Consider the following 57671-nt stretch of genomic DNA (forward strand, 5'->3'; position numbering starts at 1 on the left):
ATTTGTAAAATTTGAGGAAAAATATAATTCTTTCTACTATAATTTGTTAGATGACATGTGTACTTTTTTATCAGTTTTAAATCTGTATTTTCTACGATTTATTTATGTAATAAAACTTCAAACAAATGGTTATAAAGGGATTTTATTATTTAAATATAAGGAGATAATCATGGATCATAAAGCTATTAATGAATTAATCGAACGCGCAAAAAAGGACCCCAAATTTTTCCATTCTCTTGTCTTTGAACCCGAAAAGGTATTAGGTTCACTGGATAATTTGGATAGGCACAGTCGAGGAAGCATCGTATCAGCAAATGTAGAATCGCTTTTCGCAAATATACTTGGACTTGATGGTTGTGGTAACACTTGTTCTAGTAGTTGCGATAATACGTGTGGCCAAAGTTGCGGATATACAACAAACATTGCCTCAGTTGAAAAACTAAAAGGTGGCATTTATTTTTCTCATCTGAAAGATGCACTGGAAGGGTGTGGAAATACGTGTTCCAGCAGTTGTGATAATACCTGTGGCGAAAGCTGCGGATACACAACCAACCTCACGCTTGAAAGAGAGAAAATGACACGGGCAGCTGGTTCCTGGGAAGGCGGCTCCGCGTTAGAAGGTTGCGGTAATACGTGCAGCAGTAGCTGTGATAATACCTGTGGTCAAAGTTGCGGCTACACAACAAACTTCCAAGGAAAATTTGGCGGAGGTGGAGGCGTTCGTTAAAATCGAACGATATTAAACCTCTCTGGCAAGTCAAGGAATTGGCTTGCCAAAATCCCTTCCTAAGTAATCGTAATCAAGGAAGATATCATGGATAAAAAACAAATGACTCAATTGCTTGATCAGGCTAAAAAAGATCCTGAGTTTTTTCATAAACTGGTGTTTGAACCAGAACAGGTAATTAAAGAATTAAGGAAAAAAGATCGATCAAGTAATAAGATAATGCTGAATACGAACCTTCACACTATTGTGCAAAGGTTAATAGGTACTATTCCGTTAACAAGAGAAGATAGTAACAAAACCCCTTATTTTGATTGTCCACAAACTTGCGGAGAAACTTGCGCAGAAAATACTTGTGGCCCCACCTGTGCGTTCACGACAAATACTAAAGAAAGAATGCAAACTGCCGTGATGGAATCAGCGAGATTTAGTGGCGGCTATTTAATATGTGACGAAAATGTGACATGTTGTTGTACTAGTGGAACTTGTGGCAGCACTTGTGGCGGCAGTACTTGTGATGTGACTTGTTCAGGTGATAGCTGTGGTTCTACCTGTGGAGACAGTTGTGGTTACACCTCGCATCTCCAAATGCGGTAAACAAAATTTACGAATCCGTTAGGGAACAATTATGGCATATATTGAACACGTTAACGATCCTAATAATTTTTTAAATAACAGTGTAAAAGATGTTGATTATGCAGATTATCTACGCTCTTTGGCACTGGAGCCCGAATTACGTGGCCCTTGGGCATCTGTTGGCAAAACTGATCGAATACAAGGATGGAAATTACACATCTCCACAATACCCGGAGAGACAATTCAATTATTGAACTGCGTTATTCCTTGTCTTTTAAGGCATCAAGTGCCTTCTTTTAAAATTGCAAGAGATACGATGACTTTAGGCTACCTCAATGAAGGGGAGTTGGGCAGGACGCAAATAGGTAAATTTATGACGATTTACCCTCAGGATGACAAGCAGGCCGTACAATTAGCCCAAGAACTTGTTCCATTAACTCAAGGGATGCATGGCCCGCGCATTATCTCAGACATGCGATTGGGTGATATTGTTTATACGCGGTATGGCGGTTTTAATCCGATTATTAAACGAGATCGACTCGGATTAATACGACTTATGATCTATGCACCCGATCAATCACTACGAATCGATGAATACCAAGTTCCCTTCAAATGTCCTGAAGGTGTAGAAAACCCATTTAAAAATTGGCGACTTGAATTAACACAGAATGATGATTTATCTGAATCTTTGCACATTGTCGATGGAAAACCCACCAAATTATTTGGTCCTGGTTATTTAATTTTGGACATTCTGCGCGATCAACCCAAGGGGGGGGTTTATCAAGTATTGGATTTACGTTGCCAAAATTCTGTCGGATTAAAAATTCTTAAGCAAGGCAAACAATTCTGTATGACCGACCATTACAACAGAGATATGCGCACCCGGTTACAACGGCAGGCTGAACTGCACGCTAATCTTAGCCAATATCTTCCTATTCCTTCTGCAGATGCTTACTTTGAAGTCGAAGGAGATGGTTATTTACCACTAGAGTGGATTGAAGGAAAAAGCATTGAAACTTTCGCCGTGCAAACCTTAGATGGATCCAGCTTTGGCACTCTCCCACTTGATAAGAAAATGTTATTACTCAATTGGTGTCAAAAACTAATACGAGTTGTAAGTCAACTGCATAAGAAAGGCTATGTGCATCGGGACTTAACCGCATCCAATATTTGGCTTGCTGAGAATGGTGCACTTTATTTGCTTGATTTAGAGTTATGCCATGCTATAGATGACCCATCCCCTGCTTTTGGGCTCGGTACGGCTGGTTTTATGTCACCCCAACAAGCAAATCGAGAGGCTCCTGCCATAGCTGATGATTTATATGCTATTGGATGCCTGTTGTTGTTAGTATTAACAGGTATCGATCCCCGTCGTATTGTTCATCATAATGATGATCAATTGTTTGCTAGTTTACAAGAAATAACTCAAGGCGCCCCATTGCCGTTGCTGAAAATTATAATAGCTTGTATTAGTAATGATCCAACGATACGTCCTTCACTTGAAGTTATTTCGTCTGTGCTTACTCAGTCCATTTCGGATTTAAAGCCAAAACGTGCACCAACAAAAAGTCAGAAAGAAGCATTACTCACTCAAGAAGAACTCCAAGACCTATTAGTACAGGGTACTCGAGGTTTGTTGCAATCCGGCTCCATTCAATCTGAAACAGGGCTTTGGTTATCCATATCCCTAGAAAATGGAGCTCAACATCAGACAAAACACCGCTATACTCAGCAATATGAACACCGACGAAGTGCAAACCGCGGTGTGGCGGGTGTTGTTTATGCGTTGAGTCGTTTGGCTCAATTTGGATTTTTGCCTCAAGAAGGCCAGATACGAACTCAGCACGCTATAAAATGGTTAATTTCAAATCAATATACCGTCGATAGTGAATTACCTGGATTACACTTTGGTACAGCTGGAGTTGGTGTTGCTTTGACTGAGGCGATATCTACTGGTATTCAAACTTCCGATGAGTTGCTGATTAAAGTAATTCATACGTGTTTGGATAAAACTGTGGACTGGCCTGACATCACTCATGGTGCTGCAGGTCAAGGAATAGCAGCAATGTATTGTTTCGATCGCTTAGGCATACCGTCCTTTCAAAAAAATGTAGCGCAGTGTGTTGATTATTTAATTACAAGTCAGCGAGCTGATGGTTCTTGGATTATGCCAGAAGGTGTGCCTGGAATGTCAGGAGAAATTTTATCTGGTTTTGCTCATGGTGTTGCAGGCATCGCTTATTTTTTAGCTGAATTTTCTCGACGAGAAAATGACAATACCGGGTGGACAAGTACTTTACGCGCGATAAATTGGCTACAGCAACAGGCAATTCATCAGAAAATAGATAGGGACTCCGTACTAACATGGACCTACAGCACAAAAAATCCTGCTAGATGGCGCTGGTGGTGCCATGGTGGTCCAGGCATTGCATTAACTTTTTTACGGTTATATGAATTAACAGGTGAAATAGAGTATGCGAATTTAGTTCGCCAAATATTAAAAGTTCATCCTGTCAATTTGCGCTATCCTAATCTGAGTCAGTGTCATGGTTTAAGTGGATTAGGAGATATTTATTTGGAAGCGTTTCGTGTATTAGGTGATGAAGAATGGCTCGAAAGAGCAGCATTTTTAGCAAAATTTCTATTTGCAATGAAACAAACAACGGAAACCGGAGCATATTATTGGTTAACGGAAGACCCTCACGTGGCTACGGCGGATTTGATGGTAGGAAGTTCTGGCATTCTGCATTTTTTCTTACGATTACTCCATCAAGGCAAACAAATAGGAGTACCTTTATTGCTGAATCCAGCAAATAAATAAGGAGAACAATGATGAATAAATTACAGTTTGGTGAGTTTTGTTGGAGTGAATTAGCTACCTCTAATATCATAGCCGCAAAAGAGTTTTATCGGCATGTATTAGGTTGGCAATATACTGAAGAAGCCGTAGGCGATATGATCTACACGTTATTTAGAACGAGTACAGGTGATCAGTCGATAGGAGGGATTTGGGAAATACCCAAAGATCAACAAGATGAAATTCCACCTCATTGGATGGGGTATATTTTGGTAGAAAATATAGAAGACACATTGGCCAAAGCAATCAAACATGGCGCAACGGTAAAAGTACCGGTTACTAAAGTCAATGATTTTGGTCTATTTACAGTTGTCGCCGATCCAACTGGTGCTCATATCGCTTTTTGGCAAACAATAAAAAGTTAAAAAATCTACCCAATTATGAAAATACTCAAAAAATAATCTATTATATAATTAAATGTTGTAACTTTGATGTGTGTTGTATGTCTTTCAATATGTCTTTTAATAATAGATCTAATGAGTTCTATTCCCTTAATCAACTTGATGATAACACTAAAAAAATTATAATCGATATTATTAGTGGAGCTAAATCATCCCAATCTGATGCTTTAATTATTGCACAAAATGGTAAAATTTTAGGAGCGTATTTCTCAAGACCGCACGTAGGATCTATCGAGGCCATGTCTGTTACCAAGTCAATAGTTAGCCTGGGTATTGGGATATTATATGATGCAAAGTTGATTTCATTGGATGATCCGATTTTTCGGTTTTACCCGGAATGGAAGCAGGGAGAAAAGAAATTTATTACGGTTCAGCAATTACTGACGCATACTTCCGGTATTCAGGCTGATCCAACAACTAAAGAGATTTATGCTTCTCCAGATTTTGTGCAACTCGCATTAGCCGCAGAGCTCAGTAACCATCCTGGAGAAATGTTTTTCTATAATAACAAAGCAATCAACTTATTAGCTGGTATATTTAAAAAAATATCCGGCTTGTCTATGGATCACTTTATCGAAACAACATTATTTAAGCCCATAGGAATTACTGATTTTACCTGGATGAAAGATTCTGCTGGCAATCCTCATGGTATGTCAGGACTGCAAATTAAAGCAGAAGATTTGCTTAAAATTGGTGAATTGATACTTAATAACGGCATTTGGAACGGCAAGCGTATTATTAGCAAAGAATGGATTCAATTATCAATGAACCCAGAACCACTCTCTAATCGCATAGCAAATGGAATCTATTATATGTGCGGTTTGCTTTGGTGGGTAAAGACGCAACCAACGATGTATTTTGCTGAAGGATATCTAGGTCAATACCTTGTTATTATCCCTGAAAAAAATATGGTAGTAGTACGCCAGATACATGCAACGCAAAACATGCAAAAAAATACATTCCCTGATTTTTTTAACCTAGTGACACAATTAGCTGCTTAATTGCACTACCCAGCAATTGGGTCTATATTGGATAATAGACCCAAACATTAGGTTCAATATAAGTTCCCAGGTTATTCATATAATCCATTTTTACTGGAGTCAATGCTTCTTTTATCACATAGTCGCCATCATTAGGGAACTTGACTCCAGTCCATTGCTCCCACTGCTCTATGGTCGCTGTAATACAGGCTGAGCGATGACAGATATTTATAAGATGGGCCCCGAGAGAACAATGAGTTCTTAGCCAAGGATCAAAGATTAAGCCCTCTTTTTTCCATGTTATATATTGCTCTATTGGAATTAAGGGATACATGCTTTTTAAATTAGGTCTAGCAGGAACAATGAGCGACATTAAATCATGAGTAATCGCAACTCTTTTTAAATAGTGAAGAAGTATTTTGCTTATTCCTTGATTTCTATCAGCAGGGGCAACCGTAATTGAAAGAGCACCTAGGGTGTTTGCTGAGCGAATATTCTGTTCTCGCTTAAGTCCTGTATCCATTATCCAGTTTAATCCCTCATTGGGAAGTTCAGAAAATGAGTTAGTCCACGTTAAAGGTATGGAATTAGCTATACCAATAAGTTCTCTCTCTTCATTAAGCAAACTGATTTGAAAATCGGGATAGCGTTCATAAACTTTAAAAATAATCTCATCGGATAAGCGCAAAAAATCGGGCCAAACTTTTTTTCTCAACACACTTATTTTATCAAGTAAATTTAATTGCTCTTTGCCACTAATAATATATGTTTTTTCTTGCAGCGATCTATTGCTATTCATAACATACGCTCTGCCTGTGTCAATAATGCATTCCACCATTCAACCATTGCCTCAATGGCTTGATTTGCACCATGGGTTACTTTTATTTTTCGAATAACTTGCTTCTTACTTACTGTATTTGAGGAGTTATCTTCTGTTGCACAATTAACAAATTGGCCTAAGCCATCTTTATGTCCTTGCTCAACCCCATTTAAATGCATATCGTGAAACGCTTTTAATCGTGATTTCTCCCATTGCTTTGCTCTGCGATTTACTACTTCACGAGAAATATTAAGAAATACCTCATGTTCAAATATTGCTGCAGTTTCTGTTGCATACATTGCTCCTAAGGTACTGGAAGGACATGTAGAAATTAATTGCGCAATCGTATCAAAGAATTTTGTAGTAGGAAGAAATTCAACACGTTTATCGATATCAGTTCCTATTTCTGCGAGTGATCGTTTATAAAGAGCAGCATGGTTTTTTTCCTCATCCAAATTTCGTTGCAGCTCTTCGTAAACCCCTTGTTCTTGCAATAGCTTTGTCGTATCTGCAGCTGTAGATAAAAAACCTGTATTACGCGAAGAAAATTGATAATGCTCCATCATCAGCCACTCTAAAGCAGGCTCGGAAAATTTCTTCAAATTCAGTAGTTGGCTTTTTACTGTAGCAGTAAACTGCTCGTTGATATGGTCGATGATTCGGGTTAGTTGAGTCATAACAATGCATCCATAAAAGTTAACAACACGTTAAACCTTATTTGTTACTTCTGTTTGAAGCTTGATAACTAGAGCTATAAGCGCGAGGACTGATATAATCCATCTTCATTTTTCCTTGCTCATTTTTGGATTGAGCTCAATTATTGTTAAAATAAATATACATAGCTAGCTATTTAATAGTCAAGCATTATTTTGGGATACATCTTATATGCCTTTTAAAATTGATGAACATACAGGGATCTTAATCAAAAAAGCCGCTAGGCTTTTTGAGCAAGTAGCCAATAAAAATCTTGATAAACTTGGCGTCACTTACGCCCAAACCGTTTTTCTTGTACGTCTTTGGGAAAAAGACGGGCAAAACCAAATAGAACTCGCAAAAAGCGCAGGCTTAAAACAACCCAGTGTGGTTAGAATACTCGATCGTATGGAACGAGATAATTTGATTACTCGTGTTCGGAATAAAGAAGACAGGCGTGTATTCAATTTTTACCTTACCGAAAAAGCAAAAGACGCATGTAAGAAACTTGAAGATCACGCAAACGAGATGCATGGTATTGCCACTTTTGATGTTGCTCAAAAAGAAATAGAAGAATTAAATCAATTGATTACAAAAATTATTAGTAACTTACAAAATTTCTTGGAGAAATAATAAAAACTGATTCGTGAGTATTAGCTAAAATTCCAGGCAATTCAACAACGATTTATTAAAGAGGTTGCTTTTATTTGCAATTTATTTGCATGACCTATAATTATACTTAATTAATAAACAATAAATGGCCTGGAATTTAAAAATGGAAAACTTATGGGAAGAACAGTTATACAAACAGATGATAAATAAACTAGGTCCTAAGAAGGGAAAAAAATTTGCTGAAAAATACCTTCCTATTTTACCCATGAGTTATTGTGAGCAACACTCTGCTGATGAGGCATTAAGAGACCTCTTACAAATTGATACATTATCGTTACAAAATCCATTAATGATTGATTTTTTAGAATCACCACGTACTGAATTCCCTTTACACATTATGGTCTATCGCTATGGCAGCCCTATACCGCTATCTGATATTTTACCAATCATTGAAAACATGGGTCTGCGCACTTATACAGAACGACCTTATCGAATAGAAGTTGATCAAAATCAAGTGATTTGGATTAGTGATTTTAATGTCACTTATACTCGATCTAATGTACTTACCCTCGATAAAGTGAAAATTATATTTAATGAAGCTTTGATAAAAATTAGTACCGGTATTTGTGAAAACGATGGTTTCAATAAACTGATTTTAGCAGCAGAATTATCTTGGCGTGAGATTATTATCATTCGAGCATATGCAAAATACATGCAACAAACCGGGTTTCGCTTTAGCAAACAATATATCGAGAAAACCGTTGACACCTATGCGGTAATCGCCAAAAAGCTCATTCAACTTTTTTATTTAAAATTTAGTTTGAACCAAAATACTGCACTTCAAGAAGAAAAGATTGCCCTGGAGCATGAAATTCAAACCGATATTGATGCAATCAACAGCTTAGACGAAGATCATATTATTCGCTATTTTTGGTCTTTAATAAAAGCGACTTTACGTACAAATTATTTTCAGCTTAATTCTAAAGGGCAATTCAAGGAATACTTATCATTTAAACTTGATTCAACAAAAGTCCCTGATTTACCACCAGGGCAGCCTGTATATGAAATTTTTGTCTATTCTGCACGTTTTGAAGGGATTCATTTACGCAGCTCCAAAGTAGCACGTGGCGGTATTCGTTGGTCGGATCGTCCTGAAGACTTTCGTACGGAAGTTCTCGGACTTATGAAAGCTCAGAAAGTAAAAAATGCGGTAATTGTACCTTCTGGAGCTAAAGGAGGATTTGTCTTAAAAAAATCATTGCTTTTGCTTGATCGTGACCAGATAAAGCAAGAAGTAATTTATTGTTACCAATCTTTTATTAGAGGCTTACTTGACCTTACCGATAATCTTATTGATGATCGTATTGTTTCACCCCCAAATATCCTCTGCTATGATGATCCAGATCCTTATCTTGTAGTTGCTGCGGATAAAGGGACAGCAACATTTTCTGATATTGCTAATGGAATTGCCAAAGAATACAACTTTTGGCTTGGAGACGCTTTTGCTTCCGGTGGCTCTGCGGGATATGATCATAAAAAAATAGGAATTACCGCTCGTGGTGCCTGGGAATCAATCAAACGGCATTTTCGCGAACTGGATATTAACATCGAACAACAGGACTTTACTGTTGTTGGCATTGGCGATATGAGTGGTGATGTATTCGGAAATGGGCTAACGTATACCAATCATTGTCTCTTAATCGCGGCATTTGATCATCGCCATATTTTTCTTGATCCCACTCCAAATCCACTGCAATCTTTTACAGAGCGTATGCGCCTGTTTCAATTACCCACCTCCTCATGGGAAGACTACAATCCAAAACTTATTTCAAAAGGTGGTGGTATTTACAAACGAACAGTCAAATCGATCACCATTACTCCTGAAATAAAAAAAGCACTTGCGATTACCGATAATTCACTTACGCCCAATGAATTGATTCGAGCCCTATTAAAAGCACCTGTTGATTTATTATTTAATGGGGGTATTGGGACCTACGTTAAGGCCTCAACCGAATCACATGCTGATGTAGGAGACAAAACCAATGAATTTTGTCGTGTTAATGGAAATGAATTACGTTGTAAAATTGTAGGAGAAGGAGGAAACCTTGGTTTTACTCAACTAGGAAGAGTGGAATATGCGCTTAATGGCGGTCTGATCTATACAGATTCAATTGATAATTCAGCGGGCGTCAATTGTTCTGATCATGAGGTCAATATTAAAATTCTACTCAATCAGGAAATGAACCAAGGGAAACTTACTGAAAAAAAACGCAACCAACTACTCACTAAAATGACAGAAGAAGTCGCGAAACTCGTTTTGCACGATAATTATAATCAAGCACTGGTCTTAAGCTTTTCTGCGACGAATACCGCATCTTATAGTGGTTTATATCAAACATACATTAAAGAACTAGAAGCAGTAGTCCATTTAGACAGAAATGTTGAGTTTCTTCCTGATGATAAACGACTTTTGGAACGTAAAGCGTCTGGACAAGGGTTAACACGCCCTGAACTTTCCATTATTATGGCCTATACAAAAATTTATATTACCGGTGAATTATTAAAATCTAATTTACCTGATGATCCCTATTTTAACACCATACTTGAAACCGGTTTTCCTTCATTAATTAAAAAAAATTATGTAAAAGCAATGGAGAAACATCGATTACGCCGTGAGATTATCGCAACACAACTAAGCAATCAGATTGTGAATGCTGTGGGAATCACATTTATATATCGTTTACACATTGAAACCGGACAATCAATCGCAGATATTGCTCGTGCTTATACTATTGCTGCCAAAGCCTATCAAATAGAATCCCTACACCAATTGGTTGATTCACTTAATTATAAGTTACCTGTACAAACTCAATATGAATTGCTTCACCATATCCGACAATTAATGAATTTAGCAACTCGATGGTTTTTACATCATAGGCGTCTTGAAGGTAAAATAGGTCAAAATATAGCTCATTACAGCAAATCAATTAGCAAACTTGAACTATTAATCCCTGATTTAATGGCCGGGATTACCCGAGAGTATCTTGATAAAATAGTGGTCCAATTTTTAGATATAGGGTTACCTGAGAATGCTGCTCGAAAAATTGCTACGACTCGTGCAATGTATACATTGCTCAATATCATCGAAGTCGCTACCCAAAATAAATTCGATTTAAGAAGAACTGCAGAAGTTTATTTTAAAGTGGGCAGTAAATTTAGTTTAGTATGGTTTCGCGATCAAATAGGGAATGATTCTCAAGAAGGTCATTGGAATAATCTTGCTCGTTTATCCTTGCGCGATGAATTAGATAACCTGCAACGTCGATTAACCATTGTCATTTTAATTCATGATCAGAAAAATCTTGATGCTGAAGAACTGATTTCCTACTGGTTTACCAAAAACAAGTTTATTCAGCAACGCTGGGAACAATTGTTGGAAATGCTATTAGACAGCCCTAGCATTGACTATACTATATTCTTCATCGCCCTCCGCGAATTATCTACATTGATTAGCTCAGAAAAATAAGTGCCTATCTTTTGATATCAAATTATAAAAACAAAGCAATAGGACATTGTTTTTTTAGGCGTATTAATGTTACTTTGTCGTCTGAAATAAATAACATGAGTTAAATAATAGATTGCCAAGGAGTTTATGATGGACGAAGAAAAGAGAAAAAATGCCAAGAAGAAAATTGCCAATGCTAAGAATCTTCAACATTTTGCCTCAAAAGAAGCTATTGAAGAGTATCAAAAAGGCATTAATTTATTGTTACAAATTTCCATTAAACATTTAGAAGATATTAAAGCGATTGTTAGTGCTTATTATGATCTAGCCACCCTTTACTTTAATACAAAAAATTATGCAAATGCAGCTCGATGTTATGTAGAAGCGATAAACCAACTCCTATCAACTTCATTAGACGATGATGCTTATCGAAACTTAACTGAATTATACATTGATTTAGCAGATGCTTGTTATGAAATGATGAATCAAGTGGCCGGCGATGAGGCAATGACTAATGCAATAAAAGCATTTGGATTAATTCGACAGAAAACATTTGCAGAGCAACAAATTGGTGATCCAATCGCTCATTTCAATGAATTTCATGCTTATTATGAAAAAAAATTATCCACAAAATCATATCTAAAGTCGGCTAAATTTATAAATCATGAACGTTTGCTGGGTGAACAACAAGTTGCAAGGCACCAAGAACAAGCGCTTTTCGATCAGTTTGAAAGCATATCCCTTAGTGAAATAGAGCACATTGATCGCAGTCTTGAACAGATGTTATCTCAATTGTCTTTATCAGCAACGCCACCGACTTTTAGTCCGATTTCTCTAAATGAAACACCTACTGATAATGCTTATCGCGGAATGGCAATGCAATTTTTAAATTTGGCTAAATCTTATATTCAAAATAAACAAATTCCAGATGCAATTACCACCTATCAGCAAACAATTAAAGCGCTTAATGCCATCAAATTACCCCAAGAGAGCGACTATCAAATTATTCAAAGCCTAACACAACAAATAGAATACTTACAACGTAAGCCTAGTTCATCGCAATCTCATTCTTTTACACCCACACCTCAATCCCACCAAACACCTGCAACTACTACTGGAATAAACTTTTTTGATCGTAGAGCATATGAACCCTCATATGGAGCTGCGACACAGTTTCATTCTTTTAATGAAACAAATGAGGAAAAGGAAGAAGAATATGATGAACATAGAATGTGTCTATAAGACGTAATTCATCAATTCTATGCCCCGGTACATTATCTTGAGAAATACCGGGGAACTTTAATATATTAACTTCGAAGCCTCTACCTCAAATACTAAAGCGTTTATGAATTCACGCGCACTTGTCTTTCTGCATAATTGTGCGGATTGTCCCGACCACATAGACATAAAATCAATGTTTTGTTCTTCCTTTGCTTTTTTCCGCATTGCCGTTGTTAAGACATTTTGAATAGGATAGTTAAGAATATTCATGTTCTTCCTTAACCTGAAATCCATAAAAATATTTTACTCCATTAACATACAAGTGGTAACCTTTAACTTAGAAAAGCAGTTGGGTCTGTAGCGAGCATATTCCGTACCCATAGCTTGTACAGTAGGACTCAACTGCTTAACCTTACTGGAATTTATTTAATATACTGCAATGTCTACATGAGTTAGGAGAACACTATGAAAGCACAAACAATATCCTCTTTTGGCGATTGTTCCGTTTTTGAAACGATTGAACTTCCCAAACCTACAATTAAACCAGGTTATGTTTTGATTCGTGTTGAAGCAACTAGTGTTAATCCTGTTGATTGCAAGGTACGCGCTGGAAAATACAGTCAAATTTCTCCTCCATTTCCTGCAATTCTGCACAGTGATGTAGCCGGAATTATTGAAGAAGTTGGGGCCAATGTTACCGAATTTTCAGTAGGTGATGAAGTTTATGGATGCGCCGGTGGATTTAAAGAGGAAAGTGGTGCATTAGCCGAGTATATGCTTGCTGATGCACGATTAATTGCTAAAAAGCCTAAGACATTGAGCATGGTAGAAGCAGCTGCCTTACCCTTAGTTACTATCACCGCTTGGGAAGCATTGTTTGAAAAAATAAAAATTAAACCAGGGCAAAAAGTATTAATCCATGCTGGAGTTGGTGGAGTTGGACATATTGCCATTCAGTTAGCAAAATGGGCAGGTGCTGAAGTATATACCACTGTATCTTCTCTAGATAAAGCAGAAATTGCAAAATCGCTTGGAGCAAAAGAAGCCATTAATTATAGAGATGAATCGGTTCAAGATTATGTTGCTCGATTAACTCATGGTGTCGGATTTGATGTGGTTTTTGACACCGTTGGCGGAGACAACCTTAACCAATCATTAGCTGCAGTTTCTCTATATGGGAATGTAATCAGTATTCAGGCCTCAGCCATATACGATCTTTCACCCTTGCATGCAAAATCCGCCAGCTTACACGCTGTTTTTATGTTATTACCTTTGCTTCATAATCTACAGCGTGAACGTCATGGATCGATTTTAAAACAAATTGCAAGTCTTGTAGATGATGGTTATTTGAAACCACTTATCGATCCCCATCTTTTTTATTATGAGAATGTTGATAAAGCACATGCTTTACTTGAGTCAGGAAAAGCAATGGGTAAAGTTGTTGTACAAGCGTACTAAATAACGTGAGTTCGACATAAACGGCATAGAAATACCCTTTATGTCGCTACACGACCTTTAGACCCAATACGACGCATTTTAAGAGAGGGAGTTCGTGTTTCACAGTAAAGAATAGTACTTGCAACGACTGCAGCAGGCATGACTAAAATATTAATGATCGGTATAAGGCTTGCGAGATTAATAGAGCATCCTAATCCTAATGATCGCATTTTATTATGGGTAACTTCCTGCCGCATTTCTTTAAAACCCACTAAATTATTATCCATAGCAAAATCTTGATATTGAATACTTAACATCCATGCATTAAAAATAAACCATAACAAAGGATAAATTGGTTGTAATAAAGGGACAAAAAATAAAATACCAACCCCAAAAAAACGAGGGAGGAAATAGCCAAGAAATTCCATTTGACGTTTCAAACTGCGAAGAATCATTTTATATAAGGGTATTATTGGAATAACACTTCCATAAAGTAGGTGTTGTGTTTTCTCAGCCAATATGCCGTTTAAAGGAGCTGCTATTACATTAAAGACTGCAGTAAACAGAGATAGAAACATTAAGAAAAAACCAAGGATAAAAATAATAAAAAATAAGGTACTTAGAAAACTTAACCAAGATGGCAATTGATTCAGATAATGATATGAATAAGGAAGTAAATAATGATAGATTAAGTAAAAGAGCCCAGCGAACATTAAAAAATTCAGTACTAAGGGCAATATAATAAAACGCTTTAATCCTTGAGTAAAAAGGAGACGAATTCCTCGTAACAAATAAAATGCACCCTGCCAAAAATGCTTCATTCTTACCCTTAATATTTGTAAATTTTAGAGCAACCCACGTTAAATAGAACTACAAACTCTCTTTGTAACATCCTTGTTACAATTCAAAAACATCTTGTTATATTCCTGTTACATTCATTATTTAGACTGGGCATCGGATAATAATTGAAGAGGTATAAGAAATGATTATAAAAAAAATAGTGCTGTTGGGGGTCATAAGCGTAGCCACATTTCTTTCCACTTCAGCATTTGCTGATCATCATTTTCATCGCCATCATCCACGATTTAAATTTTTTCCTCACCACCATCGCCATCATCAAAAATCATGGAGAAACATTCACCGATGGACGCCACCTGGAAATTATATTGTAGTACCAAACAGAACTCCATATTCATACTATCATCATCATTACTAAAACTTGTTGACAATTTCATGCTACACCCCAAATTCTCGCGCGTTATATGCGCGGGAATCCAGTTTCAAATAAAAACAACTCGATATAAATCAACGCATTTCTTTGAAAAAATCTAAATATTTTTTGTGAATAAGCTATTTGTAATTCATAAAAAATAATAAAATTTCTTTTATTAGGGAGTGTCATAAAGCGCCGTACGTAGTTCAGGTATGCAAAAGTCAACCACCCCATTGTAAAAATTATTAGGATTTTGATGAAAATTTTTATACAAGTATGTATTTTTTTCCTGATCTTATCTGCTGGTATTTATTCTTTTCTAGCTCTATATATTATACGAAATGCCGAAAAAGATGAAAAAAAGCATGCCGATGTCATTTTAGTTCTTAGTACTAAAGCGTACCATGGCAATAAATACAATCCTTGCCTTGTAGCTCGTGTACAACATGCAGTTAATTTATATAAAACAGACTATGCACCTAAACTTCTTTTTTCAGGGGGAGGAAATATAATCAATGGAAAAAATGAAGCACAAGTAATGAAAGAAATTGCCTTACTATTAGGAGTTGCAGAAGAAGACATTCTGCTTGAATCTGCATCGATCTCTACATACGAAAATCTTTTATTCTCTGAAAAGATAGTAACAGCAAAACAGTTTAATTCCATTATTTTAGTGACTGAACCGTTTCACTCCCCAAGAGCCATTCTTGTAGCACAAAAAATTGGACTGCCAGTTTCTAGTTCTCCAGCAATACAAAGCATTTGTTGGCAAAATAGCAAGTATTTCTCCTCATACTTTCTTAGAGAGCCTCTTGCAATTATTTATTATAAAATGAAAAATCAATTATGATATAACAGAATCATAAACAATAAACCAATAAACCTAGAAAAAGCAAACTGAACTTTTCATTGACCTTAAATTAGTGCATAGGTATAGTTCCGTACCATTTAGGCAACCTTATTGGTTATTGTGTCTTCCTATTCTGCTCCTAAAAAAACTATAAATAAGTCGCATAAATGGACGTACCTTTTATCATTCGTCAGAAAATTACCGTTTAACGATCCGAAATAAAGCAAACACATCATGTCAAAATTCAAATAGATTTTTCTCATTCAAGATTACAAGAACCAGGTCACTTCACTTCTGAGGTATGCAGAATAAACTACTCAATTAACGTGAGTTCGATATAAAAGATCCAATAGAATAGCGCTACACGAACGTTACTTCAAATAAAGCAAGAGTCCCAAATTACGAGACCCTTGCCTCCCTAAGTTAAAAAATAAGTAGCTCTTAAGTCACTTATTTGCTCTTAGTACACGTTTCAGAACCAAGCTTGTTGTCTGATTGTAACGTCCAATTGGCTTGTAATGAGCCATCTGACTTCAACTCAAACAATTCAATTCCAATTGCATCAGGTTTTTTAGGATCCCAAAATGAAACTGAAATAGCATTAGGTAAACTTCCTACCATAACCCCAGTACCATAAAGAATAGGGTCCCCATTACTATCATTCCACTCAAAAGTATAAGTATCATTTCCCTTGGTTACTGAAAGAGAAGGGGCAGTTGTATTATTAGAAGAGTCTACTCGTTGGCATTGATAATCACCTTCAGCATTAGGAGTCGCTGTAGTACTTGAATTCGTTGCGGGAGTACTACTACTGGTTGATGTATTAAGATTATCCGAAGTGCTTGTAGTATCTGCGTAGGTTGTTAGGGTAGATAGAGATAATGCAGTAACTAAAACACTTTTCATTACAATTTTCATAATAAATTCCTTTTTTTCATATCTTATCTAGGAGCATCTTCGTTATTTAACGTCAGTTCGATATAAAAAATAAAGTGATTTTTATATCGAACCGCTTTTATTGAGAACTCACGTTATTTAGCTTTAGTGCACGTCTCGGTGCCCCCTTTATCTTTATTGCTTTCTGAAAAATAGCCATCTAAAGAGCCATCCGGTTTAATATTAAAAATTTGAACTGTAGTCACTGTTGGAGATTTGGGCTGCCAAAATATATAGCCAATAGCATTATCCATATTTTTATTCATTACGCCCTTGCCAATATAATATGGAAATACATTACCTGTAGGAATTCCTGAAATTTTGTATACATCTCCATTTTTTTTAAAAACGATAGTCTCTGTTCCATCATTAGGAGTAGAAGAAGGATCATGATAGGAACATTTATACGATCCAGAAATGTCAGGTACATCTGAATATACACTCGTTGAGGCAGCAAAAATACCAACCATGGTTGCTAACGAAATCTTACTTATAACTCTCATAAGAACTCCTTTTTCTTATCATTATTCAAATCCATACGCTGTAGTAAATAACGTGAGCTCGACATAAAAGGTTAGAAATGCCTTTTCTGTCGCTAAACGAACGTTATCCCGTAAAGCTTGTCCTCAGCGAAAGCGGGGATGCGCAGCATTTATATGGGATCTAGGTTCTAAATAAAAACAGTTCGATATAAAAAATCACTTTATTTTTTATATCGAACTCACGTTAAATATATGTTACGCCATATAGAAAAGCAAATTTCTCTACTTTCTTAGCTCACTAAAATGTTGATGAAACACTGAATTTCTTCTCTTGTTCTTCTAGTGACTCAATCAACTCCTTCAAGCGTCCTTGGTTTAAAGCCATCTTTTCAAAAAAACCTACATGCACAGGCCGACCACGAATAGAGTTTTTCCATTTTTCCGCTGCCTGACATTTTGTCTCCCCAGAAAGGGATAAAAAAGAATGTTTGGGACGAGGATCCTCGTGGCGTTGTTTAATATAGTTCTCTAAAGAAAATAGAGCGATTGCATTATGAACCAGCTTTGCTTCTTTGCTGGTCAGAGTCCGTATCTGTTTTTGAGCTGCAGCTGTAAAATCTAAAGCTGCGGTGTACGATTTATCTTTTTGAGTATCAAAATCAAGTTCTAATAGCTGCAGCGTTTCATCTAATAAAGTATCATTGTCTTTAGTCGGTTCCACTCTACTTTTCTGAATAAAAGGATAAATCCATCGACACTCGTTAGTCATATGAAGAAAATCCCCTCGTCGATTGGGAATTAAATGAGCAACAAGAGATAATGCATCAATCACTTTTAGAGATCGAGTATCTATATAATCTTCCTTATCATGAAAAAACGTAAGGCAATCTGCTGTTTTTTGAGTAAGTGTTTTGAAAAGTGCGAGTTCAGAACGTCGCTCTTCATCAGTGGTATGGTGACGAAAATAAATCAGATAAGGGATTAAATGAAGTTGCGCAACGGTACAATGTTTATAAATTAAATAAAAACTGGCTTGCAGTAAAAAAAGTATTTCTTTTAACTTCTGAGTTTCTTGTGGTCGTTTTGCAGAAAAACACTCATTCAAACGTAAAAGTGGATAGTTATTATCAAGCTCATCCATCCGTGCATAACCCGACATACGACTTGCACAAATCAATAAAGAGATAAGTTCGGTACTATTTAATACATTATCAGGAACGTTGTCATAGCGATTTTTTAATTCTCGAAATAAAATAGGATGATGAACGTCTCTCTCTAACAAACCTGCTTTAACCAATTGTTTTTGAAATGCAAGCAACGGAAGAACAAGAGTATCATTCTGCCAGTGCTCATGAGGTAAAAATTGAATGCTCCGGCTCCAAAATTCATTGATTGTTTTTTGAACATCAGACATCATCTCAGATGGAACATCATTTTCTTTATCATATATTTGCGCTATTTCTTTTAAACGTGTGACGAATCTCATGACTTTATTGGAATTTTTTTCCAAGGCAATTTTGTCTTCTAATTCATCAACCAGCCTTTTAAATTCGCTGACCTTCATCCTTTCACTCCATGTCAGATATGATAGTTAAGAGAAAAATATATGAGCTAAAACCTATGTATCCAGTAGGATTTATTTAACAAAAAAATCAATTAATTAACATTTTATCCAAACATATAACAGAATATTTATTTTAAATCTATAGCTGTGGGTGTCGAAAACTACAGAATTAACCTCAGCTCGATATAAAAAAATTATTTCTTATATCGAGCTGCTTTTATTTAGAAATAGATTCAGATCCTAAAAGCGAGCAGAAAAAACCATCGCTCTAGACGAAGTGTATTTCAACAATTATTATGGCTATACCCTTCTCTTTTTATAAATGATTAGGATCTGTTTACAATTCGCCCCTATTTCGTTTAAAGGACATGTACACCAATGTTTGATTTCACTGGAAGTTATACAGACCAATATCAACTCACTATGGCCCAAGTTTATTTTTTAAAAGGTCATGAAAACGCTACTGCAATTTTTGATTATTTTTTCAGAAAACTTCCACTCGGATCGGGATATGCAATTTTTGCCGGACTTACCGACTTTCTTAAAATACTAGAAAATTATCATTTTAATGAACGAGACATTTATTTTTTAAAAAGCAACGGAATGCATCCTAAGTTTCTTGATTATTTAAAGAATTTTCGTTTTCAAGGAACCATCTATGCTTCTTATGAAGGGGATTTAGTTTTTCCTACTCGTCCTGTAGTTTCTATAGAAGCCAATATTATTGAAGCTCAATTGATTGAAACCATTCTTTTAAATTTATTAAATTTTCAAACTCTTATCGCAACAAAAGCAAGTCGGATTCGACAAGTTGCAGGACAATGTCAGTTAATTGATTTTGGTTTGCGGCGAGCTCAAGGTCCCGGTGGCTATTATGCGAGCCGGGCTGCTATCCTTGGTGGCTTCGATTCTACGAGTAATGTACGTGTGGGACGTGATTATAATATTCCTATTTCAGGAACCATGGCTCATTCATTTATACAAAGTTATGACTGTGAACTATCCGCATTTCGTGATTTTGCTGAGATCTGGCCTGATAATTGTACACTACTCGTTGATACTTACAGCACTTTAGAAAGTGGTATTCCTAATGCAATTCGTGTAGGTAAAGAAATGGAACAACGTGGACAGCGTTTACAAGGGATACGATTAGATAGTGGTGACTTAGAAGACTTGGCTAAAAAATCTCGTCAAATGCTTAATGATGCAGGATTACATTATGTAAAAATTATCGCATCCAACCAGCTTGATGAAGAAAGAATAAAAAATCTTCGGGAACAAAATGCTCCTATCGACGCTTTTGGTGTAGGAACAAGTTTGGTTATAGGGGCACCAGATGCTGCTTTAGATGGGGTATACAAATTAGCTTTTATGGATGAAAAGCCACGAATTAAATTGTCAGAATCGATAAGTAAAATCACTTTACCTTACAAAAAACAAGTGTACAGACTATTGAATGACGATACTTTTTTAGGGGGAGACGTTGTTGCTCTAATGAATGAAACGGATTTAGGAAGCATTCACTCTCCTTTTAAACGCGAAACATTATTCGCTTTTAAACAGTATCAGCAAGAGCCATTACTTCATAAAGTCATGGAAAAGGGTAAATGCTTATTGCCCTTAAAAACGCTTCAAGAAATTGCGGAATACAGCAGTAAACGGTTACAAAAACTCCCTGAAGAATTCAAACGATTTGAAAACCCAAGCAATTATCAAGTGGGCTTAAGCAATCAATTGAATAAAAAGCGGAATCAATTAATTAAAGAATATAAAAAATAATCTATGAAAAAAATAAATAAGACTTTAATTATTACTGATGTGCAAAATGATTTTATGCCTGGTGGCCCACTTGCAGTATTACATGGAGACTCCATTATTCCTATCATTAATCAAGTACTTCCTAAATTTGACTTAATTGTTGCTACTCAAGACTGGCATCCTCAAAATCATAAAAGCTTTGCCTCCAATCATCCCGGTAAAAAACCTTTTGATAACATCATGTTGCATGGAGTAGAACAAATACTATGGCCTAACCACTGTATCCAAGGAACTTTTGGTGCAGAATTGCATCCTATGCTTGAAATAAAACCTATAGAAGCGATTTTTCGTAAAGGTATGAATCCTGAAGTAGATAGTTATAGTGTTTTTTACGACAACCAACATCAAATAAATACAGGATTAGTAGATTATCTTCATGGAAAAGGTGCCAAAGAACTTTATTTTTGTGGTTTATGTGCAGATATTTGTGTTTATTTTTCAATAAAAGATGCGCTTCATGAGGGTTTTAAATGCTATTTAATTGACGATGCTACTATGCCTCTTAACCAAAATAGCTTTAAAAAAATTAAAGCAGAACTTATTCATAGTGGTGTTACACTATTAAAGAGCAATGACATTTTACCTTGAATAATCCCCAAGAAAGCAGTTGACCTCTATTACGAAATCCAACTGCTTTTTTTAGGATAATAAGATGGCTCATAGTAAAACAGGAAAATCTGATGGAAATTCAGCACATTAAAAATGAAGTAAAACTCTTTTTACTCAAATCTTTTAGAATTAAGGATATTGGTTATTCAGATAATATTTTTGATACAGGCGCAATGCACTCTTTATTTTTTATTCAATTGTTAGTTTTTATAGAGAAGAAATATAAAATTGATCTTGAGGTCGGTGAATTTGATCCAAATCAGTTAACGAGTATTGATGCTATCGCGGGCTTTATTTCCAGTAAGCTATAATACTGTGATAAAGTTTGGCTCTATGAATAGTCAACTGCTTTTTTTAGGATACAGAGTGGGTGCAGGACATGAAACAAAAAAAACTTACTATTCTTGGTTCGGGTACAATGGGTTCAGGTATCGCACAACTTTTCGCGCAATGCGGATTTTTTGTCACCTTGATTGATAATCGCCAATCTCAATTAGATAAGGCAAAAACCACCATAGAAAAAAATTTACACTATCTCGTATTAATTCAAAATTTACCATCGAAACATTCTATTGAACCAATATTGGCATCAATTTCTTTTACAACAAAACTAGATGCACTCAAGCAATCCGAATACATCATTGAAAATATCCCTGAAAATTGGGAACAAAAAAAAACCTTATATCAGGAATTAAATGAACAATGCAGCTCAACCTGTATTTTTGGAGTAAACACATCCTCCATATCCATTACTAAAATAGCATCGCTCGTTGAGCACCCTCAACGCGTTATAGGTGTTCACTTTATGAACCCAGCACCAATAATGCCTATGGTAGAGGTAATTAAAGGATATCACACTGACGAATCAACAATAGAAAAAACCAGATCGTTACTTGATCAAGTACATAAAAAAATGATCGTAGTTAAAGATTCTGTTGGTTTTGTGAGCAATCGTGCAATGATGATTTTTATTAATGAAGCCATTTTTATGATCCAAGAAAACATTGCATCAATCGAAGACATCGATATTCTATTTAAGCAATGTTTTGGGCATAAAATGGGACCGCTGCATACTGCAGATTTAATTGGTTTAGATACGGTTCTCTATTCTTTAGAAACAATATATTCAGAGCTAAACGATCCGAAGTATAGGCCATGCTGGTTATTAAAAAATATGGTAGATGCAGGGCTTCTTGGACAAAAAACTAAAAAAGGATTTTATCAATATGAATAAGGAGAAGAATTTTGCCCAATTACCAACCTCGATATCTGAAACAACAACGATTCTTTAATCGATTCATAGAACATAATCTTCACCCCCATGCGAAAACTTTTGATAAAGAACAAAACATTCCGCGTCATTTTTTTTATACATTAGCCCAAAATGGTTTTTTAGGTGCTTGCATTCCTAAACGATTTGGTGGACAACAATGGGATGAATTGACTATTGGCATCATGCATGAATCATTTGCAAAAGAGCTTTGTTCCATGGCAAATATTTTAACAGTATTGGGCATGGTCAGTAAGTCACTCGTACAATTTGGTTCGGAAGTACAGAAACAAACCTGGTTACCCCGGATTGCATCAGGAGTAACCTTAGCTGCATTAGCTTTAACCGAACCTAATATTGGTAGTGATTTGGAACATGTTGAAACTCAGTTGTTGGATACAAATGGTGAATTTATTCTAACAGGAAGTAAAAAATACATTACCCTAGGACAAATTGCTGATTTGTTTTTAGTTTTAGCAAACTGCCAAGGACAACCAACTGCGATTTTAGTTGAAAAAAACACTCCAGGCTTAATTATTTCACCGATACCTAATTTTTTAGGTCTACGCTCTAATATGCTGGCAGAAATTTTTTTTGATAATTGCCGCATCCCTAAAACAAATCTATTAGGTAGTATTGGTATGGGTTTATCCTATGTTATTCAAGCGGCTTTAGACGAAGGACGCTATACAACAGCGTATGGATGTGTTGGTTTAGGACAAGCTTGCTTGGATGCAGTCCGCGATTACGCTCAAGAAAGAAAACAATTCGATCGTACCTTAGATGAGCATCAGTTAATTCAAAAAATGATAACTGAAATGGTTGTTCAGGTTAAAGCGGCCCGAGAATTGTGTTTTTATGCGGGAGAGCTTAGACAGCAAAAAAATCCAGCCTACATTGCTGAAACATTAGTGGCGAAATACGTTGCTTCAAAAATGGTTGTTTTTGTCTCTAATCATGCATTGCAAATATTTGGTGCAGCTGGCTTTAATGACACTTATCCTGTTGAACGATATTATAGAGATGCTAAAGTAATGGAGATCATCGAAGGAACCTCACAAATACACGAAATTCTCATTTCAAAGCTTTGCATCAATTAATAGAGAGTGTTTTTACAAAATGAAGTCATCTGATCAGTTCACAACAATTTGCTCCTTATTCGAAGAACAGGTAAAGCAATATCCAGAAAATACTGCTATTTATCTGGAGGATCGTCAAATTTCATATGATGCTTTTAATAAAAAAGCCAATCAATATGCAAGATATCTGCGCAGAAAAGGTCTGCCATTAAATGGAATTGTCGGCATTCAACTCATGCGTTCTTTTGAAATGCTTATGGCAATCTTTGCGGTCTTAAAGGCAGGAGGTGCCTATTTACCGTTGGATCCTCTAGCCCCTGCAATTAGAAATCAAACTATCCTCGAAGAGAGTCAAATAAAATTTCTAATTGTTGAAGATAATACATTATTGACAGCAAAATCGGGGTTAAATGATAAAGATAATCTTCAAATATTAAGCATCTGTGAAAATGTAAGCCATGAAAAATGCCATAATTTAAATGTGATCCGAGAAAAACAAGATTTAGCCTATGTGATGTATACATCAGGTACTACAGGAACACCTAAAGGGGTCATGATTTCACACCAGGCCCTAGTGAATCGAATTCTATGGATGCAAAACACTTTTCCATTACAAAGACACGACGTTGTATTTCATAAAACACACCCTTGTTTTGACATTTCTGTTTGGGAAACCTGTTGGTGGTCTGTTGTGGGAGCCGGGGTAGCTCTGTTACCACCTAGAAAAGAACATGATATTAAATTATTTATTCGTATGATTGAACAATATCAGTTGAACGTTATTCATTTTGTACCTTCTGTATTACGTATATTTTTAAATTATATCGAACAAGATTTTTCGTTGAGTCGCTTAAGATCTTTAAAGTATGTGTTTGCCAGTGGAGAGGCACTAGACGCGAGAAGCGTGAATTTATTTAATAAGCTATTTCAAGATCAAGAAGCATTATTGGTCAATTTATACGGTCCCACAGAAGCCACAATAGATGTTTCTTATTTTATTTGTGAAAAACACAAGCATTATCGCACTATTCCAATTGGAAAGCCCATCCAGAATATTCAACTTTTCGTGTTAGATGAACAGCTTCATTCAACCGGCTTTGAACCCGGAGAACTATTCATTTCTGGAGTTGGATTAGCTCAAGGTTATTTAAATAATTCAGCGCTTACTCAGACATCGTTTATAGACAATCCTTATCTTCCAGGAGAAAAAATGTATCGTACTGGAGATATAGTCTGTTGGAATAAGAAGAATGAATTAGTATTTTTAGGTCGCAAAGATGATCAGATAAAACTGCATGGTATACGTATTGAATTAGGAGAAATACACTATCATTTATTAGAACATCCCAATATTCAAGATGCAGTCGTTATCTGTGAAAAGGTGGATTTTCTTGATCATAGGATAGTCGCATTCTTAATTGCTAATGACCAACAAGTAGCGCTTAGCAGTGCTGAACTTAAATCATTTTTAAAAACTAGGATTCCAGATTATATGATTCCGGAGCATTACATATGGTTAAGTGCATTGCCTATAAAAGAAAATGGAAAAATAGATAAAGAGAAACTATTGAGTTTCATTTAGTCTAAGTAACCTCTAAGAAATGAGCGGGGTTGAATTAAATTAAAGAAAATGGCTTATACTTAAAATTAAAAGAGAGTTGCTGCAATAGAACATGTTCTCTGCATGAAATTGACAGAGAATGAGTATGCAACAAACACATCTTATGGCAATTGTTTTCAAATGGGTAAATTCAGACTGTTACTCACTTATATGCCATCTAGTTAGTGTCCATTAAATTGTTAGCACGATCAAAGAAATGGAGCCTTGAAATAATGAATGTAAATAACCACGCACACAAAGTTGCTATTGTAGGTATGGCTGTAAAATTTCCTGGAGCCAATGATCTTGATGAGTATTGGGATCTATTGAGGTCTGGAAAAGAAGCTGTAAGTAAATTTTCCGCAGAACAATTACAACGATCAGGTATTTCAGAACAATTAATCGCTGATCCCAATTACAAACCATACAGAGGAATATTAGATGACTTAGAATCATTTGATAGTCCTCCGTTTAAAAGTACCACCAAAAATTTTGAATTGTTAGGCGTTCAAGGCAAGGTTATGTCACATTTAACTTATCGTGCTTTGAGTACCATGAGAAGCCAGGTAAATAATGCAAATAACTTCATTAAAAATACGGCTGTGTATATTGGCGCAAATAATCAACCCGCTTCTCATTTCTTTGGAGCAGCGTACTACCAAGCTATTGATACTCAAAAAGCGATAGAAAGATATTATTCAAAAGTAATCGCACCTTATATTTCTTATCAATTTGGATTTCAAGGAAGTTCTATTGATTTATATACGGCGTGTTCCTCTTCTTTGACAGCGGTGATACAAAGTTGTCGAGAGTTAAATAGTTATCAATGTGATATGGCAATTGCAGGTGCGTGCTTAATCGATTTGCCTCAAGAAGTAGGATATGTGTATGAAGAGAACGGATTATTTTCTTCTGACGGCCATTGCCATTCTTTTGATGCTTCAGCATGCGGCACTTTATACTCAAATGGTGCTGGGGTGGTTGTTTTAAAACGACTTGAAGATGCAATTGCAGATAATGACCTAATCCACGCTGTTATTATCGGGGCTGCTATGAATAACGATGGTAATTCTTCAAAAGAAGGATTTATGGCCCCCGGGATTCATGGCCAATATAGTTGCTTGCAATCCGCCTGGAAAAATGCAGCTATTGAGCCAGGTGATCTTGATTATATTGCAGCCCATGGCGCCTCAACCAAATTAGGTGATGCAACCGAAATATATGCACTAAAAAAAGCATTCAAAGACGTTACCAAAACAAATCGTTGTCCAATAAGCTCCGTAATAAGTAATTTAGGTCATACGGGTATTGTATCCGGGATGGCCTCAATCATCAAAACCGTACTTATGCTCAAAAATAAAGCTATTGTCCCTTCAATTAACTTTGAAACTCCGAACCCAGATTTTATGTTGGACGACTCGCCTCTATATATTGCCACTCAATTTCAAGATTTTCCTGAACTAAAAAAACACTATTTAGCTGGTGTTTCTAGCTATGGTGCAGGTGGAAGTAACACCCATCTTGTTTTGCGCAGCTATGATGAAAACTAACGTCTGACAAACGTTCACAGAGTTTGTATATTCGGTCATTGCAAGCCTGGAAAATTTGAACTGTCATTATTTTACTAATCGATAAACAGCAGTTTGGCCTGCGAATAAAGAGTCTAGAGGGTGATGGACTTCTCAATACCGTCGCCTTCCGCAAAAGCAGAAGGTCTAAAAGTAACAAAGCTTGCTCTAACTTCACCTTGCAGTCATACCCTATTAGACCCCCTGCTTGCGCAGAGGGTGACGGACTTCTCAATACCGTCGCCTTCCACAAAAGCAGAAGGTCTAAAAGTAACAAAATTTTGCTCTAAACTTCACCTTGCAGCCATACGCTATTAGACAACCTCTTGATCATATCTCATCAAGAGACAGTTGCGAGCAACCAGGCTTGATTTTCTTTTTGTTTTTCAACAAAAACATTTTGGCTCATCTAATAGCCGTTTAAAAGGGAGGATGAATCCATATCATTGCTTACGAATTCGACTTCAAGGGTATAAAACGATTGAGTTTACCCGAATACAAATATTTAATTTCAGGTACTTCAATGATCGTCACTGTGGCATTATGAAAACCTACTTTGCTTAATCGTAAACGTATATTCTCTTGCAATTGGAGCTTATTTATAAAACCAGTGGTTACAACCCTAATATTAACCCCATCTATTGTTTGTTCGACCTGATATTCTTGAATATTTTTTTCGGTCAAAAGCGCTCCTAAGAAAAGTGAATGATGTACAAAAATATTGCCAGGATAATTAAAGTCACATCCAGGTCGACCTTTAGGTGCTTTTATAAGCTGGTGTTGGATGCCACAATCACAGGTTTTATTTAAAAATAAAATCTCATCTGAATTTTCATAGCGAATTAGTGGCAAAGTATAATTATACAAATTAGTTATATATACTTTGGAAGCCATAATTCCTTTCCCAACAGGGCGATTTTGTTCATCCAGAGGTTCAACAATGCATTGATCATCATTCAAATGCATCTCATCTGTATTTGCGCGACAATTTAACCCCACCATTCCCTCAGTACAGCCGAATACATTAAAAATATCCACGTTAGGCCAAGTTTCTTTAATTAAATCCAGGGTTTGTTCAAAAAGGGGTTCCCCACCAACAAAAATAAACTTAGGTTCAATTTTTATTTGCCCTTTTTGAATGAGTTGACATACTTTGTGAATATAGGAAGGAGAAGCGGTTAAGATATCAGGCATAATTTGATTGAGACGAGTAATGACTACATTTAATGGTGTTATAGCCATAGGCAGAAAATACATATTTTCATTGTATCGCTCAAAGGTTTTTGCTAAAGAATAAGCTGCAATTGCTGTGTTTGTTACAAACAAGCTAACAATTTTTGAATTGGCATTTAGTTTTGTAGTTACCATTTGCGTGCGTTCATAATTGTAGAGTGGATAGCGGATAAATGCAGTGCGAAATGTAATCCACTCATCCCAATCATAAATAAATACACCTCGTTTCCCACTACTTCCTCCAGTGGACACGACCTGATAATGGGAGAACAGATACAATGTGTCGATCTTATCATTTTTTTTACTCAGATGTTTTTCAATCAAAGCTAATGAAAGCTTAGGATTGGTGACAATTGCATCCCAATTTTCCATTAAAATGGTTTTATTTATAGTAGGAAGCTCCTCTAGTCGTTCTTTGGTAAAGTTCTCTATGTTGATTTTTGCTAGCGTTTTTTTATACCAAGGAGATTTTGATTTTGCATGCAGTAATAATGCTCTTAGTCTTTGATTGATTAGGTCTTCTAGTATTTCTTTGGAATAGTAGACGGCTTCTTGATGCTTTTGAAACTGTTTCTCGTAATCGTGAATGTGGTGCGCTATTAATTCAACTGGGGATATTGACCTATTATTCCTCTCATTGATTTGAGGAACCAAATGATTGAGTCTATTTATTAAAAAGCGTAAAAAAGACATATAATCACCTTTTGAGGTATATGATCCTAGTATAACGTGAATTCGATATAACTGTTTAAAAATTAATCTAAAAAAGATAATTCTAGAAAAATCAGTTGGGTCTGTAGCGAGCGAGTAACGTTCTGAAGATGCCTATTCGTTTATTCCTATATCCTTTTTGCATAGATCATATGATGATTAAAACCCAGATCCGCTAAAATTGGATTTCTATCGACTAAAGTGAGATAACCTTGTTTTTGTAAGTACAAATTAAGTTTTTCAACTCGATGTTCAATATCATGAATTTCAATACTTAACTGTTTAATTATAGAAAATTGCTCGGGTTTAATACTCTCTATAACCTCTACTTCAGCCCCCTCAACATCCACTTTTAAAAAATCAATATGATCTATATGATGTTGTTCGATAAAACGTCCTAACGAAGTCAACCTACATTTAACTTTAGTTTCTACTGTTTGCTTTCTATAGTTTCTTTTAATTAGGTAATTCCGTAAAAAGGGAAAAAACTTTAACTGATAATAGAGAAATTTATTTTGCCAAGGGAGTAGCTTTAATAAAGTATTATAATCCAATAAAGGTTGAAAATTTGAAATAATCTTATCTTGGGGTCTGTAAGTTGCGGTACCTACACTTTTTCCAAATAGAGTAAACTCAACGTCACAATCATAATCAACATGACTGATCCCTGTATTGTATAGGTGTATCTTATGCTTAAAACGCTCTAAATTTTTTTGCAAGCAAGAAAAAGTCATCGGAATAGGCTCAAAACAGTAGATCTCAGCATCATAATTACAATGTTGCAGGGCAAATAATGAAAAAATACCAATATTTGCCCCTACATCAACAATGATTGACCCAGGGTTTAAACTAAGAAAATCAAGCAAATAAGTATTTTGTGAAAAAACTTCATAGATTAATCCCTGAGTTTCCAGTTCATTTAAAAAATACAGATCTCCGATCACAAATTTTTTATGCGATATCTCAGGAAACATCACTATCCTCCTTATCATAAGGATACTTGGTCATTCCAGCTAAAATTAATCGCTCTCCAACATGAGGTGTTTTTCCATGCAGACAGGAATAATTATCGATAACCATAAGATCTCCTGGTTGCCAGGAAATTAAATGCGTATTTTTTTGAATGGCTTCAGCAATTAACAAAGATTCTTGTTTTGAAAAAGACGTACCATCTCCATAAAAAATCAAATAAGGATGGAAGTTATTTCGCAATAAAATAAAAGAAACAATCGGGTTTTTAATGATTGAATTAACATAATCACTAATACCATTACAATAATGAGTAAGCTGATTGGATTGATTGAACCATACTAATTCACCTGTTAGAGGATGCTTTCTACTGGCAGGAAGAAATACCTCTGTTACTAAATCATTTCCTTTCCATTTAAATTGTTGTTTCGTTTGCTGAAGTATCGTTTCAACCTTATTTTTTTCATGGGTATTAAATTCTTCCATCCATGTCTTAAATACAGGCGCTACGCCCAGTGATTGAATGATTTTATATTTTATTCCATAACTGTAAAAATGTCGGCGATATAAAACACCTTTTGACTGTAGTTTTTGTTGTAAAAATTCTGGAAGAGAAAGCCAAATTTGATGTCCATCAGCAAGCGAAGTACATCCTCCTTGTTCAGCCGCTTTAATGCAGTTAAAAAAAATATGAGTGGGAAACTCAGCGCTATAGGACTTTTCATTATGTAATGCAATAGGATAACTTGCAGGATAATTTGATGAAGTAGATATACCCTCTTGAATTTTTGTTCTTGGAACAGGACAAAAGTCATAATTATAATTTGCTCCTAAATCACAGGCTTGAATAGCCTTACTAAAGTGATCAGGGGTATTAATATTAAATCCACGAAAAATAATGGCATGATAATGAAGCAAATGCTCTTTGAATAAAGTATTTTCTTCTTTAAGAAACTGCACTAAACAGTTAATGTCTGCTGGTTTATCAGTTGTAGGTTGTATCATTAATGGTAATTTTTGCTTATTTAAAAAAGTATAACGGGGCTGATTATGCATCATAAAATCTCCCAATTACTTCTAGGTTAACCTTTTATGGAGTCAAAACGTTACCTGCAACTAACCTAATCTCCGATTTTGATGTTGCGGATAGACGTTCACCAGGTAAAATAATTCCAATTAAATTTAACGGATCCACCGCTGAAATAATTTGCGGTATTTCATTTATTTCTTCATTCCGTATAGCCCGTAGAGAGTCTACTGCATAAGGTAGTGCAAATTGTTCCCCTAAAAAGCCATCGACAAATCGTCCTCCACGTACCTCACCACGTAATTCAAGACGTCGCAAAAAAATTAATAAATCTCGCCAGCGCGGACTATTTTTTTCACGTACGAGCAAATCACGAAAGAGTACTCCGTAACGTTTTAATAACATCCAACATGCAGCCTCTACACGTTTTTCATAATCTTCTTGTGCATGAATATGCAATAAAGACCAGCGCCCCGTACTGAGTGGAAACAGAGATCTGCGTCGATGCCGACTACTGGATTTGCGTTTTGTACTCATCAAAGTCCGCACATTATCAAAACTATCTGCAGTTACCATTCCTGCTGCAACTAATTCCCATAAACCATTTTCCACTTCAATTTTCAAATTCCCTGTACCACGTACAATGTCCACATAAAATGAAGCTCCATATTTTTGCAAAAATCGATAAATATTGCGGGCTGGATAACTAAGACTCGTTATTTCCTCAATATTATCTATAGGTGTATGAGGTGGAATCCAATCAGCCTCTTCTCGAACAAAAAAAGTAATTGGTGCATTTCGGGTTGGTGCTAGGCGTCGAGATTTTTTGGTTTCTTCATCTGCAAGCACTACAGAAGGATGTTGTGATATTCGCCCCCACCCTACTAGGCCACTCATGCATAACTTATCGAGCATCAGCATGTCATAATCATGGACGCGCACAGGGAAAACATCGCTTTCCCAGGAACACGCAGCAAGTTCAAAGCCTTGTAGCTGCTTGATTACTGCCAGCAATCCTTGCTCACCTTTCATCTGATGACCTGGGCCTATGTGATGCCATTTCAGCAACCATGCCATAAATTGAGCTGGGCTAACGGGTTTGATTTGTTTGCGTAAAGAGTCAGTAGTAGCGCGATGAATACGCGCAAGTAATCGCCTTTCACACCATTCTCTTTCGCCCGCACACTCAGTACGAAAATGTCCACGTAACACATATCCACTTGCTTCTAATTTCAATAAAGCATGCGCGATATCTACTGGAGTGAGATGGAAACAATCGCTCAACTTCTTTTGAGTAATTGGACCTGTATGTAACAACCAACCCCGCAACGTTTTCAGTATGGCCTCCTCAAAGGAGCAGGGTTCTTCGCTGACATTTGCTACCTCATGAGCAAATGAGGCATCTGGAAAAATACAATGAAAAATCTTTCTTTTTTCTGTAGACACATAATAATTTTTACCAGCAACAGTAGCTAATACAGCTCGTCCTTCCTGTTGTAACTCACTAAAATATATTTTCCACTGTGGCAAAGTAGCTTGAAATTCAGTCACTTGAATGAGTTCTGGAAAAACAATAACTGTTTGCAACACATCCTGTAATTCATCTGCAGAACGAATATCAGGCCAAGCTTGTTCCTGAACCTCGGATACTGCTTTAGGATCGAGTTGTCCTACCTCTTCTAACAGGGACTCGGGTAATACGCGACGCATTTCAACTGCGCGTGAGCGCCGCTCCTCTAAAGGAGCATCATCCAAGAATGCATAAGGATTTGTATTTAAAATTTCATGAGAAAACACTGAGGGAACTGGTGTATCTACAGCGAGACAAGTAATATGCTGCGTTTCAATATCATGGATTACTTTTGTTACTCCATCAATATCCAAAGCATCCATTAAGATATCTTTCATGGTTTCTTCGATAAGCGGATGATCAGGCAACACTACATCGCGACCACCTAAATTATCCTGACAGGCCGCGGCATCTGGAAATACAGCAGCTAATAAATCATCAGCAAGCATACGTTGGATGTTAGGAGGAATTTTTTTGCCGCCTCGAAAACGTAATAATGATAATGAGCGCGTAGCCACTGCGCGAAAGCGTACACCGAGTAAAGGGGATTGCAATACTGCTTGGGTCACAACCTCTTTTAAAGTGTTTGTATGCAAAAAATGAAAGACATCCGATAAAGGAAAGCTATGTTGCTCCGTTAGGGAAATATTTACACCATTATCTGTGGCAGCCGCTTGTAGCTCAAAATTAAACGATCGGCAAAATTTCTTTCGTAAAGCCAATCCCCAAGCTTTGTTAATTCGCGCACCAAATGGCGCATGGATAATGAGTTGCATGCCGCCACTTTCATCAAAAAAACGTTCTGCTATTATTGTTTTCTGCGTGGGAACCGCGCCTAAAATTTGCCGACCTAAACGAACATACTCAAGCAACTGCTCCGCGGCAGAAACATCAAGGCCACAATAGTTCATTAACCATTGAATCGCTTTTTGTATTTGAGGAACATGTCTTGCATCAACAATTTGAGGTGTTTTTTCGGGTAACAGAGAACTAATTTTTTCTCGAAGTTGTGATACTTGCAGTGACAGTTCGATACTGCGCGCAGGGGCTTCTCCTAACCAAAAAGGAACACTGGGTGGTGCACCATGTGCATCTTCTACTAGCACGCGCCCCTTTTCAATACGCAGTACTTTCCAAGAATTTGTCCCTAGCAAAAAAATGTCCCCACGATTACTCTCTACTGCAAAATCTTCATCTAAAGTACCAACCATGACATTATCCGGCATCGCAATCACTGAAAACAAACCATTATCGGGAATTGCACCACCACTGGTGATTGCAGCCAAACGACTCCCTCGCCGTCCTTTAATAATATGATTCACCCGATCTCTATGAATATAGGCACCATAACGCCCACGTGATCCGGTAGTGCCTTCTGAGAGCATAGTGAGAATTTCATCAAATTTTTCTTGCGTCAAATGATGGTAAGGATAAGCATTTTTAAAATAGCGAAAAAGCAAATCCTCCACCCAATCCTGGGTGGCACAGGCAGCCACAATTTGTTGCGCTAAAATATCTAAGGGCTCTTCTGGAATAATTAACTGATCTAAATCTCCATGACGGATGGCATAAACTAGAGCCGCACATTCTAATAACTCATCACGTGTGGTGGCAAAAATACGCCCTGTTGAAATCGCTGCATGCCAATGTCCTGCTCTACCAATACGTTGTAATGCAGTAGCAATAGCTCGTGGAGATCCGATTTGGCATACTAAGTCAATATGACCAATATCAATTCCTAATTCTAATGAAGCTGTAGCAACCAGAACTTTTAACATACCATTCTTCAGTTGAGCTTCTGCATCAAGACGTAATTTCCGTGATAAACTACCGTGATGAGCTAATACCTTATTTTCACCTAAACGTTGTTCCAAATGATGGGCAACACGTTCCGCTAGTTTTCGTGTATTGACAAATACTAATGTAGCGCGATTTTCTTGGGCTAAAGCCGCAATTTTTTCATAAATCTCATCCCACATTTCATTGGAGGCAACGGCAGCTAATTCACTTTCGGGTAGAACAACTTGCAAATCTAATTGCCGTGTATGGCCAATGTTGACCAATTTCACTTGAGTCTTTTTAGAACCTACTAGAAAGTTTGCCACTTTTTCCAAAGGTTTTTGAGTAGCAGACAGGCCTATGCGGATAAATGATCTTGGGGTAAGTGCCTCTAAACGTTCTAAAGATAATGCGAGATGCGCACCTCGTTTGTTATTCGCTAAAGCATGAATTTCATCGACAATAACGGTATGAATGGCTGACATGTTCACCCGGCTTTTTTCAGCGGTTAACAGAATGTAAAAAGACTCTGGTGTAGTAATCAAAATATGTGGCGGTTTTTTGATCATTTTTTGTCGTTCGTTTGTTGTTGTATCCCCAGTTCTCACAGCCACGCGAATTTCAGGTAAAACAACGCCTCGCTCTTTGGCTAACTCACTAATTTCTTGTAAAGGTAACAGCAAATTCTTTTGTACGTCATTACTTAATGCCTTAAGTGGTGAAACATATAATACTTCAGTGATATCGTGTAAATTTCCTGCTACAGCTTTACGTATTAGACCGTCTAAGCAAGCTAAAAATGCAGCCAAAGTTTTACCCGAACCAGTCGGTGAAGAAATGAGTGTATCATGACCCGCTAAAATAAATGGCCATCCTTGTTCTTGTGGTTCAGTAGGTTTACCTACTTTTTGTACAAACCAATCTCGCACCAACCGATGAGCCCAAGAAAGGCTTTGATAATTTGATAAGTTCATGGGGTTTCATTATACCTAAGTAACTACACTAATAGTATAGGCAAGCTTACTTAGGGAAGCAGTGCATTATACCTATTTTTCTAGGTTTAAGTGTCTACTTATTTCTCTACGTCATGAGAATAAAGTTATTTTTAAATTTTTATCCTGGATAATCAATGCTAATATTTAGCAATAAAAATAAATAAAATCAAAAGGAACTATCTTATGAGTCGCATGCTTCTCTTTACTTCAGGACTCATTGTAATATGGATTATTGGTTATTTTCTCATTGTAGGAAGCCATGTATTAATTCCTTTTGTCATTGCCATTTTTATTTGGCATCTTCTTAATACCATTAGTAGTACAATTCAACGAATACCAATGGTAGGTACTCGGCTTCCTAGTTGGTTAAGTATGATTTTTGCTTTGGTAATTCTTGCTGTTTTTATTTTTATTTTTATGAACATCATTACGCATAACGTCAATAACGTCATTGCCGCATCCAATCGCTATCAAGAAAATTTATTAGCCATTTTTAGCAATATTGATAAAAAGCTCCATATTGAAATTTTATCGAGTCTGAATCAAATGATAAAATCACTTAATTTACAAACGGTTTTAATCAATGCTTATGGAGTATTCTCAACTCTTGCAAGTTCTACCGTACTCATCTTGTTGTACGTTGCATTTTTATTTGCGGAGCAATATTTTTTTCTCAAAAAAATCGATGCACTTTTTCCTTCTTTAGAAAATCGCATACTCGTCAACAACATCTTGAATCATATTGTAGTTAATACCCAAACTTATCTAGGATTAAAATCAATTTTGAGTATTATCACCGCCATTGCAAGTTGGATTATTATGAAATGGGTAGGACTTGATTTTGCAGAGTTTTGGGCACTTCTGATTTTCTTTCTCAACTTTATACCAAACATTGGCGCGATCATTGCAATTGCTTTTCCTGCTTCTTTAGCAATAGTACAATTCACTGGCTGGATTCCTTTCACAAAAATCATCTTTGGTTTAGGAACAGTACAATTTATTGTAGGAAATATAATTGAACCTCGTTACTTAAGTAATTCATTGAATTTAAGCCCGCTAGTAATCCTATTTGCCTTGGCCGTCTGGGGTGATATATGGGGACTACTAGGCATGTTTCTAGCGGTACCAATCACCGTAATGATGATGATTATCTTTGCTCATTTTGAAAAGACAAGGCCGATTGCTATTCTTTTATCTCGCGATGGCAATGTCTTTAGAACTTATGAATTATTGCCTGTAGAAAATCTACCTGACCAAAACTGGTCTCAATATTAAGCGCATCAGCACGCGCTCACATCAATGAGCGCGCTGCCACACGCAAGTTGGAAGGTAACAGGCCGTTTAACGACATAAAAGGCAATTCTATCCCTTTTACGTTATTTATTTTTTGATTCCCAAAATGCAACGTGCGCACCCGTCGGGTCTTTAATAATTGCAAAAAGCCCCATATCCCCTACATGAGTAACCCCTTTTATTTCTTGAGCACCATGCTGTTTTGCTTTTTCCAAAGTTTCTGCAACATTATTTACCAAAATATAAGCCATCCAATGTGGGGGAATCCTATTTTGTTGATCTTTAGGGATTTGCCATATACCTGCAATTTCTTGATCCCCTGATTGAACAAGAGTATACGTCATTTCTTCAGAATGAATTTCTTTATAGTGCCAACCTAATAATTGACTGTAAAATTCTTTGGATCTTTTTACATCAGCAGTAGCTAATTCGTTCCAACAAAATTGACCTATTGCATGTTGCGACATAATTATTTCCTTATATTATTTTTTAGAACCTTTGAATAATAGCTCAAATTTTAAGAGTGGAAAATCGAATTAAAATAATGAAGAAATAATTGGAACATAATAAGAACAAAGATAACTAAAGGAATCACTAAAGAATATGTACCCTTATTTATAGGTTTGGCTCCAGTGTTGACGTTTACATTCATACTGTTGAAATTTGTTGAATCATAAAAAGTATCTTTATCAACAATTATTGCTTGGGGCGGTAATTGTTCTGATTCAGTTTTTATACGATTATTTTTCTTTACTGCTGTGCCTATAGCTAAAAATTCGATTAAGCCATTACCCAATTGATAGACATACGTTTTAACTCCTACTACATCATCAGCACCTAGGGCTTGAGCTTCCTCATTGATTATTGCCAATGCATTTTCACGTGCATGATAAATCATACGCGTTAATTCATTAATTTCCCCACGAACAAATGCTTTAATTGTTGAAGTAATCCCACCAATTAATCCCAAAGAATAAACCGAAGTACCCAACAATAACTTCATGGGAGTATACCCCATATGCGCCATATTCCACATTTCAATATTAGTCATATCACTTGTTACTATATCGTTACCCGGTTCTCCTGTTAATTGAGGATTATGAGAAGCAGTTCCTATCATGAGCATTTCATTAACGCCTCCAAAAGGTAAAACCGTTGTTTTAATGCCAAGAACAGCATTAGCTTTATACTGTCTGGCATGTGTCATGATACGTGTTAAAGCTAAGTGCCTGGTTTTATTAAAAATATCAGAATATTCCTTAATTTCACCACGTCCTAATGTTTTCAAACCTCCAATAATACCGCGCCCCAACCCCATAGAATAAGCAACATTACCAAAAGAAAAACAAATCGGTTTGAAGCCAGCATCAAGTTGTGCATACAACTCCTGACCATCGGCCGAAGTTGAAAATTTCTCCTTATTTGCACCTTCATCGCCATAGATCACTGATCCTATCGACAAAAATTCTACATTTGCTCCATGAAAAATCAGCTGACTTGTAACACCAGTAATTCCAGTCGCATTCTTGCTGACTGCTTCTTCTAGCATACGTTTATATGCTGTTTCTCTGCCTTCTTCGATGAGAGAGGTAATTTGCGTTAACTCACCGCCTAATATCACTTTAAAACTTGAGCCTACGCTTCCAATAATGCCTAAAGAGCGGACACTATTTCCAACTACTATAGGACCAGGGGAGTAATTTTTAAGCTGTAAACAAAAGAGTTCATTACCTGATAATCCTGTAGTAACTGCCATTATTTATTTCTCTAAAAAATATTCTTATATACATAGTGTAGTTGCTCTTTGTAATATAAAGAGTGAAAAATCCTTAATGTGAGAAAAAATCTTCCTATTTGGAATCAAAAATATGAAGCGAAAGTTGCTTAAACTTTTTATTGGTACTTTTTATGCCCATACTCTTTATGCAGACTCTGATAATCCTTGTAGCGACATGTTGAATGTCGTAAACAGCCCAAGTTATCTCAGCAGTCCATGTTCCATACCCTTTAAAAAAGTCTTAATTGAATTAAACTATATTGATCAGCAACTCAATGGTCATCAAGGTGTCCAGCAAAGCGTTCCCAATGCAGAAATTCGTTTTGGTTTGCCATATAACAATGAATTCGATATCAATCCTCCTACGTACATTCAGCAAAAAAGTTTCCCTGGCTCAGGAAATACCACCACCTTTTTTACCTTCAAACACTCTATCTATTACAATCAACAATGGATATTTGCTGTAGAAGAAATTGTCAATACACCGGGGGGAAGTGCTGCTTATGGAAGTCATGGCTGGGGATCGACGTTTAATGGTGTTGCCAACTATACGATTAATGACTACTTAAGTTTCGCTGGGATGCTTGGTATAAGCAGGATTAGCGATCCCTCGCTTAATGGGGGGCATTATTTTAATAGTATTAACCCGGATGTCGTTTTAAGTTATTCAATAAGCGACAAACTCCTCCTTTACGGTGAAGTATATGGGCAAAGTAAAATTAGCGCAGAAGAGGGTGCGGGTTTTAACTTTGATAGCGGAATTTTATTTCATATTTATCCCAATACAGTGGTAAGTATCAGTGGAGGACAACAACTTTATAATTATTTAGGTGGATTTACACATTACATTAATTTTGCAATGTGTGTGATGATGTAACCTCCTCAAATGGATCAGAACATAGTGAAATTGTATCTTCTGAATTTAAGAGTCGATAAACATCGTGAGGAGTTTTTTCGTTATTTAATCGTTGTTTTTGATAAGCACCATTGATGCAATAAGTCATATAAGCAAGTGTTAGACCAATAGCAATGGGCCATGAAGCCGCAGCTGCAGTGATAATAAATGCCATTCCACCAACATTAAATGCTACTGTTTTCCAGAACTGTTGATAGCTTTGAGCGCATTCTTTATTAAGAACACTGATTAGTTGTTGATGGTGTTCATCGTTTAAGAGTGCTCCATTCACTAATTCACGTTGTACGGTTCGTTTCGCTTTTTGATAGTTCTTATATTCCTCTGAGGCGTTATACAAAGCATTGCCAAGCAGACTAAAGAACGCAAGCCCCGCTAGAGCGAGTGGTCCAGTGCATAACATACTGATTGCAAAACTGGTAGCAATGATATTTGCTGCGAGGATGTTTATCGCAAAATAGGAGCATTGCGCCTCCCACTCATCATTTAACACGTCAATCTGGCGCTGAATTACTGCATACTCAAAAGATGTTGCATCTTTTTGCTGAGCTTGCAATTCTTGTAAGCGTTCACTGTGTTGGTTTGCTTCAAAAACCCACTGTGTCAAAAGCAGCAGACTGTCGAAAATCAGAAAAGTAACAACGATTGGGGAAACAAATGATTGGGCAATATGAAAAAAGTTAGTGTACGTAGTCAATAAACCCACTGTAGCCCACACCAAGTCACTGGCCATGACAAAACCACGTTTCGCCATTTCTTGCTGGAGAACTTTATTGACCAATAATTCTTCCCTTAATGCTGCCTGTATCACATGCTTGATCATCAGTATCAGATTAAGAATAAAACGAAACGCATAAAGCGCGATACCCAAATTAGTTATTACTTCACTTGATTTATTTAAAAAATCCATTCCTTCATTAAAACTATAGGGATTACCAAGTATTTGATTTACTTCTTGGACGAGGTCAGCAACAGAACTCTTTTGCAAATAAATAATAAGATATTTGGCTAAACCACGACCATAAGTAAATCGAGATCGGTTAGTATTCAGATTGCCAACACATTTGCGCAGTTCAGAAATGCTCATAAAAATAGACAAAAAATTCTGAACATTAATTCTTAATTCGTTTAATAAAAAGTCAGGAAATTGATCCCTTATTTTTTCTTTCTTTACGAGATCTTCAGCAAAAAGCGCTTCTATTTCTTTGCGGAGTTGTTTTAATTTTTGCAGATCAGAACTTACATAATCATTTTGGTAATATAAAATCAATACATCACATAAGAACAACAAATAAAATACCGCTTCATTATCTTTTAACCAATAAGACTTATTCGATAAAACAACTTGATATAATAAAAAAAACTCCTTTCGTAATTGTTCCAAACTAAATTCATCTTCTTTAAATGAAAAATTGCTTTTTTTATATGAATTATTAAAAAAAGCATGCTTTATGAGGCTTATTTGGGATTTTCTCATAAAAGAACCATAGAAAAGAGTTGATAAATTGTACTATGGCTGCTTAAAAAATGATTAAAACAATAGTGTTAATTTTTTGCAAAAAAACAGTTAAGCCTAGAAAAAGCTCCAAAAATAGAATGAATAAAAATAGATTTAATGAGAGCACTCCACAAAAACCCTCTTTTTTTTATAAAAACTAATTGGTACACTCATGCAAAAACACTCCTAAATTCGAGATATAAGTTGACTCTTGATGCAGATAATCCTTTAAATTCTAATGAAAAAAATCCATCAGGAGAGAAGGTTGTTATTATCATACCGACATATAATGAAGCTTCAGTCATTCAAGCAACAATAGAACAAATATTTGCATCAGTTCAATTAGTGGATCAATACGATATTCATATTTTAATTTTTGACAGTGCCTCTACAGATGACACCCAACAAATAGTTACTTCCCTGCAAAAAAAGTACCTTACATTGCATTTAAAACAAGAGCTAACCAAATCAGGCCTTGGTTCTGCTTATTTGCAAGCAATGAATTATGCATTAACGTATCTTAATGCAGATATTGTTTTTGAGTTTGATGCTGATCTTTCGCATCAGCCCAAATATATTCTTCCTATGTTGGACAAGCTTAAAACTTATGATTGTGTCGTAGGAAGCCGTTATGTTAAGGGAGGAAGAATTCCCAAAAACTGGGAATTACACCGTAAGCTGTTTTCTATATTAGGTAATTATGTTGCACGAGCTGTTCTGACGCCTAAATATAAAGATTTCACCAGTGGATTTCGAGCGACACGTCGGCAACAATTGATGAAAGTTCTTCCTCAGCAATTTCTTACCAATCATTATGCGTATAAAATTCAGCTACTGTGGCTATTGCATAAGAACAACGCAAAAATTTGTGAGTATCCAATTAACTTTATTGATCGGAATATGGGTTATAGTAAACTACCCAAAAATAGTATTATTGACTCATTGCGCGTCGTTTTTATGTTGCGTTATTATGAAATTAAGCGTTATATAGCTATGTGTCTAGTTGGCTCTTTGGGAGTTATCGTACAATTTACTACATACAATATTTTGCGCAGCCACCTCTCTTTTCCTCCTTTTGAAGCATCAAGAATCGCAATTGCTGCCGCCATTATCAATAATTTTATTTTGAATAATAAATTTACATTTAGAGTTAAAAGCAAAATACCTCGATCAATGAAAATAAAGCGCTTAATTATTTTTGTTCTTTATTCTGTATTTATAATCTACTTGCAAAGCTATTGGTTACATTTTGGCGTTCTCTTCTTTGGTAAAGGACCTATTCAAGAAAATATAATTATGGGTTTTGGCATAGGTTTAATATCGCTTTTAAATTATTACATTTATTCTCGCCATGTATGGCCAGATAAGCACATCTCGCTGGAAAAACACTGATGATAAGCACACCACGTAGCATTTATCTATGCCTTTTTCTTTATTTTGCGCTGATGTTAGGGATAGCCCCTATTAATATTTTATCTTTTGATACTTATTATTATTGGGATTGGAGTCGCCATCTTGCGTTATCCTATTATGATGGCTCCCCCATGATTGCCTACTTTATTAAGTGCGCAACCTTATTATTTGGCGATAATCTTTTTGCCTTAAATTTTGTAGGCATTATTGTAACCGTAATTTGTTGTGGTGTTATCTACAAAACCGCTCGATTTTTTTTACCCTACGAAGCAAGCTGGATTGCTGCGTTGTCGTGGTTATTCTCGCCACTTGTCACGATGGACATCCTAAAACAAACTACCTATGACACTCCTCTTACTTTATTTTGGGCATTAACCTTGTATTACACAGTAAAATGGATACAAACGAACCAAATAAAAGAATTATATTTTATTGGTATTAGTGCAGGTTTGATGATGCTATCGAAATATACAGGCATTGTCTTAATTCTATCCTTACTCATTTTTTTAATGTTCAGTACTTACCGTTCTATTTTTAAAACAAAGCATTTTTATTTTGCCACCATTCTTGCGATCATTATTTTTAGCCCAGTAATCCTATGGAATTACCAAAATCATTGGCAATCTTTTATCTATCAATTGACCACTCATCGATTAAATCATGCCGTTACGCCCTTTTATAATGCAATTCAAACTTTTTTTACATCGTTTCTTCCTGCACTCAATATCATGCTTCTGCCTCCTTTTTTGGTACGTAGCAAAAATTTGGATAAAAAAAATGCTTTAATTGTACGATTATGTCGTATCATCTGTTTTACTTTTTTATGTTTTTACCTCTATACAGCAAGTAAAGCCGAAATTAGAACATTTTGGCTCACACCGTATCTAATCAGTAGTACGATTTTATTTGGATATTGCTATATCATTCTACCTTATCGTAAATTAGCTATTTCCTTAATTGTCACCTATAGTGTGGTTAGCCTTTGTATTCTTATTGATAACACTTCTAAATTTCATCTCATTAATTCTAAAAAACTTGTCTTTTATCATTTAATGCAACAATTTAACTCTACCTATCCTCAACTGCCTCATACAATTCTTACCTCGGGTTGGTTTCAAGCACGAATGATGTTTTTTCTTAAAAATAAGCCAACCATCTATACTTTAGGTTGTGGCACAGCGCAAAATCAATACGGATTGTGGAGTACAGCGATTCATAAAGAAATTGCAGATAAGACATTAAAAGAAGCACTCTACATTGATAGATATGATAGAAAAAGTTGTTTGAAAAAATACTTTGATCACTGTGAGAAAATACCTACTCAGAAATATCCTTTTAGGCATAAAGAATATGCCTTGAACGTTTATCGATGCCAAAATTTATAAGTATTCCTATCATATTCTTTGCCTCAACAATGAATATGATCCGGTTACCGAACTGGATCCGCCATAGTAATCATTTCAGAATAGATTCAATTGCTTTTTTGTAACTCTCCATTAAATTTAAATTAACGTGAGTTATTCCGTAAAATGCGCAGCATTTATATGGGATCCAGTTCTAAATAAGAGTTTACAGTTCCCTAATCTTCTTTTAACCTAGAAAAAGCAGTTGGGACCGTAAGGTAATCTAGAGTAATATCTTATGTATTCGTTCAGGGGTATGCTTGCCTCTTGGTGAAGGTGGAGTTTGAGCGCAGGTTGCACCAAATACCGCCTTTCGGTACATGAGGCGTGAACGCTTACTGTCTTATGGATGTCGCTGACCAGCAACATTGCATAAAAATAGGTTATAAAATCACCAAGAATTTAATAAGGACTATTGATGCTCAAAATATTCTTTCTTTTCATCGCATTATTTTCTTCAATTTGTTTTGCAGAGGAACGAGAAATCGCCATTACAATAGATGATTTACCTCTTGTTGCTTCAAGAATGAATACGCCAGGAAATAAGCAACGATCCACTGAGCGTTTTACTCAAATTGTACAAGCATTTCAAAAATATAAAGTCCCAGTTATCGGTTTTGTCATTGCCGGAGCAATAGAAAAGGGGCAATGGGATTTTCTTGAACAATTTCGTCAAGCAGGATTCATGTTAGGTAATCACACCTATTCTCATTATAACTTAAATCAGATGAGTGCTGAAAAATACATCGCAGATCTTGACCGTGCCGATAAAATTCTTGAGCCAATCATGACTCACCCTAAATATTTTCGTTATCCCTATCTTGCCGAGGGTACTAATGGAAAAAAACAAAAAGTGTATGATTATCTTAAAGAACACAATTACACTATTGCCCCTGTAACGATTGATAGTAAAGATTTTGAATTTAATGAAATGCTTTATAAGGTTCCCTATCGCTCAAGAGTAAATTACATCCAAAAGCTCAAACCACGCTATCTCGCTTATATATGGAAACAAACATTAAAAGCAGAAAAAAAATCAGGTAAAAATGGCAAACAAATATTATTGATTCATGCCAATCTTCTTAATAGTTATGTATTAGGTGATATTCTGGAAATGTACCAAAAGAATGGCTATAAATTTATCAGTCTCACTGAAGCATTGAGAAATCCGGCTCCAGTCATTAATTTTTCAACAACTCCTAAGGGTGTCAGTAAGACCTTAGAAGAAGAACTATTGGGTATCTCCCTGGATGTGCCTAAACAAAATTACGTGACACCCAGTAAAATGGAATAATAGAGCATTTATCCTAGAAAAGCAGTTGTGTCCTACTGCATTTCTAGGATTAGAGTCTGGTTGTACGCTGAAACTATCCCTCAGATCCAGAGTTTAGCTTTAGGGTGTGTTGAGCAATTGTCAATACACCGTAGTTCCTCAGACTATAATATTATATAGGTGATTAACTAAAACAGGAGGTTCTATGTTAATACTCGCTATAGGTTTATTTATTGCCGCTGCTGTCTGCGGTTTGATTCTATTAACTGCGATCTTACAGGATAAACCTGTAAATAAAACTGCTAAAAATCTACATGGAATTTTTGCAGCAACAGGAATCATCCTGGTTTTAGTCTACGTATTTATATTTATGCCAAGCGGGTCTCCTCTTCTTATCACAAGCTCAATTCTGCTCGTTTTGGCTGCATTAGGTGGTCTGTTCTTATTTATACTCGGCATGAAAAAGAAAGGAATTCCTAAACTCGTAGCGGTAATACATCCGCTCATTGCCTTTGCCGGTTTGCTTGCCTTGATTATCTATGTTTTACCCTGATTAACGTTCGATATAAAGGGATAAAATGCCTTTTATGTCGACAACAACAATCAAAACAGATTTGAATTAGTGTTTGGTGAAATAGGTGAACGCTTAATCTCCATCTTATTTCTTAAAAATCGAGTTAATAGAGAAGGGATTTAATGATAAAATAAAGTATTATCCTTAATGAGCCTTAGCTATGAATAATGTTCCTTCTTATCTTTTTCAACCAACCGGAGAATATGCGGTTGGTATGAAAAAGATTCAACTCATGAATCAAAGTATTTGTCCGGATCCTTTTTATCGCGAGTCGGACAAAGAGTTTTATAAGCATAGTGGAAATTTGAAGCATTGTCATATGCTTAATTTATATATATTTTTCCCTGTACAATCTCATTCTCAGAATTTTTTACCTTACGACACGGATATAGCCTTACAAATAAAAGAAGATATAAAAAATAACAAAATTACATCAGATGCACATGAAGCAGCAAATAATTACTTGCATAAGTTACAAGAGATTAAAAGTTATGTTTCATCAGAAAAGGAGATTGCTCATGGGAGATTTCCTTTAGTTGTATTCCAGCCCGGATGGAGTTTTAATTCTAACAATTATCAAAATTTTATCGTGAATTTGGCAAGCCATGGTTATATTGTCGCTGCTATTGATTCTGCCTATTCAGCAACATTAACAGAATCGTTTGGTTATTTATACAGAAATGAAATTCAATTCACTGAGGGTCGTCCCTCAATGAAATTTATGCAGTCTCTTTTTGATCCAAAAAATTCCAGCTTGTCTGCGATGGAAAGTGATTTGAATTTAGTTCTCGATTATCTCTTAAATGGTTCTATTTCTTTTTTACAAGATCATATAGATGTAAAAAAAATCGGCGGCATGGGGCATTCTCTTGGTGCTACTTCTATTTATCGTGTTTCATTCGATAAAAACAAACTGATTAAAGCATTTGTGAGCTTGGACTTTGGACAGTCGAATAATATTCCTAAACACATTTATAACCCTATGATTCCCAGCTTAATTTTTAGATCTGCATATGACACAAAATATGGAAAAGAAAGAAAGGCATCTAATGAGTTTATTTTGGAAAAAGGAAGTTATTTAGTTTGGATGACGCCCAATGTGCACAATGAGGAATACAGCAAACACAGTGCATTTACTGATTTTATCACCCTCATTTCTGACCGGAGATTATGGGAATTAAGAGAAAAAACTTATGGCGATCTGCATTCTCCTTGGTACGATTCCGGTCCTTCTTTTGATACTGCAAAGGACTCACTTGGAACTGCGAACGGTTTCGAATTTACAGCAGCTGTGAATCGGTATGTCCTAGAATTTTTTGATTATGAATTAAAAAATAAACGTAATACACTTAAAGAGTGTAACTCCTTAACCCCAAATTCACAATTATATTGCGGGCCGCATGTTATCAATTAGGGTGTGTTTACAATTCGTAGAGTAAACGCGGACGCTTACGGCTGTATTTGGCGCTGCGAACGAATTGTAAACGTCCTATTTTATCTCAAATTTACTTTAACTTTATTTATTCTGGCTCAAATCGGTCTTTCAAACGCTCACGAACCAACTGAACCATATCTTGAGGCGCTTTATCCGGTGAGCCTGTATTAAAGGGAGGTTCTGGATCATACTCCAAACCAAGTTGTAGGCATTGAGCGATAATGTCATTGGTCAGTTTTGCTGCAAGATAAAAGGCCATATCAATACCAGCAGAAACCCCTGCCGCAGTAATAATCTTACCATCAACGACAAATCGTTTTGAAGTAGGTAGAGCACCCCAATGTGCCAATCGGTTCATCACTGCCCAGTGTGTCGTAGCCTTAACACCTGACAAGAGACCTGCTGCTCCTAAAATTAAACTTCCAGTACACACCGAGGTGGTCCACAACGTCTGTTCGTGAATTTTTCTAATCCACTCAAGAATTTCAGGATATTCGCGTAATGCAGTCGCAGTGCCACCACCAGGAATTAATAAAATATCTGTTTTTGAGATATCAGCTAACGCGTGCTCAGCCATTAAAGTAAGCCCTGATCCAGCACGTACTGGTCCAGAATTTAAACTAGCTCTTTGTACTGTAATACCAGGAAGTCGACTTAGTACTTCATAAGGTCCTATAGCATCCAGAGCGGTCATGCCCTCATAAAATAAAAATGTAATTTGCATGAATACTTTTCTCCTATCTTAGCATTTCTTGAATTTTTTATGACATCAATGCCTACGCTTTAACAATTAAATTGGTCATTTAAAACAAAGCTTTAGGATCGACTGAAGTACCGATAACCCAAAGTGTTTTGTGCCTAGACTTAGCGCCACGTTTTAATGTAACTTGGCTTGGTGATACCTTAAACATTTGAGCAACGTACTTTAATAATTCTTTATTAGCACGACCTTCAATTGGTGGGGTATTTAAGCGGATTTTAAGTTCATTTTCATGTACCCCAACAATTTCTGTTTTTTTGGCTCCTGGCTGAACATATAAATGCAGAATTAAACTTTCAGCTTCTCGTTTATACCACACAAATCAATGCCCTTAGACGTTTTTTAACACATTAAATGATTTATAGCAGAGTTACAAGATAAACAGCTCAATCAATAGACTTTCGTTCCAAACTCGCTCTAGTGAGGAAAGTGCGGGGAGAAACGGAGCATAAAACCGGAGTGCACTCGCCAGTACATGAGGATTCGAGCACCGTATCGACGTAGCAATTCTCCACTACAGTAGCGTTTGGAACAAAGTCTGATGTCGAGCATTCTTAGGTAACGTCAATAAAGTGATTTTGTTATCGAACTGATTGTATTTAGAACCAGCACAAAAGTCAGATTTGTGCAGACAAGTTATATAGAAAATTCCACTACTTTGTGAATTTTTTTAAGGCCAGCATAGGTGGCCTTATCTTCTGTTTTTATGCCAAATAAGTGAGATTAAATAAAACGCCATTAGTGTAAAAATGATCAAGAGTTAAGCCTGAGTTTAAAGTTTGGCCTTCAGCACGACCTAATCTACTTTTACCCCAGTCAGCAAATTCATAGCCAACTCCTACTTGCCAGTGCTCATTTAGCGCTTTTTGCAAGCCCGCTCCAACTGTATAGGTGAAGCTAGTCTCTGTATGTGATGCAAAATTAGGAGTGGGAAGCGCTTCAAAAATGATGGGTGTACTATTAAATTCATGGGCATCATTAAATCCTACCCCTATGCTACCACTTATCCAGGGCATAGCTACAAGGCCCATTTCTGCCAATAATTTAGCCTTTACAGCAACATGAGTATGTTGCAACTTATAACTATAGATATAATTATTAAATTCTGGATCAGCATCATCCCAAATAGTGCCCTCCAATGAGGTGTTACCAGTGAAACCAACAGCAAGACCCAGTTGACCTTGCAACGTTTGAGACAATGTCTTTTGGATGCCTAAAAAGACCTCGCCATCAAAAATAGCATCATTCGACTCTTCCATCGTATAGGTCTTAACAATATCTGGTACTAACTCAATAGTTTGTGTCTCAGCACTTGCTCCCCATACAGGACCAGCACTAAACGCACCTACCCAAGTCCAATCGGGTTTTGTTGGTCCCATTGCTCCCGCATGAGCACTGCCTATTAAAAAGCTCATTGACAAAGACAATAAGCCCACCATTGTTTTCATGAAAAACTCCTTTTAAAATTGTTACAAACCCATCTTAACAGACTCTCCTGGAAAAACCCCAATAAAATTTAAGGCCAGATTTAAAAATTTTGAAGGTCTAATCGTATTCTTATTCTTTACGTTTTCACTTCTGCTCCGTAGCAATAAAAAAAGCTTCTAAATTTACCAACTGGCTTTTACGTTCAAAAATCATCCAAAATGGCATTTAAAAGTTGTCGTGTATATGCCTCTTTAGGCTCTTGCAAAATAGTTTCACAAGTACCGAACTCGATTCCTATTCCATCTTTCATAACCAATACTTCATCGGCAATATAAGAAACAACACTCATATTATGGGTAATGAACAAATAAGAGATGCCTGTTTCTTGCTGCAATTCTTTTAATAAATTAAGGATTTGAGCCTGAACTGAAACATCTAAAGCACTAGTGGGTTCATCACAGATTAAGATATCCGGCTCGGTAGCCAAAGCCCTAGCAATGCAAATTCTTTGTCTTTGCCCACCAGAAAACTGATGTGGGTAACGCTGCAAACTAGTACTTGGCAAGTTAACATGATTTAATAATTCCTTTTGTCTTTCACGAATGAATGAATGAGGCATCCCTTGTGCATACATTCCTTCAGCAATAATCTCACCAACTGTCATACGCGGATTCATCGAAGAAAAAGGATCTTGGAAAATAATTTGAACTTTTTTTCTATACTCTCTTAGTGCTCGCCCTCTTAACATCAATACATCCTGATCTCGATAATGTATTTCTCCACCAACAGCAGGTAATAAACGTAATAAAGCGCGGCTAGTTGTCGTTTTACCACAACCTGACTCACCCACTAAAGCTAAAGTTTTTCCTTGTTGTAAACGAAATGAAAGACCATCCACAGCTTTAAATAAAACCTTATGCCTACTAAATATCCTTTTTTTCTGAACAAAAGCAATCGATAAATCAGTTACAGTCAATACAGTATTTGTTTCACCAGTTGCACGATTCCAGGCTATTTTATTTTTTTCTAAAGAAGGTAATTCACTAAGCTCTGGATATAAATGGCAACGCACCAGTTGTCCCTTGAGATCTTGCAATTGCGGTTCTTCCAGTTGACATCGTGAAAAAGCATAAATACAACGAGGGTGAAAGCGACAACCTGAAGGCATGTCATCCAAAGCAGGAACACCTCCATAAATGACCGAAAGACGCTCTTGTCGTTTTGCAAATGAAGGTACAGAATCTAATAACTGCTGAACATAAGGGTGTTGCTTTTGTCGTGAAAAAAAATCCTCTATGGAAGATTGCGCCACAATTTGTCCTGCATACATCACACTTACATGAGTGGCCATAGCTTTCACTACACCTAAATCATGAGTAATAAGTAGCATGCTCATCTTGTGAGTACTTTGTATTTTTCTTAATAAGTTTAGTATTTGGGCTTGCACCGTTACGTCTAAAGCCGTTGTTGGCTCATCTGCAATTAAAATATCAGGCTTACATGCTAATGCCATTGCAATAACCACGCGTTGCTTCTGCCCTCCTGATAATTGATGCGGATATTGATGAATTTTGACCTGAGGTTGCGGCATTTCTACTTCATCAAGCAAAGATAATAGGGCTTTTGCTAATTCTTGGGGAGCAAGTGAATGATATTTTACTAAAACTTCTGTTAACTGCTCCCCTACAGTCATTACTGGATTAAGTGCCGTCATTGGCTCCTGAAAAATCATTGCAATCTTGCGACCTCTTAATTGCCTCATCATTTGTTCCGACAAATCAAGAATATCTTGCCCATCTACTTGAATTTGACTGTCAACACTATAAACACCTGATTTAGGTAACAAACGCATTAATGCTAAAGAAGTCAAAGACTTACCACAACCCGATTCGCCCAATAAAACTAAGGTTTCACCGGGATGTAAATTAAAATTGATTTGATCTAAAGCCGGCACTATCTTATGGTGATCTTGAAATGCTACCGATAATTGATGAATTTCAGCACTATTTTTTTGCATATATTTTTCTGATGCTGCCTCTTTCCCAATTTGCGAAAAAAGCTTCTTTAATAGAGATTTACAAAGGAATATACCTCTACTGTACCATAATATATGGTAAAATAAAGTTAACTTATATTTGAGATACGCCCATGTCAGAAAACTACACTGCCCAAGCAATTGAAGTCTTAAGTGGACTTGAGCCTGTTCAACGGCGTCCCGGCATGTATACCGATACGACTCGCCCAAACCATTTGGCTCAAGAGGTTATTGATAACAGTGTCGATGAAGTGCTAGCCGGTTTTGCGAGCCATATTTGCGTCACACTTTATGAAGATGGCTCTATTGAAGTTGAAGATGACGGCCGCGGTATGCCCGTAGATTTGCATCCCCAATTAGGCTTAAGTGGTGTTGAAGTTATTATGACTCGCCTTCATGCTGGAGGTAAATTTTCCGATAAAAATTACAGCTTTTCTGGCGGACTGCATGGAGTCGGAGTTTCTGTTGTTAATGCACTTTCCGAGCGTCTTGATGTCACCATTAAACGCAATGGACTTATTTATCAAATGTCCTTTGCCAATGGCGATAAATTATGTGAATTAAGTGAGGCAGGCCTAACTAAAAAAAGAGATACAGGAACTATTATTCGTTTTTGGCCTAATTCTAAGTATTTTGATACGACCCGTATTTCAGTCAAACATTTAATGCATGTACTTAGAGCAAAAGCGGTACTCTGTACTGGTTTGTCCATGACCTTTATCAATAAAGTAAGTAATGAAGAAATGCATTGGTGCTATGAACAAGGACTTATTGATTATTTAAATCAATCATTACCTGACGGAGATTACTTACCTGAAGAACCATTTACCGGGGAGTTTAAAAGTGATGAAGCCACTGTTGACTGGGCTCTAGTTTGGTCAAATACCTCAAATACTAGCTTTAATGAAAGTTATGTAAACTTAATTCCAACGGTCCAAGGTGGTACCCATGTAAATGGTTTACGTTCTGGTTTATTTGATGCCATGGCTGAATTTTGTGAATTAAGAAATCTACTCCCTCGTGGCGTCAAACTCACTGCGGATGATCTCTGGGAGCCCTGTCAATATGTGTTATCTGTTAAAATGAAAGAACCACAATTTGCGGGGCAAACCAAGGAACGTTTGAGTTCGCGTCAAATTTCAGCTTTTGTCAGTAATGTGGTTAAAGACGCTTTTGCACTTTGGTTGAATCAACATCGTAATCAAGGTGAAGCAATTGCTGTATTAGCAATAGAGAGAGCTCAAAAACGTTTAAAGCAAGCGAAGCAAGTAGCTCGAAAACGAGTAAGTCAAGGACCTGCCCTTCCTGGCAAATTGGCCGACTGCTTGCAGACCGATCTGAGTCAAGCAGAGCTCTTTTTAGTCGAAGGAGATTCAGCAGGTGGCTCTGCGAAACAAGCACGTAATAAAGACTTTCAAGCAATTTTACCTTTGCGGGGAAAAATTCTTAACTCTTGGGAAGTAGATTCATCTCACGTTTTAGCCTCTCAAGAAATCCATGATATCTCTGTAGCCATAGGCGTAGATCCCGGCTCCTCTGATCTCAGCGGGCTTCGTTATGGTAAATTATGTATTCTAGCCGATGCAGATTCAGATGGAGCCCATATCGCAACATTGATTTGCGCCCTATTTTTACGCCATTTTAAACCCCTTGTTCAAGCAGGACATATTTTTGTTGCTATGCCCCCACTTTATCGAATTGACGCAGGAAAAGAAGTTTATTATGCCCTAGATGATGAAGAAAAAAATCGTATTCTCAGCCACTTAACCCAAACAACTCGTGCTAAAGCCAATGTACAACGGTTTAAAGGATTGGGAGAGATGAACCCCATACAATTACGTGAAACAACTATGGATCCCAATACTCGACGATTAGTCCAGCTCACTTTAGATGATGAAGGGGCAGCTGAGGCAATTATGGATATGATGCTGAACAAAAAAAGAGCAGGGGATCGCAAAGTCTGGTTAGAGACCAAAGGTAACTTAGCTGAAATTTAGTCAACTACACCTTAATTACAACTCCAATGCCAATTACTTATCTAACGCATATTATCAAAGAGTTGACAGTATAGAAAAGAGGTTCAATTAAAGCGATAGTTAATGCAACGTTTGTTCGTTTAGATATTCCTTCCTGCCAACCCATTTTAAAAGGATTTAAAAATTGGCGATTAGGGAATTGGAAGATTTCCAACTGGACGGAAGTTTTTCCTCATTCTCAATTTTAAAGGATTCTATCTATGCTGAAAAATTCTTTTAAAATCTTTCGCTTTATTTTATTTGCTTATGCCAGCCACTCCTTCGCTGCTTTATATCTAGAAGCACCTATTCAAAAAAATTTATTGACCGATAACAAGATGCACCTTTACCTCTGTGGAACTGGTGATCCCGAAGTAACCATGCAAAATGTCCGCAAACCTGCCTGTCTTGCGATGATTGCCGATAAACAATTTATGCTATTTGATGCAGGTGAAGGAACGATACAAACCTTAGCATCGATGGGATTACCTTACGCAGCAATTCATAATGTATTTATCACACATTGGCATTCTGATCATTTCAGTGGTTTAGGCCAAGTTATTAATGCCTCTTGGAATAATGGACGTAATCAACCCATCAATATTCACGGGCCTTATGGAGTCGAGCAAGTAGTAAAAGGATTAGCAAAAGCCTATCAACTGGATGTAATTTTCCGTTCCTCTAATAGTAAAGGAAGATTAGATCCGCAATTGGGATTTGGGACTCCCAAATTAGTGGATGCAGTGAAACATGATCAACTCATTTATGATACACCAAACATGAGAATTACTGCGTTCCCTGTTTCTCATGAACCTGTATACCCGGCGTTGGGATATGTTATATACTATAAAGGTTGTAAAATAGTCATCAGTGGTGATACCAAAGTTATTCCTGCATTAGCAGCTCATGCTAAAAACGCTGATCTTTTAATTAATGAAGTGCTTAGCAATCCGTTAAATCAAGAAACATACCAGCACGCAATAGCAACAGGTAATAAACTAGATGCTGAATTCTCGTTGGAAACCAAGAATTACCATGCTGATTCGTTAGAACTTGCAAAAATGGCGCAACAAGCTAAAGTAAAACATTTAATATTGACTCATTTTGTTCCCGCAATTCCAACAATATCTGATGTGAAGCAAGCCTTTGTTAAAGGAATGAATAAGTATTACACAGGGCCAATGACCATTAGTGCAGATAAAGATGAAATTATTATTGAATCAAGTGGGGCTGGCAATTGCCAAATTCAATATAAATCAGCACCACAAACAGTGATTCCAGTACATAAAATTAATTAACGTGATATTGGTATCCATACTTCTTACCACTTCAATAAAGGTACTAAATTGGAATAATCATCAGTCCACAAAAACTGTTTATCACTTTCATTAAGACGCCAATTTGTATTTTTCATTAATTTAAGTACGATATCTTCATTCTTAGTCAAAAAAGCCCATTCTGAATCAAATTCCCCTAATGTGGGTTTACCTCGATAATTTACATATAATACCTTCAGTTTCAAAGAACGACCCATAGCATTAATTACAGGTAATAATTGCAAATTTCTATTACTTAAATGAATCAGTATTCCACCATCTTCTGTAGTTTTTTGCTGATACAAAGTAAATGCTTCAAGCGTTAATAAATGTACTGGAATTGCATCAGAGCTAAAAGCATCCACAATCAGCAATTTTTGTGAATGCTTCGGTAATTGTTCCACAGCTAATCTTCCGTCATTTTTTATAATGGTTACAGAACTAGAACAATCACGTAGATAAGTAAATAATTGAGGATTTTTTGCCAGTTCAATAACTTGATCATCAATTTCAATCACTTTTATTGGATCTTCGTGACGAAATTGACAAACCAATGTTCCAACACCTAAGCCAATAATAGTTGTGGGTAATTTGCTCCATTTTTGTTGCATCACTTCAATTACTGGTTTTATCGCTCCATAATAAGAACCCGCTCCTTCGGGTTTTTTCTCTCCTTTAGCTTGCAATCCATGTACTGTGGATTGACTGAATAAAACATTTACCTCTTTTTTATTTATCACTTTTTTTACACCATAAAAATTGCGAACCTGAAGCAAAATAGTTTCATCTTGTAACCAAGGTGTAAAAATAAATCCAAACAAGATCAATAACGATAAAAATAGACTGGTCCTAGTTTCTTGCCATAGCGCTATTGACGTTAAGGCCAAAATAGCGCAAATCTGAAAAGATGAAAAACCACCAGGCCAGTGGATCGTAGGAAGAATGTAATGAAGGAGCAAAAGTCCTAGAACAACAAAAGGGAGCCACCAATCATTTTTTTGGGATAATTGGGGTAAAGCAAGTAAACTCAATAAAATAGCCAAGGGATATTCATAAATTTGATTGAACCAATTTGGTGCTAAAACACCATTAAATATCCCTGCCAATACACCACCAAGCGCTAAGCAAAAATAAAATAAAGGGAGTAACTGGGGTTTGGGTCTACTTAAAAATAATCTGCCATGACAAAGTAATGCTAAAATAAAAAAACTTAGCAAATTAAATAAAATGTGCCAGACTCTTACCTGGCTTACATCCAAAATAAAACCAAGAACTGGAAAAACTAGAAAGACAATACTGTTTCGAGCTACCCATGAAAAAGAAATCAATGGTTTATGGGTAAATATGAGTACGAAAGTAAGTAAATATAAAGCCAGTGGTAAAACCCAAAATAAAGGTATCGCTGCTATATCTGTAGTAATATATAATGTCACTCCAAGCATCAAACTACATGGAGTAAAACTTAAAAAAATCCAATACAAAATCTTTTTCCAAAGCATCACTTCGATGGACTCATTTTGAGTTTCCACAGCTCGATAACGATTCGCGTAGAGAACAAAAATCAGGAGAATAATGAAGAGAACATACCCTATATTCCATAAGTAAAACTGGTTCTTTAAGCCAATAAAACGCTCAACACCCCAAGGATAGAGTAATAAAGAACAAAGACTCCCCGCGTTTGAGGCCGCATATAAAAAATAAGGATCCGTAGCGCCTTTTTCCCGAGTTTGACTGTAAGCAAATTGAAGTAAAGGGGCTGAAGTACCAATCACAAATAAAGGTAACCCTAACTGTGTTAATAAATTATATAAAATATCCGATACCGGAGATTCATAAAGCATCACAGGCTGAAATAACAGAGGCAAAGCAATGAAACTCAAAATAACTAGTACGCTATGAATAAGTCGCCATAAGGTAGGTTTTAAAAAACTTAACAGTGTTGTATATCCATACGCAAAAAGCAATATTAACTGAAAAAATAACATGCATATGGTCCAAACCGCAGGAGTCCCTCCATAAATAGGCAATAAAACTTTAGCAACCATGGGTTGGATACTAAATAAAAGTACTGCGCTTAAGAATAGGTTTATGGGAAATAAAAAACGCACGAAGCATCCTAGTAAAAATAAACGTCCATTAAAAAGTAATTGTAAGAGTATAAAAGCCTTTGTTCAATCTGAATTAGAAGTGATTTTTTCTTTATCGTTTTTATTATATTCAATAAGTTAGGTGGCGTATTAGCAAATTTACATCTACTAGACTGTAAATTAACGTGAGTTTCGTATAAGGAGATCGGCTCATTATCCGAAATTCACGTTAAATTAAAGCGATGGTAAGTCAATCATAGAACATGTAAGGATGACTTGAGTTAATTTTTTTTATTCGGAGATTCCCCAATTTTTTTATAATCTTGTTCACCAAAAATGGCGGAGGTAAATTCATAATATTTAAACTCGAGCAAATTGTTGCTGGGATCTTTTAAAAAAAAAGATTGGTGTTCTATTCGAGTCTCTTTGAATCGTGTTTTAGGAGGAATTTCAAAAGAAATGCTCTGTATTTTAATTTTTGTCAAAAAAGAATCAAACTGATCTCGTTCCAAAAAAATTAAACCAAAGTGTCTTGGATAGATGCCTTCTTGAGAAGGGGGGATCATATCTACTTTATGCGCCACAATTTGATGGTTACCAAATTTTAAAATCAATGCATTTTCAGATTCGCGTCCTAAAGAAAAACCCAATTTATGGTGATAAAACTCTTTAGCCAATGCTAAATCATGTACTGGAAATGCAAGATGAAATAATGTATTCATGAATTTGGTTTCTTAGTTACTTTTTTAACTTTAGCACCTTTTTCCATTTCTTTAGGTAGACGATTCCTTTTAATATACAAATTTCCTGGATTTCCCGAGTCACTTTGTCTATGTTTAGGATTAACGGAACTATGAGATGAATGGTGATTCCTTGTCATTTCATATTCTCCCTGTAGTAGCTATTCTATAAGGATAGCAAAGGAAGAGCAAACCCGTGTAAAAATTATGTTTTAAATTAACAAATAAGTATGTAAGAATACTTATTTCCATTCAATTTATATAAAATGCATTTAAATATTCTAGACTATATAATTCACATTGATGTTTACCTAAACACTCTTGTTTCAAGTTATGGGTTTTGGACTTATTTGGCTTTATTCGCTGTTATTTTCTGCGAGACAGGTTTAGTAGTAACCCCTTTTTTACCTGGTGACTCCTTACTTTTTGCTGCTGGAAGCATTGCTGCCCAACCTGGAAATCCATTAAATATTTTTATTTTGTTTTTATTACTTTTCTGTGCTTCAATTTTCGGAAATCAAATTAATTTCTTAGTAGGACGTTTGCTGGGACCTCGCATTTTTTCGGCTGAAAAATCTTGGCTACTCAATAAAAAGCATCTACAGGAAACAC

At 36.3% G+C, this 57671-nt stretch carries 49 protein-coding genes (1 of these 49 running past the window's edge); 27 read left to right on the forward strand and 22 right to left on the reverse strand.

Going from position 1 to position 57671, the window contains the following annotated elements; all coding sequences use genetic code 11:
• From Lgra_RS09290 to Lgra_RS09310, 5 genes are all read left to right on the forward strand, one after another.
• Window positions 1–727 (forward strand): hypothetical protein (locus Lgra_RS09290; protein ID WP_238584410.1); only part of this gene is annotated, 727 nt, incomplete at its 5' end.
• Between the two features lie 87 nt (window positions 728–814).
• Window positions 815–1321 carry a hypothetical protein gene (locus Lgra_RS09295; protein ID WP_058498974.1) on the forward strand — a complete coding sequence of 169 codons (507 nt, stop codon included), beginning with the start codon at window positions 815–817 and terminating at the stop codon, window positions 1319–1321.
• A 31-nt stretch (window positions 1322–1352) separates the two neighbouring features.
• Window positions 1353–4121 (forward strand): class III lanthionine synthetase LanKC N-terminal domain-containing protein, encoded by a 2769-nt coding sequence (locus Lgra_RS09300; RefSeq protein WP_058498975.1) that lies wholly within the window; start codon window positions 1353–1355, stop codon window positions 4119–4121.
• An 11-nt stretch (window positions 4122–4132) separates the two neighbouring features.
• Complete coding sequence (locus tag Lgra_RS09305) at window positions 4133–4522, forward strand: VOC family protein (RefSeq protein WP_058498976.1); 390 nt, start codon at window positions 4133–4135, stop codon at window positions 4520–4522.
• On the forward strand, window positions 4501–5559 hold the full coding sequence (locus tag Lgra_RS09310; protein ID WP_131743535.1) for a serine hydrolase domain-containing protein: 1059 nt from the start codon (window positions 4501–4503) through the stop codon (window positions 5557–5559). Before Lgra_RS09305 ends, Lgra_RS09310 begins: the two co-directional genes overlap by 22 nt.
• 22 nt (window positions 5560–5581) lie before the next feature.
• Here Lgra_RS09310 and Lgra_RS09315 read toward each other — a convergent pair whose 3' ends face one another.
• Window positions 5582–6337, reverse strand: coding sequence for an N-acetyltransferase (locus tag Lgra_RS09315; RefSeq protein WP_058498978.1), 756 nt, complete (start codon window positions 6335–6337; stop codon window positions 5582–5584).
• Window positions 6334–7035 carry a DUF3865 domain-containing protein gene (locus tag Lgra_RS09320; protein ID WP_058498979.1) on the reverse strand — a complete coding sequence of 234 codons (702 nt, stop codon included), beginning with the start codon at window positions 7033–7035 and terminating at the stop codon, window positions 6334–6336. The genes Lgra_RS09315 and Lgra_RS09320 overlap by 4 nt, the downstream gene beginning before the upstream one ends.
• A gap of 208 nt (window positions 7036–7243) precedes the next feature.
• On the opposite strand from Lgra_RS09320, the gene Lgra_RS09325 reads away from it, so the two are divergent.
• The 3 genes from Lgra_RS09325 (at window position 7244) to Lgra_RS09335 (ending at window position 12410) form a co-directional block, all read left to right on the forward strand.
• Window positions 7244–7684, forward strand: a complete 441-nt coding sequence (locus tag Lgra_RS09325; RefSeq protein WP_058498980.1) for a MarR family winged helix-turn-helix transcriptional regulator — start codon at window positions 7244–7246, stop codon at window positions 7682–7684.
• A 142-nt stretch (window positions 7685–7826) separates the two neighbouring features.
• On the forward strand, window positions 7827–11189 hold the full coding sequence (locus Lgra_RS09330) for an NAD-glutamate dehydrogenase (RefSeq protein ID WP_058498981.1): 3363 nt from the start codon (window positions 7827–7829) through the stop codon (window positions 11187–11189).
• Between the two features lie 129 nt (window positions 11190–11318).
• Window positions 11319–12410 (forward strand): tetratricopeptide repeat protein, encoded by a 1092-nt coding sequence (locus tag Lgra_RS09335; RefSeq protein WP_058498982.1) that lies wholly within the window; start codon window positions 11319–11321, stop codon window positions 12408–12410.
• A gap of 57 nt (window positions 12411–12467) precedes the next feature.
• Here Lgra_RS09335 and Lgra_RS09340 read toward each other — a convergent pair whose 3' ends face one another.
• Complete coding sequence (locus Lgra_RS09340; protein ID WP_420795201.1) at window positions 12468–12659, reverse strand: hypothetical protein; 192 nt, start codon at window positions 12657–12659, stop codon at window positions 12468–12470.
• Window positions 12660–12854: 195 nt separating this feature from the next.
• On the opposite strand from Lgra_RS09340, the gene Lgra_RS09345 reads away from it, so the two are divergent.
• Window positions 12855–13847: a zinc-dependent alcohol dehydrogenase family protein gene (locus tag Lgra_RS09345; RefSeq protein ID WP_058498984.1), complete on the forward strand. Its 993-nt coding sequence runs from the start codon at window positions 12855–12857 to the stop codon at window positions 13845–13847.
• 38 nt (window positions 13848–13885) lie between these two features.
• Here Lgra_RS09345 and cysZ read toward each other — a convergent pair whose 3' ends face one another.
• Both cysZ and Lgra_RS18285 read right to left on the reverse strand, forming a co-directional pair.
• Window positions 13886–14647, reverse strand: a complete 762-nt coding sequence (gene cysZ, locus Lgra_RS09350) for a sulfate transporter CysZ (protein ID WP_058498985.1) — start codon at window positions 14645–14647, stop codon at window positions 13886–13888.
• Window positions 14648–14911: 264 nt separating this feature from the next.
• Complete coding sequence (locus Lgra_RS18285) at window positions 14912–15061, reverse strand: hypothetical protein (RefSeq protein WP_157068265.1); 150 nt, start codon at window positions 15059–15061, stop codon at window positions 14912–14914.
• A gap of 234 nt (window positions 15062–15295) precedes the next feature.
• On the opposite strand from Lgra_RS18285, the gene Lgra_RS09355 reads away from it, so the two are divergent.
• Window positions 15296–15889, forward strand: a complete 594-nt coding sequence (locus Lgra_RS09355) for a YdcF family protein (protein WP_058498986.1) — start codon at window positions 15296–15298, stop codon at window positions 15887–15889.
• A 450-nt stretch (window positions 15890–16339) separates the two neighbouring features.
• Here the strand turns inward: Lgra_RS09355 and Lgra_RS09360 are convergent, their stop codons facing one another.
• From Lgra_RS09360 to Lgra_RS09370, 3 genes are all read right to left on the reverse strand, one after another.
• The gene (locus Lgra_RS09360; protein WP_058498987.1) at window positions 16340–16807 is read right to left on the reverse strand and encodes a hypothetical protein; all 468 of its coding nucleotides are present in this window, start codon (window positions 16805–16807) and stop codon (window positions 16340–16342) included.
• 113 nt (window positions 16808–16920) lie between these two features.
• Entirely contained in the window at window positions 16921–17328 is a 408-nt protein-coding gene (locus tag Lgra_RS09365) for a hypothetical protein (protein ID WP_058498988.1), read from the reverse strand.
• A 277-nt stretch (window positions 17329–17605) separates the two neighbouring features.
• Window positions 17606–18871: a hypothetical protein gene (locus Lgra_RS09370; protein ID WP_058498989.1), complete on the reverse strand. Its 1266-nt coding sequence runs from the start codon at window positions 18869–18871 to the stop codon at window positions 17606–17608.
• Between the two features lie 378 nt (window positions 18872–19249).
• Here Lgra_RS09370 and Lgra_RS09375 point away from each other — a divergent pair, with 378 nt between their 5' ends.
• From Lgra_RS09375 to Lgra_RS09405, 7 genes are all read left to right on the forward strand, one after another.
• Window positions 19250–20650: a nicotinate phosphoribosyltransferase gene (locus Lgra_RS09375; RefSeq protein WP_058498990.1), complete on the forward strand. Its 1401-nt coding sequence runs from the start codon at window positions 19250–19252 to the stop codon at window positions 20648–20650.
• A gap of 3 nt (window positions 20651–20653) precedes the next feature.
• Window positions 20654–21277 carry a bifunctional nicotinamidase/pyrazinamidase gene (gene pncA, locus Lgra_RS09380; protein ID WP_058498991.1) on the forward strand — a complete coding sequence of 208 codons (624 nt, stop codon included), beginning with the start codon at window positions 20654–20656 and terminating at the stop codon, window positions 21275–21277.
• Window positions 21278–21369: 92 nt separating this feature from the next.
• Window positions 21370–21609, forward strand: coding sequence for an acyl carrier protein (locus tag Lgra_RS09385; protein ID WP_058498992.1), 240 nt, complete (start codon window positions 21370–21372; stop codon window positions 21607–21609).
• A gap of 68 nt (window positions 21610–21677) precedes the next feature.
• Window positions 21678–22532, forward strand: a complete 855-nt coding sequence (locus tag Lgra_RS09390; RefSeq protein ID WP_058498993.1) for a 3-hydroxyacyl-CoA dehydrogenase family protein — start codon at window positions 21678–21680, stop codon at window positions 22530–22532.
• 11 nt (window positions 22533–22543) lie between these two features.
• Window positions 22544–23668 carry an acyl-CoA dehydrogenase family protein gene (locus tag Lgra_RS09395; protein ID WP_058498994.1) on the forward strand — a complete coding sequence of 375 codons (1125 nt, stop codon included), beginning with the start codon at window positions 22544–22546 and terminating at the stop codon, window positions 23666–23668.
• Window positions 23669–23687: 19 nt separating this feature from the next.
• Window positions 23688–25229 carry an amino acid adenylation domain-containing protein gene (locus Lgra_RS09400; protein WP_058498995.1) on the forward strand — a complete coding sequence of 514 codons (1542 nt, stop codon included), beginning with the start codon at window positions 23688–23690 and terminating at the stop codon, window positions 25227–25229.
• 251 nt (window positions 25230–25480) lie between these two features.
• Complete coding sequence (locus Lgra_RS09405) at window positions 25481–26797, forward strand: beta-ketoacyl synthase N-terminal-like domain-containing protein (protein ID WP_058498996.1); 1317 nt, start codon at window positions 25481–25483, stop codon at window positions 26795–26797.
• A 468-nt stretch (window positions 26798–27265) separates the two neighbouring features.
• Here Lgra_RS09405 and Lgra_RS09410 read toward each other — a convergent pair whose 3' ends face one another.
• The 4 genes from Lgra_RS09410 to Lgra_RS09425 all read right to left on the reverse strand — a co-directional run bounded on the left by Lgra_RS09410 (window position 27266) and on the right by Lgra_RS09425 (window position 35078).
• Window positions 27266–28741: a phenylacetate--CoA ligase family protein gene (locus Lgra_RS09410; RefSeq protein ID WP_058498997.1), complete on the reverse strand. Its 1476-nt coding sequence runs from the start codon at window positions 28739–28741 to the stop codon at window positions 27266–27268.
• 146 nt (window positions 28742–28887) lie between these two features.
• A complete protein-coding gene (locus tag Lgra_RS09415; protein ID WP_058498998.1) occupies window positions 28888–29733 on the reverse strand; it encodes an FkbM family methyltransferase in 846 nt (281 codons plus the stop codon).
• Window positions 29723–30787: a TauD/TfdA family dioxygenase gene (locus tag Lgra_RS09420; protein ID WP_058498999.1), complete on the reverse strand. Its 1065-nt coding sequence runs from the start codon at window positions 30785–30787 to the stop codon at window positions 29723–29725. The genes Lgra_RS09415 and Lgra_RS09420 overlap by 11 nt, the downstream gene beginning before the upstream one ends.
• A 31-nt stretch (window positions 30788–30818) precedes the next feature.
• Window positions 30819–35078, reverse strand: a complete 4260-nt coding sequence (locus Lgra_RS09425; RefSeq protein ID WP_058499000.1) for a DEAD/DEAH box helicase — start codon at window positions 35076–35078, stop codon at window positions 30819–30821.
• A gap of 204 nt (window positions 35079–35282) precedes the next feature.
• Here Lgra_RS09425 and Lgra_RS09430 point away from each other — a divergent pair, with 204 nt between their 5' ends.
• Complete coding sequence (locus Lgra_RS09430) at window positions 35283–36374, forward strand: AI-2E family transporter (RefSeq protein WP_058499001.1); 1092 nt, start codon at window positions 35283–35285, stop codon at window positions 36372–36374.
• A 101-nt stretch (window positions 36375–36475) separates the two neighbouring features.
• Here Lgra_RS09430 and Lgra_RS09435 read toward each other — a convergent pair whose 3' ends face one another.
• Window positions 36476–36859 (reverse strand): VOC family protein, encoded by a 384-nt coding sequence (locus Lgra_RS09435; RefSeq protein WP_058499002.1) that lies wholly within the window; start codon window positions 36857–36859, stop codon window positions 36476–36478.
• A gap of 50 nt (window positions 36860–36909) precedes the next feature.
• Window positions 36910–38148, reverse strand: a complete 1239-nt coding sequence (locus tag Lgra_RS09440; protein ID WP_058499003.1) for a heavy metal-binding domain-containing protein — start codon at window positions 38146–38148, stop codon at window positions 36910–36912.
• Between the two features lie 112 nt (window positions 38149–38260).
• On the opposite strand from Lgra_RS09440, the gene Lgra_RS09445 reads away from it, so the two are divergent.
• Window positions 38261–39046, forward strand: coding sequence for a hypothetical protein (locus tag Lgra_RS09445; RefSeq protein ID WP_058499004.1), 786 nt, complete (start codon window positions 38261–38263; stop codon window positions 39044–39046).
• Here the strand turns inward: Lgra_RS09445 and Lgra_RS09450 are convergent.
• Entirely contained in the window at window positions 39018–40559 is a 1542-nt protein-coding gene (locus Lgra_RS09450; RefSeq protein ID WP_058499005.1) for a hypothetical protein, read from the reverse strand. The genes Lgra_RS09445 and Lgra_RS09450 overlap by 29 nt on opposite strands.
• 225 nt (window positions 40560–40784) lie before the next feature.
• On the opposite strand from Lgra_RS09450, the gene Lgra_RS09455 reads away from it, so the two are divergent.
• The 5 genes from Lgra_RS09455 to Lgra_RS09475 all read left to right on the forward strand — a co-directional run bounded on the left by Lgra_RS09455 (window position 40785) and on the right by Lgra_RS09475 (window position 46657).
• On the forward strand, window positions 40785–41972 hold the full coding sequence (locus tag Lgra_RS09455) for a glycosyltransferase family 2 protein (RefSeq protein ID WP_058499284.1): 1188 nt from the start codon (window positions 40785–40787) through the stop codon (window positions 41970–41972).
• On the forward strand, window positions 41972–43378 hold the full coding sequence (locus Lgra_RS09460) for a glycosyltransferase family 39 protein (RefSeq protein WP_058499006.1): 1407 nt from the start codon (window positions 41972–41974) through the stop codon (window positions 43376–43378). The genes Lgra_RS09455 and Lgra_RS09460 overlap by 1 nt, the downstream gene beginning before the upstream one ends.
• 436 nt (window positions 43379–43814) lie before the next feature.
• Window positions 43815–44690 (forward strand): polysaccharide deacetylase family protein, encoded by an 876-nt coding sequence (locus tag Lgra_RS09465; RefSeq protein ID WP_058499007.1) that lies wholly within the window; start codon window positions 43815–43817, stop codon window positions 44688–44690.
• Window positions 44691–44874: 184 nt separating this feature from the next.
• Entirely contained in the window at window positions 44875–45222 is a 348-nt protein-coding gene (locus tag Lgra_RS09470) for a hypothetical protein (RefSeq protein WP_058499008.1), read from the forward strand.
• A 181-nt stretch (window positions 45223–45403) separates the two neighbouring features.
• Window positions 45404–46657: an alpha/beta hydrolase gene (locus Lgra_RS09475; RefSeq protein WP_058499009.1), complete on the forward strand. Its 1254-nt coding sequence runs from the start codon at window positions 45404–45406 to the stop codon at window positions 46655–46657.
• A 106-nt stretch (window positions 46658–46763) separates the two neighbouring features.
• Here Lgra_RS09475 and Lgra_RS09480 read toward each other — a convergent pair whose 3' ends face one another.
• The 4 genes from Lgra_RS09480 to Lgra_RS09495 form a co-directional block, all read right to left on the reverse strand.
• The gene (locus Lgra_RS09480) at window positions 46764–47402 is read right to left on the reverse strand and encodes a DJ-1/PfpI family protein (RefSeq protein ID WP_058499010.1); all 639 of its coding nucleotides are present in this window, start codon (window positions 47400–47402) and stop codon (window positions 46764–46766) included.
• 79 nt (window positions 47403–47481) lie between these two features.
• Window positions 47482–47757, reverse strand: coding sequence for a DUF167 domain-containing protein (locus Lgra_RS09485; RefSeq protein WP_058499011.1), 276 nt, complete (start codon window positions 47755–47757; stop codon window positions 47482–47484).
• A gap of 385 nt (window positions 47758–48142) precedes the next feature.
• Window positions 48143–48886: an outer membrane protein gene (locus tag Lgra_RS09490; RefSeq protein ID WP_058499012.1), complete on the reverse strand. Its 744-nt coding sequence runs from the start codon at window positions 48884–48886 to the stop codon at window positions 48143–48145.
• A gap of 182 nt (window positions 48887–49068) precedes the next feature.
• Window positions 49069–50883, reverse strand: a complete 1815-nt coding sequence (locus tag Lgra_RS09495) for an ABC transporter ATP-binding protein (RefSeq protein ID WP_058499013.1) — start codon at window positions 50881–50883, stop codon at window positions 49069–49071.
• Between the two features lie 131 nt (window positions 50884–51014).
• On the opposite strand from Lgra_RS09495, the gene parE reads away from it, so the two are divergent.
• On the forward strand, window positions 51015–52898 hold the full coding sequence (gene parE, locus Lgra_RS09500) for a DNA topoisomerase IV subunit B (RefSeq protein ID WP_058499014.1): 1884 nt from the start codon (window positions 51015–51017) through the stop codon (window positions 52896–52898).
• A gap of 239 nt (window positions 52899–53137) precedes the next feature.
• Entirely contained in the window at window positions 53138–54214 is a 1077-nt protein-coding gene (locus tag Lgra_RS09505) for an MBL fold metallo-hydrolase (RefSeq protein ID WP_058499015.1), read from the forward strand.
• 23 nt (window positions 54215–54237) lie between these two features.
• Here the strand turns inward: Lgra_RS09505 and Lgra_RS09510 are convergent, their stop codons facing one another.
• The 3 genes from Lgra_RS09510 to Lgra_RS17820 all read right to left on the reverse strand — a co-directional run bounded on the left by Lgra_RS09510 (window position 54238) and on the right by Lgra_RS17820 (window position 57199).
• The gene (locus Lgra_RS09510; RefSeq protein ID WP_115385449.1) at window positions 54238–56340 is read right to left on the reverse strand and encodes a fused MFS/spermidine synthase; all 2103 of its coding nucleotides are present in this window, start codon (window positions 56338–56340) and stop codon (window positions 54238–54240) included.
• A 260-nt stretch (window positions 56341–56600) separates the two neighbouring features.
• On the reverse strand, window positions 56601–57041 hold the full coding sequence (locus tag Lgra_RS09515; RefSeq protein ID WP_058499017.1) for a VOC family protein: 441 nt from the start codon (window positions 57039–57041) through the stop codon (window positions 56601–56603).
• On the reverse strand, window positions 57038–57199 hold the full coding sequence (locus Lgra_RS17820) for a hypothetical protein (RefSeq protein ID WP_157068266.1): 162 nt from the start codon (window positions 57197–57199) through the stop codon (window positions 57038–57040). The genes Lgra_RS09515 and Lgra_RS17820 overlap by 4 nt, the downstream gene beginning before the upstream one ends.
• A 126-nt stretch (window positions 57200–57325) precedes the next feature.
• On the opposite strand from Lgra_RS17820, the gene Lgra_RS09520 reads away from it, so the two are divergent.
• Window positions 57326–57671, forward strand: partial view of a DedA family protein gene (locus Lgra_RS09520; RefSeq protein WP_058499018.1) — the 5' portion only. 287 nt of this gene lie beyond the right edge of the window; 346 of the gene's 633 nt are visible here — the first part of the coding sequence; it begins with the start codon at window positions 57326–57328; its stop codon lies beyond the right edge, outside the window.

This window comes from Legionella gratiana (assembly GCF_001467695.1).
Taxonomy (GTDB): domain Bacteria; phylum Pseudomonadota; class Gammaproteobacteria; order Legionellales; family Legionellaceae; genus Legionella; species Legionella gratiana.

Excerpts from the sequence above, each read along its gene's own strand:
- Lgra_RS09295 (WP_058498974.1), top strand. The coding sequence starts at position 815 with ATGGATAAAAAACAAATGACTCAATTGCTTGATCAGGCTAAAAAAGAT.
- Lgra_RS09300 (WP_058498975.1), top strand. The coding sequence starts at position 1,353 with ATGGCATATATTGAACACGTTAACGATCCTAATAATTTTTTAAATAAC.
- Lgra_RS09305 (WP_058498976.1), top strand. The coding sequence starts at position 4,133 with ATGAATAAATTACAGTTTGGTGAGTTTTGTTGGAGTGAATTAGCTACC.
- Lgra_RS09315 (WP_058498978.1), bottom strand. The coding sequence starts at position 6,337 with ATGAATAGCAATAGATCGCTGCAAGAAAAAACATATATTATTAGTGGC.
- Lgra_RS09320 (WP_058498979.1), bottom strand. The coding sequence starts at position 7,035 with ATGACTCAACTAACCCGAATCATCGACCATATCAACGAGCAGTTTACT.
- Lgra_RS09325 (WP_058498980.1), top strand. The coding sequence starts at position 7,244 with ATGCCTTTTAAAATTGATGAACATACAGGGATCTTAATCAAAAAAGCC.
- Lgra_RS09330 (WP_058498981.1), top strand. The coding sequence starts at position 7,827 with ATGGAAAACTTATGGGAAGAACAGTTATACAAACAGATGATAAATAAA.
- Lgra_RS09335 (WP_058498982.1), top strand. The coding sequence starts at position 11,319 with ATGGACGAAGAAAAGAGAAAAAATGCCAAGAAGAAAATTGCCAATGCT.
- Lgra_RS09340 (WP_420795201.1), bottom strand. The coding sequence starts at position 12,659 with ATGAATATTCTTAACTATCCTATTCAAAATGTCTTAACAACGGCAATG.
- Lgra_RS09345 (WP_058498984.1), top strand. The coding sequence starts at position 12,855 with ATGAAAGCACAAACAATATCCTCTTTTGGCGATTGTTCCGTTTTTGAA.
- cysZ (WP_058498985.1), bottom strand. The coding sequence starts at position 14,647 with ATGAAGCATTTTTGGCAGGGTGCATTTTATTTGTTACGAGGAATTCGT.
- Lgra_RS18285 (WP_157068265.1), bottom strand. The coding sequence starts at position 15,061 with ATGAAATTGTCAACAAGTTTTAGTAATGATGATGATAGTATGAATATG.
- Lgra_RS09355 (WP_058498986.1), top strand. The coding sequence starts at position 15,296 with ATGAAAATTTTTATACAAGTATGTATTTTTTTCCTGATCTTATCTGCT.
- Lgra_RS09360 (WP_058498987.1), bottom strand. The coding sequence starts at position 16,807 with ATGAAAATTGTAATGAAAAGTGTTTTAGTTACTGCATTATCTCTATCT.
- Lgra_RS09365 (WP_058498988.1), bottom strand. The coding sequence starts at position 17,328 with ATGAGAGTTATAAGTAAGATTTCGTTAGCAACCATGGTTGGTATTTTT.
- Lgra_RS09370 (WP_058498989.1), bottom strand. The coding sequence starts at position 18,871 with ATGAAGGTCAGCGAATTTAAAAGGCTGGTTGATGAATTAGAAGACAAA.
- Lgra_RS09375 (WP_058498990.1), top strand. The coding sequence starts at position 19,250 with ATGTTTGATTTCACTGGAAGTTATACAGACCAATATCAACTCACTATG.
- pncA (WP_058498991.1), top strand. The coding sequence starts at position 20,654 with ATGAAAAAAATAAATAAGACTTTAATTATTACTGATGTGCAAAATGAT.
- Lgra_RS09385 (WP_058498992.1), top strand. The coding sequence starts at position 21,370 with ATGGAAATTCAGCACATTAAAAATGAAGTAAAACTCTTTTTACTCAAA.
- Lgra_RS09390 (WP_058498993.1), top strand. The coding sequence starts at position 21,678 with ATGAAACAAAAAAAACTTACTATTCTTGGTTCGGGTACAATGGGTTCA.
- Lgra_RS09400 (WP_058498995.1), top strand. The coding sequence starts at position 23,688 with ATGAAGTCATCTGATCAGTTCACAACAATTTGCTCCTTATTCGAAGAA.
- Lgra_RS09405 (WP_058498996.1), top strand. The coding sequence starts at position 25,481 with ATGAATGTAAATAACCACGCACACAAAGTTGCTATTGTAGGTATGGCT.
- Lgra_RS09410 (WP_058498997.1), bottom strand. The coding sequence starts at position 28,741 with ATGTCTTTTTTACGCTTTTTAATAAATAGACTCAATCATTTGGTTCCT.
- Lgra_RS09415 (WP_058498998.1), bottom strand. The coding sequence starts at position 29,733 with ATGTTTCCTGAGATATCGCATAAAAAATTTGTGATCGGAGATCTGTAT.
- Lgra_RS09420 (WP_058498999.1), bottom strand. The coding sequence starts at position 30,787 with ATGATGCATAATCAGCCCCGTTATACTTTTTTAAATAAGCAAAAATTA.
- Lgra_RS09425 (WP_058499000.1), bottom strand. The coding sequence starts at position 35,078 with ATGAACTTATCAAATTATCAAAGCCTTTCTTGGGCTCATCGGTTGGTG.
- Lgra_RS09430 (WP_058499001.1), top strand. The coding sequence starts at position 35,283 with ATGAGTCGCATGCTTCTCTTTACTTCAGGACTCATTGTAATATGGATT.
- Lgra_RS09435 (WP_058499002.1), bottom strand. The coding sequence starts at position 36,859 with ATGTCGCAACATGCAATAGGTCAATTTTGTTGGAACGAATTAGCTACT.
- Lgra_RS09440 (WP_058499003.1), bottom strand. The coding sequence starts at position 38,148 with ATGGCAGTTACTACAGGATTATCAGGTAATGAACTCTTTTGTTTACAG.
- Lgra_RS09445 (WP_058499004.1), top strand. The coding sequence starts at position 38,261 with ATGAAGCGAAAGTTGCTTAAACTTTTTATTGGTACTTTTTATGCCCAT.
- Lgra_RS09450 (WP_058499005.1), bottom strand. The coding sequence starts at position 40,559 with ATGAGAAAATCCCAAATAAGCCTCATAAAGCATGCTTTTTTTAATAAT.
- Lgra_RS09460 (WP_058499006.1), top strand. The coding sequence starts at position 41,972 with ATGATAAGCACACCACGTAGCATTTATCTATGCCTTTTTCTTTATTTT.
- Lgra_RS09465 (WP_058499007.1), top strand. The coding sequence starts at position 43,815 with ATGCTCAAAATATTCTTTCTTTTCATCGCATTATTTTCTTCAATTTGT.
- Lgra_RS09470 (WP_058499008.1), top strand. The coding sequence starts at position 44,875 with ATGTTAATACTCGCTATAGGTTTATTTATTGCCGCTGCTGTCTGCGGT.
- Lgra_RS09475 (WP_058499009.1), top strand. The coding sequence starts at position 45,404 with ATGAATAATGTTCCTTCTTATCTTTTTCAACCAACCGGAGAATATGCG.
- Lgra_RS09480 (WP_058499010.1), bottom strand. The coding sequence starts at position 47,402 with ATGCAAATTACATTTTTATTTTATGAGGGCATGACCGCTCTGGATGCT.
- Lgra_RS09490 (WP_058499012.1), bottom strand. The coding sequence starts at position 48,886 with ATGAAAACAATGGTGGGCTTATTGTCTTTGTCAATGAGCTTTTTAATA.
- Lgra_RS09495 (WP_058499013.1), bottom strand. The coding sequence starts at position 50,883 with ATGCAAAAAAATAGTGCTGAAATTCATCAATTATCGGTAGCATTTCAA.
- parE (WP_058499014.1), top strand. The coding sequence starts at position 51,015 with ATGTCAGAAAACTACACTGCCCAAGCAATTGAAGTCTTAAGTGGACTT.
- Lgra_RS09505 (WP_058499015.1), top strand. The coding sequence starts at position 53,138 with ATGCTGAAAAATTCTTTTAAAATCTTTCGCTTTATTTTATTTGCTTAT.
- Lgra_RS09515 (WP_058499017.1), bottom strand. The coding sequence starts at position 57,041 with ATGAATACATTATTTCATCTTGCATTTCCAGTACATGATTTAGCATTG.
- Lgra_RS17820 (WP_157068266.1), bottom strand. The coding sequence starts at position 57,199 with ATGACAAGGAATCACCATTCATCTCATAGTTCCGTTAATCCTAAACAT.